General features: G+C 72.2%; 42 protein-coding genes and 1 pseudogene (1 of these 43 only partly in view). 24 read left to right on the top strand and 19 right to left on the bottom strand.

Annotation, left to right across the window (positions count from 1 at the left end; translation table 11 throughout):
- From BM333_RS04055 to BM333_RS04035, 5 genes are all read left to right on the top strand, one after another.
- A partial coding sequence (locus BM333_RS04055) for an HAD-IC family P-type ATPase (RefSeq protein WP_143105763.1) occupies positions 1-771 on the top strand: 771 nt, incomplete at its 5' end.
- The gene (cueR, locus tag BM333_RS04050; RefSeq protein WP_092307517.1) at positions 768-1,193 is read left to right on the top strand and encodes a Cu(I)-responsive transcriptional regulator; all 426 of its coding nucleotides are present in this window, start codon (positions 768-770) and stop codon (positions 1,191-1,193) included. The genes BM333_RS04055 and cueR, both read left to right, overlap by 4 nt.
- Positions 1,194-1,393: 200 nt before the next feature.
- Positions 1,394-3,514 carry a TonB-dependent receptor gene (locus BM333_RS04045; RefSeq protein ID WP_092307515.1) on the top strand — a complete coding sequence of 707 codons (2,121 nt, stop codon included), beginning with the start codon at positions 1,394-1,396 and terminating at the stop codon, positions 3,512-3,514.
- Positions 3,514-4,596, top strand: coding sequence for a PepSY-associated TM helix domain-containing protein (locus BM333_RS04040; protein WP_092307513.1), 1,083 nt, complete (start codon positions 3,514-3,516; stop codon positions 4,594-4,596). Before BM333_RS04045 ends, BM333_RS04040 begins: the two co-directional genes overlap by 1 nt.
- A 33-nt stretch (positions 4,597-4,629) precedes the next feature.
- Positions 4,630-4,920, top strand: a complete 291-nt coding sequence (locus BM333_RS04035; protein ID WP_092307510.1) for a hypothetical protein — start codon at positions 4,630-4,632, stop codon at positions 4,918-4,920.
- Here the strand turns inward: BM333_RS04035 and BM333_RS04030 are convergent.
- Positions 4,917-5,546 (bottom strand): TlpA family protein disulfide reductase, encoded by a 630-nt coding sequence (locus BM333_RS04030; protein WP_092307508.1) that lies wholly within the window; start codon positions 5,544-5,546, stop codon positions 4,917-4,919. The two genes, BM333_RS04035 and BM333_RS04030, sit on opposite strands and share 4 nt — an antisense overlap.
- Here BM333_RS04030 and argH point away from each other — a divergent pair.
- The 3 genes from argH to lysA are packed head-to-tail and all read left to right on the top strand — an operon-like array spanning position 5,545 to position 8,519.
- Positions 5,545-6,990, top strand: a complete 1,446-nt coding sequence (gene argH / locus BM333_RS04025; protein WP_177221788.1) for an argininosuccinate lyase — start codon at positions 5,545-5,547, stop codon at positions 6,988-6,990. The two genes, BM333_RS04030 and argH, sit on opposite strands and share 2 nt — an antisense overlap.
- Positions 6,987-7,223, top strand: coding sequence for a hypothetical protein (locus BM333_RS04020; protein WP_092307504.1), 237 nt, complete (start codon positions 6,987-6,989; stop codon positions 7,221-7,223). Before argH ends, BM333_RS04020 begins: the two co-directional genes overlap by 4 nt.
- A gap of 15 nt (positions 7,224-7,238) precedes the next feature.
- Positions 7,239-8,519 (top strand): diaminopimelate decarboxylase, encoded by a 1,281-nt coding sequence (gene lysA, locus BM333_RS04015; RefSeq protein WP_092307502.1) that lies wholly within the window; start codon positions 7,239-7,241, stop codon positions 8,517-8,519.
- A gap of 97 nt (positions 8,520-8,616) precedes the next feature.
- On the opposite strand, the gene BM333_RS04010 is transcribed toward lysA, so the two are convergent.
- Both BM333_RS04010 and BM333_RS04005 read right to left on the bottom strand, forming a co-directional pair.
- Positions 8,617-9,150: a phosphoribosyltransferase gene (locus BM333_RS04010; RefSeq protein WP_092307500.1), complete on the bottom strand. Its 534-nt coding sequence runs from the start codon at positions 9,148-9,150 to the stop codon at positions 8,617-8,619.
- On the bottom strand, positions 9,143-10,096 hold the full coding sequence (locus tag BM333_RS04005; protein ID WP_092307498.1) for an MJ0042-type zinc finger domain-containing protein: 954 nt from the start codon (positions 10,094-10,096) through the stop codon (positions 9,143-9,145). The genes BM333_RS04010 and BM333_RS04005 overlap by 8 nt, the downstream gene beginning before the upstream one ends.
- A 67-nt stretch (positions 10,097-10,163) precedes the next feature.
- Between BM333_RS04005 and BM333_RS04000 the strand changes: the two genes are divergently transcribed.
- From BM333_RS04000 to BM333_RS03985, 4 genes are read left to right on the top strand one after another with little or no spacing between them, the layout of a single operon-like run.
- Positions 10,164-10,874 carry a cell division ATP-binding protein FtsE gene (locus BM333_RS04000; RefSeq protein WP_092307496.1) on the top strand — a complete coding sequence of 237 codons (711 nt, stop codon included), beginning with the start codon at positions 10,164-10,166 and terminating at the stop codon, positions 10,872-10,874.
- Entirely contained in the window at positions 10,871-11,752 is an 882-nt protein-coding gene (locus tag BM333_RS03995) for a cell division FtsX domain-containing protein (protein WP_092307494.1), read from the top strand. Before BM333_RS04000 ends, BM333_RS03995 begins: the two co-directional genes overlap by 4 nt.
- 9 nt (positions 11,753-11,761) lie before the next feature.
- Positions 11,762-12,400, top strand: a complete 639-nt coding sequence (locus BM333_RS03990; RefSeq protein WP_092307492.1) for a YdcF family protein — start codon at positions 11,762-11,764, stop codon at positions 12,398-12,400.
- 1 nt (position 12,401) lies between these two features.
- Positions 12,402-13,130, top strand: coding sequence for a lysophospholipid acyltransferase family protein (locus tag BM333_RS03985; RefSeq protein ID WP_092307489.1), 729 nt, complete (start codon positions 12,402-12,404; stop codon positions 13,128-13,130).
- On the opposite strand, the gene pdeM is transcribed toward BM333_RS03985, so the two are convergent.
- Entirely contained in the window at positions 13,131-13,862 is a 732-nt protein-coding gene (pdeM, locus tag BM333_RS03980) for a ligase-associated DNA damage response endonuclease PdeM (RefSeq protein WP_092307487.1), read from the bottom strand.
- Between the two features lie 169 nt (positions 13,863-14,031).
- Positions 14,032-16,557 carry a ligase-associated DNA damage response DEXH box helicase gene (locus tag BM333_RS03975; RefSeq protein WP_245777142.1) on the bottom strand — a complete coding sequence of 842 codons (2,526 nt, stop codon included), beginning with the start codon at positions 16,555-16,557 and terminating at the stop codon, positions 14,032-14,034.
- A gap of 199 nt (positions 16,558-16,756) precedes the next feature.
- Here BM333_RS03975 and BM333_RS03970 point away from each other — a divergent pair, with 199 nt between their 5' ends.
- Positions 16,757-19,579 carry an ATP-dependent DNA helicase gene (locus BM333_RS03970; protein ID WP_218151415.1) on the top strand — a complete coding sequence of 941 codons (2,823 nt, stop codon included), beginning with the start codon at positions 16,757-16,759 and terminating at the stop codon, positions 19,577-19,579.
- Here the strand turns inward: BM333_RS03970 and BM333_RS03965 are convergent, their stop codons facing one another.
- Positions 19,580-20,014: a VOC family protein gene (locus BM333_RS03965; RefSeq protein ID WP_092307481.1), complete on the bottom strand. Its 435-nt coding sequence runs from the start codon at positions 20,012-20,014 to the stop codon at positions 19,580-19,582.
- A gap of 111 nt (positions 20,015-20,125) precedes the next feature.
- Between BM333_RS03965 and BM333_RS03960 the strand changes: the two genes are divergently transcribed.
- Genes BM333_RS03960 through hisC form a run of 3 tightly spaced genes read left to right on the top strand, consistent with a single transcriptional unit; the run spans position 20,126 to position 22,952 of the window.
- Positions 20,126-21,172 carry a DUF2125 domain-containing protein gene (locus BM333_RS03960; RefSeq protein WP_092307479.1) on the top strand — a complete coding sequence of 349 codons (1,047 nt, stop codon included), beginning with the start codon at positions 20,126-20,128 and terminating at the stop codon, positions 21,170-21,172.
- Positions 21,172-21,855 (top strand): hypothetical protein, encoded by a 684-nt coding sequence (locus BM333_RS03955; protein WP_092307478.1) that lies wholly within the window; start codon positions 21,172-21,174, stop codon positions 21,853-21,855. Before BM333_RS03960 ends, BM333_RS03955 begins: the two co-directional genes overlap by 1 nt.
- A gap of 8 nt (positions 21,856-21,863) precedes the next feature.
- Positions 21,864-22,952, top strand: a complete 1,089-nt coding sequence (hisC, locus tag BM333_RS03950; protein ID WP_092307476.1) for a histidinol-phosphate transaminase — start codon at positions 21,864-21,866, stop codon at positions 22,950-22,952.
- A 3-nt stretch (positions 22,953-22,955) separates the two neighbouring features.
- Here the strand turns inward: hisC and BM333_RS03945 are convergent, their stop codons facing one another.
- From BM333_RS03945 to BM333_RS03935, 3 genes are all read right to left on the bottom strand, one after another.
- The gene (locus BM333_RS03945; protein WP_092307474.1) at positions 22,956-23,762 is read right to left on the bottom strand and encodes a TIGR02186 family protein; all 807 of its coding nucleotides are present in this window, start codon (positions 23,760-23,762) and stop codon (positions 22,956-22,958) included.
- Positions 23,762-24,685 carry a sulfite exporter TauE/SafE family protein gene (locus tag BM333_RS03940; protein WP_092307472.1) on the bottom strand — a complete coding sequence of 308 codons (924 nt, stop codon included), beginning with the start codon at positions 24,683-24,685 and terminating at the stop codon, positions 23,762-23,764. Before BM333_RS03940 ends, BM333_RS03945 begins: the two co-directional genes overlap by 1 nt.
- A gap of 119 nt (positions 24,686-24,804) precedes the next feature.
- Positions 24,805-27,564, bottom strand: a complete 2,760-nt coding sequence (locus BM333_RS03935; RefSeq protein WP_245777133.1) for an SEL1-like repeat protein — start codon at positions 27,562-27,564, stop codon at positions 24,805-24,807.
- Positions 27,565-27,779: 215 nt separating this feature from the next.
- On the opposite strand from BM333_RS03935, the gene BM333_RS03930 reads away from it, so the two are divergent.
- Together BM333_RS03930 and BM333_RS03925 are read left to right on the top strand one after the other, a co-directional pair.
- Positions 27,780-27,986, top strand: coding sequence for a hypothetical protein (locus tag BM333_RS03930; RefSeq protein ID WP_092307468.1), 207 nt, complete (start codon positions 27,780-27,782; stop codon positions 27,984-27,986).
- Positions 27,987-28,047: 61 nt separating this feature from the next.
- Positions 28,048-28,557 (top strand): pyridoxamine 5'-phosphate oxidase family protein, encoded by a 510-nt coding sequence (locus tag BM333_RS03925; RefSeq protein ID WP_092307466.1) that lies wholly within the window; start codon positions 28,048-28,050, stop codon positions 28,555-28,557.
- Between the two features lie 12 nt (positions 28,558-28,569).
- Here the strand turns inward: BM333_RS03925 and BM333_RS03920 are convergent, their stop codons facing one another.
- The 3 genes from BM333_RS03920 to BM333_RS03910 all read right to left on the bottom strand — a co-directional run bounded on the left by BM333_RS03920 (position 28,570) and on the right by BM333_RS03910 (position 31,181).
- Positions 28,570-28,935, bottom strand: coding sequence for a hypothetical protein (locus BM333_RS03920; RefSeq protein ID WP_092307464.1), 366 nt, complete (start codon positions 28,933-28,935; stop codon positions 28,570-28,572).
- A 119-nt stretch (positions 28,936-29,054) separates the two neighbouring features.
- A complete protein-coding gene (gene argF / locus BM333_RS03915) occupies positions 29,055-29,969 on the bottom strand; it encodes an ornithine carbamoyltransferase (protein ID WP_092307462.1) in 915 nt (304 codons plus the stop codon).
- Positions 29,970-29,984: 15 nt separating this feature from the next.
- Positions 29,985-31,181, bottom strand: coding sequence for an aspartate aminotransferase family protein (locus BM333_RS03910; RefSeq protein ID WP_281246033.1), 1,197 nt, complete (start codon positions 31,179-31,181; stop codon positions 29,985-29,987).
- A gap of 120 nt (positions 31,182-31,301) precedes the next feature.
- Here BM333_RS03910 and BM333_RS16090 point away from each other — a divergent pair.
- Positions 31,302-31,443: pseudogene (locus tag BM333_RS16090) on the top strand (hypothetical protein); the annotation flags it as partial.
- On the opposite strand, the gene BM333_RS03905 reads toward BM333_RS16090, so the two are convergent.
- Complete coding sequence (locus BM333_RS03905; protein WP_092307460.1) at positions 31,436-32,365, bottom strand: M28 family metallopeptidase; 930 nt, start codon at positions 32,363-32,365, stop codon at positions 31,436-31,438. The pseudogene BM333_RS16090 and the gene BM333_RS03905 sit on opposite strands and share 8 nt — an antisense overlap.
- 133 nt (positions 32,366-32,498) lie before the next feature.
- Between BM333_RS03905 and BM333_RS03900 the strand changes: the two genes are divergently transcribed.
- Together BM333_RS03900 and BM333_RS03895 are read left to right on the top strand one after the other, a co-directional pair.
- Entirely contained in the window at positions 32,499-32,708 is a 210-nt protein-coding gene (locus tag BM333_RS03900) for a hypothetical protein (RefSeq protein ID WP_092307458.1), read from the top strand.
- Positions 32,709-32,799: 91 nt separating this feature from the next.
- The gene (locus BM333_RS03895) at positions 32,800-33,324 is read left to right on the top strand and encodes a hydrolase (protein ID WP_092307456.1); all 525 of its coding nucleotides are present in this window, start codon (positions 32,800-32,802) and stop codon (positions 33,322-33,324) included.
- Positions 33,325-33,339: 15 nt separating this feature from the next.
- Here BM333_RS03895 and BM333_RS03890 read toward each other — a convergent pair whose 3' ends face one another.
- The gene (locus BM333_RS03890; RefSeq protein WP_092307454.1) at positions 33,340-34,158 is read right to left on the bottom strand and encodes an ABC transporter permease; all 819 of its coding nucleotides are present in this window, start codon (positions 34,156-34,158) and stop codon (positions 33,340-33,342) included.
- 225 nt (positions 34,159-34,383) lie between these two features.
- Here BM333_RS03890 and gcrA point away from each other — a divergent pair, with 225 nt between their 5' ends.
- A complete protein-coding gene (gcrA, locus tag BM333_RS03885; protein WP_092307452.1) occupies positions 34,384-34,902 on the top strand; it encodes a cell cycle sigma 70 cofactor GcrA in 519 nt (172 codons plus the stop codon).
- Between the two features lie 273 nt (positions 34,903-35,175).
- On the opposite strand, the gene apaG is transcribed toward gcrA, so the two are convergent.
- Positions 35,176-35,583 carry a Co2+/Mg2+ efflux protein ApaG gene (gene apaG / locus BM333_RS03880; protein ID WP_092307450.1) on the bottom strand — a complete coding sequence of 136 codons (408 nt, stop codon included), beginning with the start codon at positions 35,581-35,583 and terminating at the stop codon, positions 35,176-35,178.
- Between the two features lie 92 nt (positions 35,584-35,675).
- Between apaG and BM333_RS03875 the strand changes: the two genes are divergently transcribed.
- Positions 35,676-36,707: a 2'-deoxycytidine 5'-triphosphate deaminase gene (locus BM333_RS03875; protein WP_092307448.1), complete on the top strand. Its 1,032-nt coding sequence runs from the start codon at positions 35,676-35,678 to the stop codon at positions 36,705-36,707.
- A 118-nt stretch (positions 36,708-36,825) separates the two neighbouring features.
- Here the strand turns inward: BM333_RS03875 and BM333_RS03870 are convergent, their stop codons facing one another.
- The gene (locus tag BM333_RS03870; protein WP_245777132.1) at positions 36,826-38,109 is read right to left on the bottom strand and encodes an MFS transporter; all 1,284 of its coding nucleotides are present in this window, start codon (positions 38,107-38,109) and stop codon (positions 36,826-36,828) included.
- On the bottom strand, positions 38,106-38,576 hold the full coding sequence (locus BM333_RS03865; RefSeq protein WP_092307446.1) for a cupin domain-containing protein: 471 nt from the start codon (positions 38,574-38,576) through the stop codon (positions 38,106-38,108). Before BM333_RS03865 ends, BM333_RS03870 begins: the two co-directional genes overlap by 4 nt.
- Positions 38,577-38,624: 48 nt before the next feature.
- Here BM333_RS03865 and dapE point away from each other — a divergent pair, with 48 nt between their 5' ends.
- Positions 38,625-39,785 (top strand): succinyl-diaminopimelate desuccinylase, encoded by a 1,161-nt coding sequence (dapE, locus tag BM333_RS03860; RefSeq protein WP_092307444.1) that lies wholly within the window; start codon positions 38,625-38,627, stop codon positions 39,783-39,785.
- Here dapE and BM333_RS15880 read toward each other — a convergent pair.
- Both BM333_RS15880 and BM333_RS03855 read right to left on the bottom strand, forming a co-directional pair.
- Positions 39,782-39,919: a hypothetical protein gene (locus BM333_RS15880; RefSeq protein ID WP_177221787.1), complete on the bottom strand. Its 138-nt coding sequence runs from the start codon at positions 39,917-39,919 to the stop codon at positions 39,782-39,784. The genes dapE and BM333_RS15880 overlap by 4 nt on opposite strands.
- A 79-nt stretch (positions 39,920-39,998) precedes the next feature.
- Positions 39,999-41,167 carry the 3' portion of an amidohydrolase gene (locus tag BM333_RS03855; RefSeq protein WP_092307442.1) on the bottom strand. The gene runs 136 nt beyond the window's last position, so the window shows 1,169 of its 1,305 coding nt (coding positions 137-1,305); the start codon falls outside the window, past its right edge; the stop codon is at positions 39,999-40,001.

The raw sequence follows: 41,167 nt of genomic DNA, 5'->3' as shown, positions 1-41,167 counted from the left end.
TCCTCCCGTCCCGGCTACGGCGCCGAGGGCCGCGTCGCCGGCCGCGCCGTTGAGGTCGGCGCAGACCGTCTGATGCGCGACCTTGGCCACGACCTGTCCGCCTTCGCCGATCAGGCCGAACGGCTGGGCGAGGAGGGCAAGAGCCCGCTCTACGCCGCCGTCGACGGCCGGCTGGCCGCCGTCATCGCAGTCGCCGATCCGATCAAGCCCACGACGCCGGCCGCCATCGCCGCCATCCACGCGCTGGGCCTGAAGGTGGCGATGATCACCGGCGACAACCGCCGCACCGCCGAGGCCGTGGCCCGGCGCCTCGGCATCGACGAGGTGCGCGCCGAGATCCTGCCGGACGGCAAGGTCGCGGCGATCCGCGCCCTTCAGGCCGGCGGCCGCCGCGTCGCCTTCGTCGGCGACGGCGTCAACGACGCTCCCGCCCTGGCCGCCGCCGACGTCGGCCTCGCCGTCGGCGGCGGCACGGACGTGGCCATCGAGAGCGCCGACGTAGTGCTCACCGGCGGCGATCTGCGCGGCGCCGTCAACGCCATCGCCCTGTCGCGCGCCACCATGCGCAACATCCGCCAGAACCTGGTCTGGGCGTTCGGGTATAATGTCGTGCTGATCCCGGTCGCGGCCGGCCTGCTGTTCCCGCTGTTCGGCTGGCTTCTGTCGCCGATGCTGGCCGCCGGCGCCATGGCCCTGTCCAGCGTCAGCGTCCTGACCAACGCCCTGCGCCTGCGCGGCTTCAGGACCCGCTTCGAAGGAGTTCAACCATGAACATCGGCCAGGCCTCCCGGGCGACGGGCGTGTCGACCAAGATGATCCGCTACTACGAATCCGTCGGCCTGATCCGCCCGGCCGACCGCACGGACAGCAACTACCGCGACTTCGGCGAGCGTGATGTGCGCGAGCTGCAGTTCATCCGCCGCGCCAGGGACCTCGGGTTCTCGGTGGCGGAGATCGGCCATCTGCTGTCGCTCTGGCGCGACCGCGACCGCCCCAGTCGGGAGGTCAAGGCCATCGCCCAGAAGCACATCGCCGATCTCGACGCCCGCATCGCCGAGATGAAGGCGATGGCCGACGCCCTGCGCACCCTGGCCAATTGCTGCGCCGGCGACGACCGGCCGGATTGCCCGATCCTCGTCGACCTCTCGGGACTCGACGGAAAGGCGCTCCACAGCCCCGGACGGGTCGCCTGACGCAAACCTGGGTGCCAGGGCCCAGGACGCTTGAGAGCACCGTCAGGCGCCTCGGCGTCGAGAGACGACGGCCTGGGACGCAGGAATCCGTCCCAGCCCGCACTACGCCGTGGATTCAGGCTGACGGCCTGCGGCATCGTTGCGATTGACTTGCAGACGCATTCGCTTATGGGGCGGGCCAACAACAAGGGTTCGTCTCAATGTCCAAGCGTCTTCTCTCCACCGCCTCCCTCCTCGCCCTGACCGCCGCCTCACCGGCTTTCGCCCAGGACGGAACCGAGCCGGTGGCGCTGGACGAGGTCGTGGTGACCGCCGCGCGGACCGAGACGCCGCGCTCCGCCATTCCGGCCACCGTCCAGCTGATCGACGCCGGGGAGATCGTCACGCAGACGGCGCTCGGCGCCAGCGCGGTCGACCTCGTCGCCACCCTGTCGCCGTCGTTCTCGCCGACGCGGCAGAAGCTGTCGGGCTCCGGCGAGACCCTGCGCGGCCGCTCGCCGCTGTACCTGGTCGACGGGGTGCCGCAGTCGACGCCGCTGCGCGACGACAGCCGCGACGGCTACACCATCGATCCCTTCTTCATCGACCGGGTCGAGGTGATCTTCGGCTCCAACGCCATCCAGGGCATCGGGGCCACCGGCGGGGTGGTCAACTACGTCACCGCCGCGCCCGGCCGGAACGCCGACGGCTGGGACGGCCGGCTGCTGGCCCAGACCAGCGTGGACGACAGCGTGTTCGGCGACAGCCTCGGCTGGAAGCTGGCGGCCATCGGCGGCCGCGATTTCGGAGACTGGGACCTGACCCTCGGCGCCGCGCGCGAGGACCGGGGCGCCTTCTACGACGGCGAGGACCGGCGCATCGGCATGGATGGCGCCCAGGGCGAGATCCAGGACAGCTCCAGCTGGTCGGTGTTCGCCAAGGCCGGTTTCGAGCCGTCGGCCGGACGCCGGCTGGAGCTGTGGGTCAATCATTTCGAGCTGGAGGGCGACGGCGACTACGTCACCGTCCCGGGCGACCGGGCGACCGGCGTGCCGACCACCTCGGCGCGCGGCACGCCGCCGGGGATCCAGCCGCTCAACGACGTCACCTCGGCCGCCCTGACCTGGCGCGACCGCAACGTGCTGGGCGGGACCTTCCGGGCGCAGCTGTTCGCCCACGACTACGAGGGCGTGTTCGGCGGCGGGACCTTCGGGACCTTCCAGGACCCGGCCATCGCGCCCCGGGGGACCCTGTTCGACCAATCGGCCAACAACTCCGAGAAGCTGGGCTTCAAGCTGGACTGGGAGCGGCTGGTCGATCCCGTTCCGGGGCTGCGGCTGCTGGCCGGGCTCGACGGCCTGCGCGACACCACCTTCCAGGCCCTGGTGCTGACCGACCGCATGTGGGTGCCGGAGACCACCTACGAGAGCCTCGCCCCCTTCGTGCAGCTGAACCAGCGCCTGCTGGACGGCCGGCTGAACCTGTCGGGCGGCGTGCGGCACGAGAGCGCCACCCTGATCGTCGATGACTTCACCACCCTCGCCTCCTATGGCTCGCAGCAGGTGGACGGCGGCGAGCCCTCGTTCGAGGAGACGCTGTACAATGTCGGCGCGACCTTCGAGCTGGTCGACGGGCTGACCGCCTACGGCTCGTTCGCCCAGGGCTTCAGCATGGCCGACGTCGGCCGGGTGCTGCGTGGCATCGACATCCCCGGACAGGACGTCGACACCTTCCTCGACGTCTCGCCGGTGATCTCCGACAACACCGAAATCGGCCTGGAGTACCGGCGCGGCCCGTTCCAGGCCTCGGCCGCGGCCTTCCGGTCGGAGTCCGATCGCGGGGCCCTGCTGGTCATGGTCGGCGGCGTCTACGAGGTGCAGCGGCAAGCCACGAAGATCGAGGGGCTGGAGGTCACCGCCCGCTACGACGTCACCGACGCGCTCCGCGTCGGCGGGGCGTATTCGCACCTCGACGGCCGCACCGACATGGACGGGGACGGCGCCCTCGACAGCGACCTTGACGGGGCCAACATCGCCCCGGACCGCCTGCTGCTGTGGGGCGAGATGGATCGCGGCGACTTCTCCCTGCGCCTGCAGGGGCAGCACCTGTTCGAGCGGAGCTTCGACGGCGGCGACCCGCGCAACGATTTCGACGGCTACACCCTGCTGGACGCCGTCGGCGTGTGGCGTGCGTCATTCGGCGACGTCAGCCTCGGCGTGCAGAACCTGCTGGACGAACAGTACGTCAGCTACTTCTCGGACACCCAGGCGCCGACCGACAACGGGCGGTTCTTCGCCGGCCGCGGCCGCACCCTGACGCTCGGCGTGACGCGCCGGTTCTGATGGGGGCGATCCGGCTCATCCACGCCTGGGCGGGGGCGATCGTGTCCCTGATCCTCGCCGTCCTCGGGCTCAGCGGCGCCCTGCTGGTGTTCGAGGACGACTGGGTTCGCCTGACCGCCGGTCGCGACCCGGGGGCCCTGTCGGCCGATCCGGCGCAGCTGGGGCTCGCGGCGAACGCGCTGCAGGCCCGCTACGGCGACGCCATCTCCTCGGTGGTGTTCGCCGGCGGCGATCTCGACCTGCACAAGGTCTACATGGGCGAGCGCTTCGCCTACGCCGGGGCCGAAGGGCAGGTGCTGGCCGAATGGGGCGGCACGGCGCGGGCCGAGGCCTGGGTGTTCGACCTGCACCACTTCCTGCTGGCCGGCGCGCCGGGTGAGATCGTCGGCGGCGTGGCCGGACTGGCCGGCGCCCTGCTGGTGCTGACCGGTCTGGTTGTGTGGATCCCGGCGTGGCGCGCTTCCGGCTGGCGGGTGTGGCCCGCCTCGACGAAGCGGCGCGACCTGGTGGCCAGCCATCGCAACCTCGGCCTGATCTTCGCCGCCCCGGTCTTCCTGCTGTGCCTGACCGGCGGGGCCATCGTTTTCCACGACCAGACCCGCGCCCTGCTGCAGGCGATCGCGCCGGAGTCCGGCCCGGCGCCCACGCCGGCCGAGGTCGGGACCGGCGTCGTCGACTGGGCCGTCGCCCTGCCCGCCGCCCAGGCCGCCTTCCCCGGGGCCCGCATCCGCACCGCCGGCCTGCCCCCGGAGCCGGGCAAGCCGGCCTCCGTCCGCCTGCGCCAGCCGGGCGAATGGCATCCCAACGGCCGCACCGTGGCCCTGATCGATCCGGCCACCGGCCGGGTGGTGCAGACCGTCGACGCCCAGACGCTGGGGGGCGGGACGCGGCTGCAGAACGCCCTGTATCCGATCCACGCCGCCTCGGTGGGCGGCTGGCTGTACGATCTGGTGGTCGCCCTGTCCGGTCTCGCGCTGGCGGCCCTGGGCGGGGTGGGGACCTGGTCCTTCCTCGTCAAGCCGCGACGGCGCCGGCCCGGGCTGAACGCGCCGGCCGCAACCGTCCCGGCGCGCGGGCGTTAACCGCCAAGGTTCAACGCCGAAGGGGGACTTCCCATGCGCACCATCGCTCTCGCCGCCGTCGCCGCCCTGGCGCTCGGCGCCGCCGCCTGCACCGAGGCCGAGCAGGACGACGCCCAGGCCGACGCCAACGAAGCCGCCGCCGATGCGGGCGACGCCACCGCGGAGGCCGCCGACTCGTTGCAGGAAGAGGCCGCGCAGGTCGGCTCGGCCATCGCCGCCGGCGCCGGCGAGGTCGCCCAGGAGATCGACGAGGGCACCGACCGGCTGGCCGAAGAAGCCGACGAGCAGAAGGCCGAGACCGCCGCGGACGAACGCGGCAACTAGGCCGCCGCCGGCTCCGCCAGCAGGGCGTCCATCAGGGCCCGCGCCTCGGCGCTGGCCCAGTCGGCCTCGCCGGAGAAGTGGGCGCGGATGCGCCCCTGCCGGTCCAGCAGCACCGTCTGGGGCATCTTGCCCTTGCCCGGCAGTTCGAACGGCAGCTGGAATTTCGGGTCGCTGTACAGCGGCAGGGGCTCGTGCACGTCGATGAAGCTCTTCGCGTCGGCGATGGCGTCCGCCGTGGCGTCGACGTTGATCGGCAGCACCACCAGGTCCGTGCCTTCGTAGGCCTCCGCCAGCCGCGCCAGCGTCGGCATCTCGGTGCGGCAGGGCGCGCACCACATGGCCCACAGGTTGACCACCACCACCTTGCCGCGGAAGTCGGCGAGGCTGACGTCGGCGCCGTCGCGGGTCTTGAAGACATAGGCGGGCGCGGGTGCGCGCGTGGTCGGGGTCTCCAGCCGGGCGATGGAGCCGACGGCGAACCGGGCCAGTTCGCTCCGGGCGGCCGGCTCCGGCGGCGCGGCTTTGTCGATCAGGTCGGGTTTGGCGTATAGGACCGCGGCGCCGCCGATCGCTCCGACCAGCAGCACGCCCGCAATCGCGCCGATCATCGTCTTCGAGACCTTCATGCCCGACCCGACGCCTCCCGAAACGCCGACCAAAGCCCCCGGGGCGGCCAAAGGTCAAGACATGTGGGGCGGGCGCTTCTCGGCCGAACCGGCCGAGATCATGCAGGCGATCAATGTGTCGATCGGCGTCGACCGGCGGCTGTGGGCGCAGGATCTGGCCGGGTCGCGGGCGCACTGCCGCATGCTGGCGGCGCAGGGGATCGTGTCGGCCGCCGACGCCGCGGCCATCCTCGGCGGGCTGGACGCGATCGAGGCCGAGATGCGCGACGGGTCCTTCCCCTTCCGCGACCGCTTCGAGGACATCCACATGAACGTGGAGGCCCGGCTGGCCGAGCTGATCGGCGAGCCCTCGGGCCGGCTGCACACGGCGCGCAGCCGCAACGACCAGGTGGCTGTCGACTTCCGCCTGTGGGTGCGCGGCGCCTGCGACCGGACGGTCGCGCAGCTGGAGGGGCTGCAGCGGGCGCTGCTGGCGCGGGCGGAGCAGCATGCGGGCGACCTGATGCCCGGCTTCACCCATCTGCAGACCGCCCAGCCGGTGACGCTGGGCCACCACCTGATGGCCTATGTCGAGATGTTCGGCCGCGACGCCGGTCGTTTCGCCGACGCCCGCGCCCGCATGAACGAAAGCCCGCTCGGGGCCGCGGCGCTGGCCGGTTCGCCCTTCCCCATCGACCGCCACATGACCGCGGCCGAGCTCGGCTTCGACCGGCCGATGGCCAATTCGCTGGACGCCGTGTCGGATCGCGACTTCGCGCTCGAGAGCCTCGCCGCCGCCTCGATCTGCGCGGGCCACCTGTCGCGGCTGGCCGAGGAGATCGTGGTCTGGATGACGCCGATGTTCGGCTTCGCCAGCCTGCCCGACGACCTGACCACCGGCTCCTCGATTATGCCGCAGAAGCGCAATCCCGACGCCGCCGAGCTGGTGCGCGCCAAGGCCGGGCGGATCATGGGCTCGCTGGTCGCCCTGTCGACGGTGATGAAGGGGCTGCCGCTGGCCTATTCCAAGGACATGCAGGAGGACAAGCCGCCGGTGTTCGAGGCCTTCGACGCGCTGGAGCTGGCGCTGGGGGCGATGACGGCGATGGTCGCGGCGTTGCGGCCCGACACGGCGCGCATGGCCGCCGCGGCGGGCGCCGGCTTTTCGACGGCCACCGATCTGGCCGACTGGCTGGTGCGCGAGCTCAACCTGCCGTTCCGTCAGGCGCACCACGTCACCGGGGCGGCCGTGAAGCGGGCCGAGGCGCTGGGCGTGGATCTGGCGCAACTGCCGCTGGAGGAACTTCAGGCCCTGCATTCCGGCGTGACGGAAGCGGTGTACAAGGTGCTCACCCCCGAGGCCTCGGTCGCCAGCCGCACGAGCTTCGGGGGAACCGCGCCGGAACAGGTCCGGGCGCGCATCGCCGACTGGAAGGGCCGCCTGGCCGAGGGGACACCGGAATGAAGAAGCTGACCGTCGCGGGCCTCGCCGCCCTGATCGCCGTCTCCGCCGCCGGCTGCGGCCGCATGGCCGACCTCGACGCTCCCCCGGCCAAACGCACCGAGCGCGGCATGCGCAGCGCCGAGGCCGAGAACCTGCCCGAGCCGGCCACCATCAATCGCCCGAACCGCCAGCTGCCCATCGAGGGCGGCCCCGGCTCGACCCCCTTCGACGGCCCCGGCAACAGCCCGGGCTGAACCCACGGTTCCCAGTTGCATCATTTCCAGCGGATCGACGGCGCCCTTCACGCGGAAGACGTGTCGCTCGACACCATCGCGGCCGGGGCCGGGACGCCGGTCTACGTCTACTCCACCGCCACCCTGACCCGGCACTACCGGCTGCTGCGTGAGGCGCTGGACGCCCACCGGGAGTCGCTCGGCGACGCCCGGATCGCCTTCGCGGTGAAGGCCAACTCCAATCTGTCGGTGCTGGCGACCCTGGCCCGGCTGGGCTGCGGCGCCGACACCGTCTCCGAGGGCGAGATCCGGCGCGCGCTGGCGGCGGGGATCCCGGCCGACCGGATCATCTTCTCCGGCGTCGGCAAGTCCGACGCCGAGCTGGCCTTCGCCATCGAGACGGGGGTGCGCCAGATCAACGTCGAGAGCGGCGCCGAGCTGGACCGGCTGATCGCAGTCGCCGCCGGCAAGAGCGCGGCGCCGGAGATCGCCCTGCGGGTCAATCCGGACATCGGCGCCGGCGGCCACGCCCGCATCACCACCGGCGGCGCCGCCGACAAGTTCGGCGTGCCCATCGGGGAGGCCTTCGACCTCTACGCCCGCGCCGTCGCCTCGCCGCATGTGACGCCGGTCGGTCTCGCCTGCCACATCGGCAGCCAGATCCTGGATCTCGCCCCCATGGAGGCCGCCTTCCGCACCCTGCGCGAGGCCACCCTGGAACTGCGGACGCGCGGCTTCGAGGTTTTGCGCCTCGACCTCGGCGGCGGGCTGGGCGTGCCCTATCACGGGCAGGCGGAGACGCCCTCGATCGCCGCCTACGCGGCCATGTGCGCGCGCGTGCTGGACGGCCTCGGGGTCGAGGCGGCGTTCGAGCCCGGACGGCTGCTGGCGGCCAACGCCGGCGTGCTGGTCAGTCGGGTGATCCAGGTCAACCAGAGGGGCGACGGTCGCCGCTTCCTCGTGCTCGACGCCGGCATGAACGACCTGATGCGCCCGGCCCTCTACGACGCCTTCCACGACCTCGTGCCGGTGCGTGAACGGGCCGGCGAGCCGGCCCTCCACGACCCCGTCGGCCCGATCTGCGAATCCACCGACGTCTTCGCCCGCGACCGCCTGCTGCCCCCGCTGCAGGCCGGAGATCTGGTCGCCTTCATGAGCGCCGGCGCCTACGGGGCGGTGCTGTCGAGCGAGTACAACTCGCGGCCGCTGGTCCCCGAGGTGCTGGTCGACGGCGACCGCTGGGCGGTGGTGCGCAAGCGGCCCTCGTACGAGGAGATGTGGGCGCGGGAGCCGCGGGCGGCGTGGCTGAAGGGGTGATTGGCGGCTGGTGGCTGGTGGTTGGTGCTTCCCCCGATCAGCCTTGAGTTCAATCACCAATCACCAGTCACCAGCCACCGGTCACCGCGCGCAGCGCTCAATCCAGCGCGCACACGTCCGGCAGCCCCCGCAGGGCGCCCGCGTGGTCCAGCCCGTAGCCGACGAGGAAGCGGTTGGGCGCTTCCCAGCCGACGAAGTCGGGTTCGGGCGCGCGCGGCTTCGGCCGGGGCTTGCGGGCGAAAACGACGGTGAGAACCTCCGCCGCCCCCTTCTCCCTGGCGATGCGCACCGCCTCGGCCAGCGACAGGCCGGTGTCGAATACGTCGTCGATGATCAGCACGCGCCGGCCCTCGATCGGGCGCTGGAAGTCGGCATAGACGTCGATCCGGCCGCGGCTGGTCTGCGCGTCGCCGTAGGAGGCCAGCCACAGGGCGTCGAAGCGGACGTGGCGTCCCCGGCGGGCGAGGGCGCGGGTCAGGTCGGCGGCGAACCACAGGCCGCCGGTGAGCAGGACGGCGGCGACGGTGTCGTCGTCGATCGCCGGCGCGATCCGGGCGGCGAGTTCGTCGACGATGCGCAGGACCTCGGCCTCGGGCAGCAGGACGGTGGGCGTGGGGTGCGCGTCAGCCATGCCCCGGCGATACCGCCCCGGGGCCTTCGGTGTCGAGGGCCTCGGTCAACGGCGTCGCATCGACCGGCCGCAGATCGGCGCGGGCGGCCCCGGACGCCATCGCCGGCCGCAGCCCGGCGTGGCCGGAGGTCGCGACCGGCAGGGGGCGGGCGGCGACGGGCTCGCCCTGCGTCGCCGGAGGCGCGGGAGCCGGCGGCTCGCGTCGGGGCGCCGCGACAGCCGGGCGCGGCGAGGCGGGCGCCGGCGTCGTCTCGAGCAGGAAATCGACGCCGATGCCCTGGGCGCGGGCGCCCGGATCCGGGATCACGGCGGCGAAGCCCTGGACCTTGCCGGGCAGCACCGGGGCGGCCTCGATGCGCACCACGGCGTGGCCGATCTCGGCCCCGTGGGCGTCCAGCAGCGCCACCCGCACCGGCGGCGCGACGCGCTCGTCCTCGCGGACGTTGCGCAGGGCGCCCGAAACGAGGATCCGGCCCGGGTCGGTGGGCAGGGGCCGGGCGCTGACCGCCTCGAAGTCGAGGCCGGTGGGGTTCACCGTCAGGCCGACGGCGGCGTAGGCCGCCGCGGTGCGCGGCGCCATCTCGACCACCTCGACCCGGAACAGCCAGGCGGCGGCGAGGAGCAGGGCGAAGGCCGAGGCCAGGCCGGCCCAGACGGCGCCGTGGGCGGCGGCGCGACGCAGGCGGCGCTGTTGCTCGGCGCGGGCGCGGAAGGCGCGCGGCAGTTCGGGGGCGGGGGTCTCGGCCAGGGATTCCGGCGCGGGCTCGTCGCGGGGCGGCGTCTCCCCGGGCTGGCCGGTGGCGGTCGCCGACAGCTCCAGCGGCTCGTCGAGACTGGCGCGCCAGGTGTGCTTGCAGGATTTGCAGCGGACAGTGCGGCCGTGCGGCCCGATCGCGTCGTCGGGCGCGAAATAGCTGGTGGCGCAGGACGGGCAGGTCAGTATCATGTGCGCTGACTGCGAGGCTCTTCGCCCCCTCCCGTCGCGGCGCATGCCGCGTGCAACCCAGAAATCGATGCCCGTCCAGCCCCGCCGCGCCGCCGACGCCGCCGCCTCGCCCGACACCGTCCGCCTCGACGGCGTCGGCTTCGGCTATGGCCACGGGCCCGAGGTGCTGCGGGACGTTAACCTCACTTTGCCGCGTGGCTCTTTCCACTTCCTTACCGGACACTCCGGGGCGGGCAAGTCGACGCTGCTGAAGCTGTTGACCCTCGCGGCCCGCCCGACGCGCGGCGCGCTCTGGCTGTTCGGCGAGGACGCCGGCGACGCGCCCCGCGGGACCTTGCCGACCTTCCGCCGACGGATGGGCGTGGTGTTCCAGGATTTCCGTCTGCTTGACCACATGAGCGCCTTCGACAACGTCGCCCTGCCCCTGCGGCTGGCCGGAGCGCGGCCGGCGGCCTACGCCGGGAACGTGACCGAGATGCTCGAATGGGTCGGCCTGGGCGACCGGGCGCAGACCTGCCCGCCGGCCCTCTCGGGCGGCGAGAAGCAACGGCTGGCCATCGCCCGGGCGGTGATCGCCGGCCCCGAGCTGATCGTCGCCGACGAGCCGACCGGCAACGTCGACGCGGACATGGCGGCGCGCCTTCTGAAGCTGTTCCAGTCGCTGAACCGGCTCGGCGCCACGGTGCTGATCGCCAGCCACGACGAGGCGCTGGCGGCGCGGTCCGGCGCGGCGGTGCTCAGGCTCGACGGCGGCCGCATCCGGGGGGCGCAGGCATGATCGGGCGGCTGTCCGGACGCCGCGCGCCGATCCTGCCGCGCGAGGCCGGCGGCGAGCCTTGGCTCGCGGCGGTGATCGCCGCGCTCTGCTTCCTCGCCTGCCTGGCGGCGGCGGGGGCGCTGGCGGCCGACCGCGCTGCCCACGGCTGGGCGCGCAGCCTCGGCGCGGAAGCCACCGTCCAGGTCCGCCCCCGGGTCGGCGAAAGCGGCGCCACCGCGGCGGCGCGCGCGGCCGAGACCCTCGCCGGCGTAACCGGCGTCGACGAAGCGGAGGCGCTGGATCGCGAGGCGGCCGAGGCTCTGCTGCGCCCCTGGCTGGGCGAGGCGGTGCTGCCGGACCTGCCCCTGCCCTACCTCGTCGTGGTGCGGCTGGATCGCGACCAGCCGGCCAGCGCCGTCAGCCTCAGCCGGGCGCTGGCGGAAGCGGGCGTCGACGCCACCGTCGACGACCACAGCCTGTGGCGCGCCGAGGTCGAGCGCTCGGCCGGCCTGATCACCGTCCTCGCCGGCGCGGCCTTCCTGTTGACGGCGGGAGCGGCCGCGGCGGCGGTGGTCTACGCCACCCGCGCCGGCATGGCGGCCCAGGCGGGCGTGATCTCCATCCTCAGCCTGAACGGGGCTTCCGACATCCGGATCGCCGGCCTCTACCAGCGTCGCTACGGGCTGCTGGCCGCCGGGGCCGGAGCCGCCGGCGCGCTCGCGGCCATGGCGGCCCTGTCCCTGCTTCGCTTCCTCGGCGGCAGCGACGGGATCACGCCCGCCCTGCCGGTCGTGTGGAGCGACGTGCTGATCCTCTCGTCATGTCCGGCGCTCGCCGCTACGGTGGCGTTGCTCGCGGCGCGGTTGACGGCGCTGGCGCGGCTGCGGGGGCACGACTAGGTTAAAGGCATGAAGTTCCTAACCTTCATCGCCATTCTGGCGCTGATCTGGCTGATCGGCCTGTTCGCCTTCGCCGAGCGGGTGCGTGGCTACACGCCCGCCGAGGCGCCGGCGCGCGCCGACGCCATCGTGGCCCTGACCGGCCCGTCGGCCGAACGCGTCAACGCCGCCATCCGCCTGCTCGAACAGGACAAGGGCGACCGGGTGCTGATCTCGGGCGTCAACCGCGAGGTGCGCCGCCAGGAGCTGCGCGCGCTGACTCCCGGTTCGAACAAGCTGTTCAACTGCTGCGTCGACCTCGGTTTCGAGGCCGAGGACACCATCGGCAACGCCCAGGAGATCGCCGCCTGGGCCGAGGCCAAGAACTACGACAGTCTGATCGTGGTCACCTCCGACTACCACATGCCGCGCGCCCTGACCGAGATCCGCGCCGCGGCGCCGGGGGTCGAACTGACCCCCTACGCGGTGGAGACGCCGTCGCTGGACAATTCGCGCTGGTGGCGGGCGGCGGTGACCGCCCGGCGGATGACGCTGGAGTACATGAAGTACCTCGCCGCTCTCGGCCGCGCCGCCTTCGGCCGGGTGTCCGGCGAGGCGCCGACCGGGGACGCCCCGGTCGAAACCGCGCCGGAAGAGAAGGCCGCCTGACGTGACCACCGTGCGTTCGCTGGTCTTCACGACCTGGCTCTACCTGTCGATGGCCATCTTCGCGGTCGGCCTGTCGCCGGCCCTGCTGATGCCGCACCGGGCGGCGATGACGGTGATCCGCTGGTGGGCGAAGTTCGTGCTGTTCGGCCTGCGCTGGATCTGCGGCGTCCGGGTCGAGTTCCGCGGCCTCGAGCACCGGCCCGCCGGCCCCGCCCTGGTGGCCGCCAAGCATCAGGGCATGCTCGACGTCATCATCCCCTTCGTCGTCCTCGACGACCCCTGCATGGTGATGAAGAAGGAGCTGATGGTCCTGCCCTTCTTCGGCTGGTTCGCCTGGAAGACCAGGATGATCCCGGTCGACCGCTCGGCCGGCTCGAAGGCGCTCAAGGACATGGTCCGCACCGCCCGCGAGCGGGTGCAGCAGGGCCGCCAGGTGGTGATCTTCCCGGAAGGGACCCGCACCGAACCGGGCGCCGTCCCCGACTACAAGCCCGGCGTCGCCGCCATCTACCGGGATCTCGACGGCCCGTGCTGGCCGGTGGCCACCAACTCCGGCGTGCACTGGCCGGCCCACGGGTTCCGGCGTTACCCGGGGACGGTGGCGTTCGAGTTCCTCGCGCCGGTCCCGGCGGGACTGAAACGGCCGGAGTTCATGAGCCAGCTGGAGGGGAAGATCGAGGGGGCGTCGGCGGCGCTGCTGCCCGCCCCCGACCTGACCCATCTGTCCTGACTACCGCAACGCCTCCCACGCCAGCGCGTGCACCCTGTCCCGGCCCAGCGCCGCGGCCATGGGCGGGGTCTCGAACAGGCCGGCCACGGCGGGATCGCGGACGTCGAGGCCGCCGGTGAAGGCGCCGAAGGCGGGCATCAGCAGGCGGCGGCCGTCGGTGACGAAGCAGGGGCGGCGCACGCCGCGGCCCCAGGCCACGACGCGGGCGGCGGGGTGAAGGTGGCCGGCGACCTCTCCGGGCCGGTCGCCGGGCTGCGGTTCGTGGATGAGGCGCAGGGCGCCGAGCTGCAGGGTGGTGACCACACGGCCGGTGAGCAGGTCGAGCGCGCCCGCCAGCGCCTTGAGGTCGTGGTTGCCCTCCAGCCAGATCCAGTCGCGGCCGGCGGCGAGGCGGTCGAGGCGGGTGCGGTCGGCGTCGTTGAGGCGGTCGACGGCCTTGGAGTCGTGGAAGCTGTCGCCGAGGAGGACGACGCGGGCGGGGTCCAGCGCCTCGATCTCCGCCTCGAGCTTGGCGATCGTCGCGGGGCTGTCGTAGGGCGGCAGCATCTGGCCGCGGACGGCGAAGGCGGAGCCCTTCTCGAGGTGCAGGTCCGAGGCGATCAGGGTCCGTTCGGCCTCAACCCACAGGGCGCCCGAGCAGCGCAGCACGCAGGCCTCGCCGTTGACCCGCACCTTAAGCCCGCCGCAGCCGCGCCTGACCGGGGCCAGCGCCTCGCGCAGCTGCGCGTTCATGATCCTTCCCCCCTTGCGGGGGAAGGTGGCCGGCGGAGCCGGTCGGATGGGGGGTATGGTTCAGCCCGCGGGCTGGCTAACGGCGGGCGTGAGGCCGGCAGCCCCCCCATCCGTCTCGCTCCGCGAGCCACCTTCCCCCGCGAGGGGGGAAGGAGAGGTGAAAACAGGCTCATCGCGCGCCCTCCAGTTCCGGCGGGGCGTCGGCCATGACCTCGGCGACGAGCGTCTCCAGTGCGAAGTCCTCGGCGTGGGCGGCGAGGATCATCTCGGCCGCCTCGCCGCCGACGCGCTCGCGGCCGATCTGGACCAGCACCGGCACGCTGAACGGCGAGGGCTTGTCCAGCCGCGCGTGCCGCACATGGCCCCGGATGCGGGTCAGCAGCTGGCCCAGCCGGGCGACGTCGAGCAGGCCCGAGGCGGCGTCGGCGCGGGCGGTGCGGAGCAGCAGGTGGTCGGGCTGGTGGCGGCGGAGCACGTCGTAGATCAGGTCGGTCGAGAAGGTCACCTGCCGGCCGGTCTTCTCGGCCCCCGGCTGGCGGCGCTCGATCAAGCCCGAGATGAGGGCGCAATTGCGGAACGAACGCTTCATCATGAAGCTCTCTTCCAGCCAGGCCTCGAGGTCGTCGCCGAGCAGGTCGGGCTCGAACAGGGCGTCGAGGTCCAGCCCGTGCATCGGCCGGATCGACCAGATGGCCAGCGAATAGTCGGTGCAGACGAAGCCCAGCGGGCCGACGCCCAGCCGGTCCAGCCGGCGGGTCAGCAGCATGGCGAGCGTCGTGTGGGCGATGGAGCCCTCGAATGGGTAGGCGACGAGGAAATGGCGGTCGCCGCGCGGGAAGGTCTCGACCAGCATGTCGCCGGCCTGCGGGATGGCCGAGCGCGCCTCCTGCAGCTCCAGCCATTCCTGTACGTCGGGCGGGAGGACGCGCCAGTGGTCGCGATCCTCGATCATCCGCCGCACCCGCCCGGCGAGGGAGACGGAGATGGGGAATTTCGAGCCGCCCCATGACGGAATCTTCGGGTCGCTGTCGTGGGCTGGCATGACCAAGGCGTCCATGCCGGCGATGCCCTGGAAGGCCCAGACCTGGCCGGCGTAGACGAAGGTGTCGCCGGGCGTCAGCGGCTCGAAATAGCTCTCCTCGACCTCGCCGATCTTGCGCCCGCCGGTCAGTCTCTGGCCCCGGCGCGAGGCGACGCGGACGTTGAGGGTGGCGGCCGAGACGATGGCCCCCACGTTCATGCGGTGGCGCTGGGCGATCTGGGCGTTGCGCACCTTCCAGCGGCCCTCGCGGTCCCGGACGATGCGGGCGAAGCGGTCGTAGGTGCGGAGCGCATAGCCGCCGGTGGCGACCAGGTCGACCACCTCCTCGAAACTCTCCCATGAGAGGCTGCGATAGGGACCGCAGCCGCAAACCTCCGTGTACAGATCATCGAGCCGGAACGGCCCGGCGCAGGCCACGCCCATGACGTGCTGGGCCAGGGTGTCGAGGGTGCCGATGTGGATCGGCTCCCAGTCGAAGGCGTTTTCGGCCACCGCCTCCCGCGCCGCCTGGCATTCCAGCATCTCGAAACGGCTGGCCGGGACCATCAGGGCGCGGCTGGGCTCGTCCAGCCGATGGTTGGCGCGGCCGATGCGCTGCACCAGCCGGCTGGCCCCGCGCGGCGCGGCCAGCTGGATCACCAGGTCGACGTCGCCCCAGTCGATGCCGAGGTCCAGCGTCGAGGTGCAGACCACGGCCCTGAGGTCGCCGCGCGCCATCGCCGCCTCGACCTTGCGCCGCTGCTCGGCGGCGAGCGAGCCATGGTGCAGGCCGATGGGCAGGTCGTCCTCGTTCATCGCCCACAGCGACTGGAACACGAACTCGGCCTGCCAGCGGGTGTTGACGAAGATCAGCGCCATGCCGGCGCGACGGATGATCTCATAGACCTCCGGCAGGGCGTGCAGACCGGTATGGCCCGCCCACGGCACCTTGCCTTCGGAGACCAGCACATCGACGACGGCGGGCGCGCCGGGGTCGCCAAGGACGACCCGAACCCGTTCTCCCCCCGCAGGGGGGAGGGGACCATGCGAAGCATGGTGAGGGGGGAGCCTCGGACCGGCCCCCTCCACCGCTTCGCGGTCCCCCTCCCCCCGCGGGGGAGGAATAGGCCCCGGCCGCAGCCACTCCGCGATCATCCCCGGGTCGTCCACCGTCGCGCTCAGCGCCACCCGGCGCATCCCCGGCGAGAAGGCCTGCAGCCGGCCCAGCCCGAGCGACAACAGATCACCCCGCTTGCCGCTCCAGATGGCGTGGACCTCGTCCAGCACGACGCACTTCAGGTCGGCGAAATACGCCGCCGCCCCTTCCCAGGCGCAGAACAGCGCCAGCTGCTCTGGCGTGGTCAGCAGGATGTCCGGCGGAAACTCGCGCTGGCGCTGGCGCTTCGACTGCTTGGTGTCGCCGGTGCGGCTCTCGACGTGGATGTTCAGCCCGATCTCGCGGATCGGGGTCATCAGGTTGCGCTCGACGTCGGTGGTCAGGGCCTTGAGCGGCGACAGGTAGAGGGTGTGCACCCCCGACCCCGGCCCCGTCTCCGGCTTGGGGCCTCGCTCGGCCAGCTCGATCAGCGACGGCAGAAATCCCGCCAGCGTCTTGCCGCCGCCGGTCGGCGCGACGAGCAGGGCGTGCGATCCGGCCTCGGCGGCGGCGATCATCTCCAGCTGGTGCCGGCGGGGCGCCCAGCCGCGCCGCGCGAACCAGTCGGCGAACAGGGGCGGAAGGGCCGGGGGCGGAAGCGTTGCGGGGGCGGCGGCGGGCGTCACGCATCGCCTATAGCATGTTCCCGTTCCGTTTCACCCGCGAAGCGGTTATCTGTCGACCGTGTCCGTCGACTCCCTCACCGCCGCCGCCGTCCTGACCGGCGCCGAACCGTGGCTGGCCCTGCCGCCGGCGCTGGCCGTGCCGCCGGGCGCGGGCGCGGTCGCCGACGGCGATGGCGCCCGGAAGATCGGGCGCGGCGCGGCGGAGGGGTTGTTCACCGGCGGGGACGTGATGGTCGCCCACGCCAGCCTGACCGCCCGGCGGCTGGGTCTCGCGCCGCCGCCCCGCTCGCCGGAACTGCTGGACGTGCTGGAGCTGTTCGCCTTCGCGCGGCCGGCGCGCTTCTGCGCCCCCTCGGCGGCGGGGCTGGCGCTGGCGATGGGCATGGCCGAACCCAAGGGCGCCGAGGCCCAGGCCGAGGCCTTGCGCGCGGCGGCTGCGCGGCTGCTGACGGAACTGGCGGCGCCGGACTATCCCAACCGCGAGGACGCCGTGATGCTCGCCGAGACGCTGGGCCGGGCCGGATGGAGCTGGGGCTGGCGCGTGCTCGGCGCCCTGCAGCACCAGCCGGTGCGCGAGCGCCGCCATCGCGGCAGCGGACTGGACGCCTGGGCCCGCCTGCCGGAATGGGAGGACGAGGCGCCGCGCGGCGAGGCCGGCTCGGCCCCCGTCGACTCCGAGAGCGCCCGCATCCGGCTGGAGAAGCTGCTGCAGGCCTCCGGCCTCGACGAGACCCGCCCGACCCAGAGCGACTACGCCGCCGAGGCCGCCTTCGCCTTCTCGCCTCGCAATGAGGAGGGCCGGCCGCGCATGCTGCTGGCCGAGGCGGGCACCGGCACCGGCAAGACCCTCGGCTACCTCGCCCCCGCCAGCCTGTGGGCCGAACGCAACCAGGGCGCCGCCTGGGTGTCGACCTACACCCGCGCCCTGCAGCGCCAGATCGACCGCGAGATCGCCAGCCTGTGGCCCGACCCGAAGGAGCGCAAGCGGAAGGCCGTGGTCCGCAAGGGGCGCGAGAACTATCTGTGCCTGCTGAACCTGCAGGAGATGGTGCAGGCGGCGCAGCTGGGCAACGGCGACCTCGTCGGCATGGGGCTGGCCAGCCGCTGGGCCCTGCACAGCCGCGACGGCGACATGACCGGCGGCGACTATCCCGGCTGGCTGCCCGGCCTGTTCGCCACTCCGCCGTCGCAGCAGGCCAGTCCGGCCAACCTGGTCGACCGTCGTGGCGAGTGCGTCCACGCCGCCTGCCCGCACTACCGCACCTGTTTCGTCGAGAAGACTATCCGCGCCAGTCGCCGCGCCGACCTGGTGGTCGCCAACCATGCGCTGGTCATGACGCAGGCCGCCTTCGACGGCGCCCGTTCGGCGCGAGGGCTCAAGCAGGACGGCGAGACGGCGGCGCTGAAGCGCATCGTCTTCGACGAGGGCCACCACCTGTTCGACGCGGCCGACAGCGCCTTTTCCGCCTGCCTCTCGGGACAGGAGGCGGCCGAACTGCGCCGCTGGATCCGCGGACCTGAGGGGCGCGCCCGGCGCGGCCGGGGGCTGGAGCACCGGCTCGGAGACCTGTGCGCCGACAACGAGGCGGCCTCGAAGGCGCTGCAGGACGCCGTCCGCGCCGCCGCCCAGTTGCCGGGCGAGGGCGTCTCGGGCCGCATCGCGCCGGCCTCGGGCGAGGTCAATCCGGTCGGGCCGGTCGAGCGCTTCCTGCTGGCCGCGCTCGAGCAGTTGCGCGCGCGCACCAGCGAGAACGCCTCGGGCGGCGGCGTGGAGTTCGGCATGGAGTGCGCCCTGCGTCCGGCCACCGACCCGGTGCGGGAGGCGGCGCGCGAGGCGGCCCAGGCGCTGGCCGCGATCGAGGCGCCGCTGCTGGCCCTGTCCCGCTATCTCGAGGACATCCTCGACGACGAGGCCGGCGAGCTGGACGGTTCGGCCCGGGCGCGGATCGAGGGCGCCCTGCGCGGCCTCGACCGGCGGGCGCGCATGACCCTGCCGGGCTGGCGCTCCATGCTGGCGGCGCTGGACGCCGGCGGCGACGAACCGGACCCCGACTTCGTCGACTGGCTGTCGGCCGAGGCCGCCTTCGGGCGGATCATGGACGTGGCCCTGCGCCGGCACTGGATCGACCCCACCGTGCCGCTGGAGGCGGCGGTGGTGATGCCGGCCCATGGCGTGCTGGTCACCTCGGCGACCCTGTCCGACCCGCTGTCGGACGATCCCTTCGACCTCGCCCGCCTGCGCACCGGAGCCGCCCGGCTGATCGAGCCGGCGCGGACCCTGAAGGTCGAGAGCCCCTTCGACTACGCCGCCAACAGTCGCGTCATCGTGGTCAACGACCTGATCAAGGACGACCCGCGGCAGACCGCGGCGGCGATGCGCGAGCTGTTCCTAGCCGCCGGCGGCGGGGGCTTGGGCCTGTTCACCGCCATCCGGCGACTGAAGGCGGTCTACGAACGGCTGGGACCGGACCTGGCGAAGTCGGGCATCCCGCTCTACGCCCAGCATGTCGATCCGCTGGAGGTCGGGGCGCTGGTCGATGTGTTCCGGGCCGAGCAGGACAGCTGCCTGCTGGGCACCGATGCGGTGCGCGACGGGGTCGATGTGCCGGGGCGGTCGCTGCGCATCCTCGCCTTCGACCGGGCGCCGTGGCCGCGGCCGGACCTGCTGCACAAGGCGCGGCGCGAGCGCTTCGGCGGCGGGCCCCAGGCGCGGGCCTGGGACGACGCCCTGGCCCGCGCCCGCATGGCCCAGGCTTTCGGCCGGCTGATCCGTCGCGCCGACGACAAGGGGGTGTTCGTCATGCTCGACGCGGCCACCCCCACCCGCCTGTTCGCCAGTCTGCCGCCCGGGACCGAGGTTCAGCGCATGGGACTGGCCGAGGCGGTGGAGATGGTCGGCGAATTTCTCGCCTGATCAGGCCTCGAAGGTGATCTCGACGCTCGCCGCCGAGCGCTCCGCCGCCCCGTGGAACACCGCCTCGATGTTGTTGCCGTCCGGGTCCAGCAGGAAGGCGGCGTAGTAGCCGGGATGGTAGGGCCGCTCGCCCGGCGCGCCGTTGTCGCGCCCGCCGGCGGCCAGTCCGGCCCGGTGAAAGGACTCGACCATGGCCCGGTCCCGCGCCTGGAAAGCCAGGTGACAGCGACCGGTCAGCTCGCCCAGCGCGGCCTCGCTGTCGGCAGTGGAGACGAACAGTTCGTCGGCCCAGAACCAGGTCTCGCCCTCGCCGCCGATCGGGATATCGAGCGAGCCGAACACGGCCTCGTAGAAGCGGCGGCTGGCGGCGAGGTCGCGCACCACAAGCTGGAGATGGTCGATCAGGCGACCGCGATGCAGCGACTGGACTTCCATGGGGCGTCTCCCGGAGCGGCGAATCCGAACGGACCCTGCGCGGCGGCGTTCCCCGCTTGCCTCGGGTCCGGATCTGATCCTATCCCGAATGCGCCTGGCGCCGGAGCCCCCATGACGCAAGCCGATACCCCCTACCGCCATCCCCGCCGCGGCCTGCTGTGGCCGTTCCTGATCGTCGGCCTGCTCCTGGCGGCGTGGACGGGCTGGTGGTTCTACCTGGCGCAACAGGTCGAGGCGCGCCTCGCCGCCCAGGCCGAGGCCCTCGTCGAGGACGGCTGGACCATCGAGCACGCGCCCGTGACCACCACCGGCTGGCCGTTCCGGGCGCGGGTGTCGATCCCGCACGTGCAGGTGACCGCCCCCTCGGGCCACGGCGTCGCCGCCCCCGAACTGGTCGCCGAAGCCAACGCCTGGAATCCGGACCGCTGGGTGGTGGTGGCGCCCGACGGCCTGACCGTCGACCGCGCGGACAAGGGAAGGATGGGCGTGCGCGCGCAAGCGCTGCGGCTCAGCGTCAGCCAGCTCCGGTCGCGCTTCCCGGACCTGCGGCTGCAGGCCGTGGAGCCGGTGTTCACCCCGCATCGCGACGCCGACCCCTTCCCCATCGCCTCGGCGGAGCGGATCGAGCTCTACACCCGTCCGCACCTGACCGACGGCGTCGCGCGGACCGACGAGATGGATGTGCTGTTCCGCCTGATCGACGCGCGCGGGCGGCGCGACGGGCCTGTGGAAGCGGCCACCCGCGAGGGCCGGCTGACCGCCGAGGTGGAGGCGACCGTCGTCGCCGCCAGCCGGCTGAACGCCGTCGACGCCGCCGGCCTCCTCGCCAGCTGGACGGAAGCCGGCGGCCGACTGGTCGACGTGCGCGGCGAGCTGTCTGCCGGCGAAAGCCGCGCCCGGGTGGAGAGCGCCATGCTGTCCGCCGGGCCGGACGGGCGGCTGGCAGGCGAGGTCTCGCTGCGGGCCGAGCGGCCGATGGACGCCGTCGCCGGACTGGCCGGCGCGCGCTCGGGGGCGGTCGATCGCGTCGGCGCCGCCGGAGCCGCCGCCGCCGCGACCGCCGCCGGAGATCGTCCCGTCGACCTCGTCATCCGCTTCGAGAACGGCCGCACCTGGCTGGGGCCGTTCGCCCTCGCCCCCGCGCCGAAGCTGTTCTGATGCTGCGCGAGCCGCCGCCGGACGAGGCCCGGCTGGCGCTGGACCGGGCCGTGGTCGAGGCCGTGCGGGCCCGGGTCGCCGCCGGCCCCCGCGAAACGCCGGACGCCGACGCCATCGCCCTGCGCGCCGTCCTCGCCGGCCTGTCCCCGGCCGAGCTCGCCGCCGCCCGGGCGGTGCTGGGCCGGATAGACGCCGCCGGCGGTCCGCCGCTGGTGGTCTGGGGCCCCGCCAGCCAGGTGCTGGCAGCCGACCGCTACGGCCTCGTCGCCAGACTGGCCGCGAAGCCCGAGGCGGCGCTGCAGGCGGTCCGCGACGGGGCCCGCGCCCTGATGGACCTGACCGCCGCCTCGACCTGGTGGGGCCGACTGCTGGCCGAGCCGGCGCTCCGCATCGTCGCCGCCCTGCCGGAGCACGGCGCCGGCCATCCGCGGGCGCTGATGGTCCAGAAGGCCGCGCCCGGCCCCACGGGCGACGACCGCACCTTCTGGGCCACCGACAGCGCCCTGCCCGACGCCCGCATCGTGGCGATGCTGGCCGACGCCGGCCTCGCCGCCGCCCCCCTCCTCGCCGCCGGCGGGTTGAAGCTGTTCGTGCTGGCGGGCTATGTGCAGGCGGAGGACGGGCGGCTTGCATCCGCGCCCGGCGACCTGACCGGCGTCATCGGCGCCGCCCCCGTATTCTGAGAGCCCGCATGACCGACCTTCCGACGCCCAAGCCCGGCATCCTCGACATCGCGCCCTACGTCGGCGGCAAGTCGCGGATCGAAGGCGTCGCCGAGCCGATGAAGCTGTCCTCCAACGAGAACATGCTCGGGGCCGGCGAGAAGGCCCGCGAGGCGTATGAGGCGGCGGTTCGCAACATCCACATCTACCCTGACGGGCGCGCGACGAAGCTGCGCCAGGCGGTCGCCGACCATCACGGGCTGGAGCCCGAGCGGCTGATCTTCGGCAACGGCTCGGACGAGGTCTTCGCCCTCCTGAACCAGACCTACCTGACCCCGGGCGACAACATCGTCACCGGCCAGTACGGCTTCCTCGCCTACCGCATCAGCGCCCTGGCCAACCAGGCGTCGGTGAAGCTGGCTCCGGAGCCCGAGTTCAAGGCGACGCCGGCGGCCCTGCTTGAGCAGGTCGATGACCGCACCCGCATCGTCTACGTCTCCAGCCCGTCGAACCCGACCGGCAGCTACAACACCGGCGAGGAGATCCGCCGCCTGCACGAGGCCCTGCGCCCCGACGTCCTGCTGGTCATCGACGAGGCCTACGCCGAATACGTGACCGAGCCGGACTGGGAGACCAGCTTCCCGCTGGCCCGCGACAGCGAAAACGTCGTCGTCACCCGCACCTTCTCCAAGATTCACGGCCTCGGCGGCCTGCGCATCGGCTTCGGCTACGCCCCGCTGAAGGTGGCCGAGACGGTCGATCGCATCCGCCTGCCGTTCAACGTCTCCGTCCCCGGCATCGAGGCGGCGGTGGCGGCGCTCGGCGACGAGGCTCACCAGAAGGCCTCGCGCGACCTGATCCACACATGGCGCCCGCGGCTGACCCAGGCCATCCGCGGCTTCGGCTTCGACGTCCTGCCCAGCGCCGGCAACTTCGTGCTGGTCCGGTTCAAGGACGTCGACCAGTGCACGCGCGCCAACGACTACCTCAACTCGAAGGGCGTCATCGTCCGCCCTGTCGGCGGCTATGGCCTGCCCGAATGCCTGCGGATCACCGTCGGCACCGAGGACCAGAACCGGGCCGTGATCGACGCGCTGAGCGAGTTCGCGGCCAGCTGACCCCTACTCCCTCCGGAACACCCGGCTGGCCCCCCAGCCGGTGAAGGCGGCGAGGACCACGCAAAGGATGCCGTAGCTCCAGGGGCGGCGGTGGGCGAACTCGTAGATGTCGCGCTCCAGGCCGACCTTCTCGACGGTCAGGGTCAGGTTCGAGACCGAGACCGGCTCGCCCTCCTGGAACAGCCAGACCTCGGCGAAATACTTGCCGGTCGGGGCCACCGTCGGCAGTTCGACCTCGGCGCGGAACAGGCCCTCGTCGACGAACTCCACCCCGTCGGGGTCGCCGTTGTACAGCGCCGCCGCCTCGCGCAGGCGGATCACGGCGCGGCGCCAGTCGAGGTAGTCCTCCCCCAGCCGGCTGACCACCACGTCCTTGACCCCGTAGCGGGTGACGGTGCGGCTCTCCTCCGGCGCGTTGATGCGCAGGTGGTCGAGGCCGACGCCCAGCCGGCGCAACTGGCCGAACTCGGCGATGTCTCCCAGCGGCCGCGTCGAGGCGGTCATGTAGAAGCCGGGCGCCCCCTCGAACAGCACCGGCCGGCTGTTCAGCCACACCCCCATGTTGCGGGTCTTCTTGACCAGGCGGACCGGGGCGTCCGGGCCGCGCACCACCACGACCACGTCGGCGGGCGTGTCGGACGGGTTGAACACCGCGCCGTAGAGGACGATCGAGGCCCCGCGGAAGCCGGAGTCGACCATCACCCGCGCGTCGGTGAGGGCGGCGGCGACCCGCACCTCGTCGACGGTCGACGCCGAGCGATCCGGGGCGGGCGCCGTGACGGCGGGCGGCGGGGGCGGAAGGACCTGCATCAGTCGACCGCCCCCGGCGCGAGAGCGAACAGTTCGGACGGACGCACGAACAGCTCCAGCCCCATCTGGATGCCGACCAGAAGGACGATCAGGCCCAGCACGGCCCGCAGCTCCTCGGCCCGGAACCGTCCGGACAGCCGGGCGCCGTACTGGGCCCCGACCACCCCGCCGAGCAGCAGGATGGTCGACAGCACGATGTCGACGGTCTGGTTGCGGCCCGCCTGGAGGATGGTGGTCATGGCGGTGGTGACGATGATCTGGAACAGGCTGGTGCCGACCACCACCCCCGCCTTCATGCGCAGGATGTAGAGCATGGCCGGCACGAGGATGAAGCCGCCGCCGACCCCCATGATCGCCGACAGCACGCCGGCGAAGGTTCCGAGCGCGAAGGGCGGGATGGCGCTGATGTAGAGGCCCGAGCGCGGGAAGCGCATGCGCAGCGGCAGGCCGTAAAGCCACAGCGGCCGCCGGCGCTCCTTGTGCGGCGTCACCTCCCCCCGCACCCGGCGCAGGATCTGGCCGAGGCTCTCATAGAGCATCAGCACCCCGATGGCGCCGAGGAACAACAGGTAGGACAGGGCCACCGCGAGGTCCGCCTGGCCGAGCAGGCGCAGGTAACGGAACAGCTCCACGCCCAGAAGGGCTCCGAGGATGCCGCCGCCGGCCATCACCGCGCCGATGCGGAAGTCGATCGCCTTCTGGCCCGCGTAGCTGATCACCCCCGAGGTCGAGGACGCCACGACGTGGCTGGCCTGGCTGGCCACGGCCACCGACGGCGGAATGCCCAGGAAGATCAGGATCGGGGCCATCAGGAAGCCGCCGCCGATGCCGAACAGGCCGGACACGAATCCGACCGCCGCCCCCAGCAGAACCAGGAGCGGCCAGTTCACCGAAACCTCGGCGATCGGCAGATAGATATCCAAAGGACGCGCCTTCGGCTGGAACGGAGGTCAGGCGCCGGAGAGGCGACGGTGAAACTGTCCTGAACGCCCCGGGCCGCATGCGCAACCCGATGCGCCAGCGGAGCGCCGGGGGTCGCGCCTCAGGCGAGGGGCTCGACCGCGAACCGCGCCGCCTCGGCCCGGGCCTGCTCCCGCTCGCCGGACGGCAGCGCGGCCTGCAGGCGCTCGGCCGCCGCCTGCGCATCGCCATCGCCGGCGCGGGCCGCGACCAGATACCACTTCAGGGCCTGGGTCTGATCCGGCGTGATGCCCTCGTCTCCGGTCTCGTAAAGCCGACCGACATTGTACTGGCTGTCGACGAGGCCGCGCTCCGCGGCGCGCAGGAGCCAGGTCAGGGCCTCGGACCGGTCGCGCGGCCCGCCGACGCCGTCGAACAGGTACATGCCGTAGGCGTGCATCCCCCGCGCGTCGCCGCTGTCGGCGGCGCGGCGGGTCAGGTTGCGGGCCTCGACGAGGTCGGTGGCCAGACCGCGGTCGCCTTCCTGGTAGAGGCCGGCGAGATGCAGTTGAGCCGGAGCGTAGCCGAGGCCTGCAGCCTGACGCAGGGTGTCGACCCCGGTGAGATCGTCGGCGTCCAGCATGGCCGTGGCCTGCTCGTACAGCTCCGCCCCGCGCGCCAGGTCGGCCGGCGTCGCGGCGAGCGCCGCGATCGGCTGGATCTCCTCGGCCGGGGTCGTCGACGGGGCGCCGGGGATCGACACGCCGGCCCCGGTCAGTTCGGTGAAGGCCAGGGCGCCGCCCGCGGTCAGGACCACCGCCACGGCCGAGGCGCCCAGCGCCTTGCGCACGGTGCCGCCGTCCTTGCCGGCCTGCTTGTCCAGTCGCTCCTGCAGCCGGGACTTGCCGCCGCGCTTCAGGCCGAAGCCGGAGCGGCCCGGGGCCTCGGGCTCCGGCTGGGTCATGGCCGCGCGGGCGGCGTCGATGGCCTGCCGGGTGGAGGCGGCGCGGCCCTGGGCGGCCGCCGCCCGCAGGGCGCGGGGGTCGACGAACTCGGTCTCGCCGGAGAACTCGTCGGCGGCGGGGTCGAAGGCCTCGGGCGCGGTGGCCGCCAAGGCGTCGGAAACGTCGGCGCCCCCGAAGCCCGCCTGTCCGAAGGGGGCCGCCGCAGGCGCCGCCGACGCGCCGCTTCGCGGCTCCTCGGCCGTCGCGGCGGGCGCAGCCGCAGCAGCCTCACGAGTCCCGAACGGCGGCGCGACCGGCGACCCGTCCGTCGCCGTTTGCGGTCCGCGCATGACCGCGTCGAACACGGTGTCGGCGGTGAGAAGCTCGGGCGTTTCCGGCGCCGCGGCGGGCCCGGCCTCGGGCGGGGCCAACTCGGCCGACCAGGCCTGCTGCTCGGCGAAGGCGGGGTCGTCGAAGCTCGCGTCCGGGAAAGCCGCGTCCGGGAAGGCCGCGGCGCGCCAGTCCGGCTCCGCCGCGGGGACCGGAGCTTCAGTTCTGGCCGGCGCGGCGCGGCGCTCGATGTTCTCGCGCGCCTCGGCGATGAGCGCCGCCGTCCGCTCCTCCGACAGGCGCATGCGCTCGGCCAGTTCGCCCGAAGCGCGATCATAGCGCTGCTCGATGCGGGTGGAGCTGTCGACCAGCCGCCGGCCGATGTCTTCCAGCGCCTGCTGCGAGCGGCGCTCGGATTGTGCGATCCGCTCGCTCAGCCGGTCCGAGATGCGGGTGATCTCGCCGCCCAGTTTCTCGAGCGCCAGGGCGTGGCGGTCGTCGGCGGCGACCAGCCGCTGCTCCAGCCCCTGCGCCAGCCGGCCGATGTCGCCCTCGACCTTGCGGGTGAGCGTCTCGCCCAGCTGCGCCAGCCGGGCCGCGCCCTCGTTCTCGATGCGGCCGACGCGGCCGTTGAGGTTCTCGGCGATGCGCAGGACTTCCCGCCCCATCGTCTCGACCGCCTTGGCCGAGCGGTTCTCCGAGGTGCTGACCTGTTCGCCGATGGCCAGCACCGCCCGCTCGACGCGTTCGAGACGGTTCTCGGCCTCAGCTGTGTCGAGCCGCCGCATCATCTCGGCCCGGTTGGCCTCGACCTGGCGGCTCAGGGTCTCGGCCAGCTTCTCGAAGCGGGCGGCCTCGCGCGCGCCTTCCGGTTCGATCCGGCCCTCGGCGGCGCGCAGCCGCTGGTCCAGTCCGGCGAACGAGCGCTCCAGCCCGCGCAGGGCCTCGGTGGTCCGCGCCTGCGCCTGGTCCAGCCGGGCGCTGACCTGGGCCAGCAGATCGCTGCCGACGCCCGGCCCGGCGGACTTCTCGACCGCGTCCATGCGCTGGCGCAGCTCGTTGACGCCGGTCCGCTGACGCTCCTCGATATCGTAGAGCCGGCTCGCAAGGGCCCCGATCGAGGATTCGACCTTGCCGAAGGTCTCGACCGTGCGCGGCCCGACCTCCTGCTCGAACTTGCGCAACCGGCGGTGGCCCTCGCGCAGCTCCTCGGCGATGTCGTCGAGGCGGCGCTCATGCTGCCGTCCGTCCTGGTCCTGGGCCTCAAGCCGGCGCAGCAGGCCGGAGACAGCCTGGTCGACCCCCTGGATGGCGACGGTCGAGCGACGCTCCGCCGCCTCGAGGCGCGCCGCGATGGCGTCGACCGAGGCGCTCAGGCGCTGCCAGGCCTCGTCCCCGGCGCCGTAGGCGTCCTCCAGCCGACGACTGCGGCCGCGTCGCTCGAACGATTCGACGGCGTGCGGACGGCGCGGCAGGGGCGTGTAGCCCTCGTCCTCGTCGCCATCCTCCATGATCATGGAATTGAGCCATTCGCCCAGCGTCATGCCGGATCGACGCGCAAGGTCCTTGGCGATCTCGCGAGCCTTGGGGTCGATCCCCTTAACGCTCCACGGCGCGGCTGCGCTCACTGATTCGCCTCCCGACCTTTGGCTGGACGCTAATCGCCCAGATCAGGGGTGTAAACTCGCGGTTAACCCCAAGATGTAGGGTCTCGCCATCATCCTGTGGAAAGCCCGCGTACTGACCCCAGAGATCGCTCCGCGTCGGTTAACGGGCGGTAAAGATTAACGCTCCGGCAAGGCTTGCGCTTGCGTCCGCCGGCGCGCCGGACCACCTCCGCGCCATGGACCTGCCCGCCACCCTCGCCGCGACCGCCGCCGCCGCCGCCCTGACCGTGTTCGCCGGGTGGCGCGGCGCGCGGCCATGGGATCCCCGGAAGGGGGTGCGCATGATGCCCTGGCGGTGGATCATGGTGCTGTCGGCGGCGGCGGTGCTGGTCCTGCTGATCCACGTCGGGGCGCTGCTCGGCGTGCCGCAGCGGGCCTACTGAGCGGAACCCCTGCGAGCCGCGGTCATTCCCGATCCGAACCCCAAGGATCAGGAGAAGACGCATGGGCGACACGACCCTCACCGCCGCCGAGGCCGAGACGGCCTTCTGGGACAGCCTGAAGAAATCCAACACCGGCATGCTGGGCCTCGACCAGCCCGGCTATCACGCCCAGCCGATGACGGCCTTCCGCGAGGAGGAGACCGGCACGATCTGGTTCTTCACCCGCGACGACACCGACCTGGCCAAGGATGCCGCCTTGCCGGGCGGGCAGGACGCCATGTTCCACTATGGCTCGAAGGACCAGAACGTCTGGGCCTGCATCCAGGGCCAGTTGTCGGTGCACGGCCATGACCGCGAGATCATCGACCGCCACTGGAACCCGGTGCTGGCCGCCTGGTATCCGGACGGCAAGGACGACCCGCACCTGACCATCCTCAAGTTCGACGCCGGCGACGGCCGCATCTGGGTCAATGAGGGCGGCTTCTTCAAGTTCGCCTACGAGATCGCCAAGGCGAACGCCACCGACACCCTGCCCGACACCGGCGGCGTGCGGGACGTCAACCTGCAGTAAGCTCTTCGAGGATCAGGCCGGCGGGGCGGCGTCGGACCGGCGCCGCCATTCGGGGCAGTCGGCCCTCTCCGGCCCCGACCGGGCCGTATAACCGTCTGCCGTCGGGGTCAGCGTCAGCGCGGTTTGCACGAAGTAGCTGCCGCCGTTCCGGGCGATGTCGGTGAAGCACACCACGACCGCCTCGCCATTCGTCTCGAGGACGCGCAGACCCAACTGCCAGCCGCCGCCGGTTCCGTCCGCGGGGATGGTGCGAAACGCCCATCCGTTCTCCCCGGAGGAGGCCTCGGAAAATCCCGCGGCCGCCGGCGTCGCCGGACCCTGCAGATGCCTCGGGCCGGTCGAATTCGGGAAGGAAGTCAGGTCGAGGCGAGCCAGCACCTCCTCCGCGCCTGGCGGGGGAGCAGCGGCGATCAGAACGAGGTTCGCAAGCAGTACGGATGTGAGCATGAGGGCATGGGTGACGCAGTCGCCCGGCCGTTCAAGTCACGATTGCGTCGTCAGTCCGAAAAACACCACGCCAGCACCGCCTTCTGGGCGTGGATGCGGTTCTCGGCCTCGTCCCAGACCAGCGAGCGGGGACCGTCGATGACGTCGTCGGTCACCTCCTCGCCGCGGTGCGCCGGAAGGCAGTGCAGGAACACCGCGTCGGGGTTGGCCGCGGCCATCAGGTCGTCGTCGACGGTGTAGCCCTCGAACGCCTCCAGCCGCGCCTCGTAGTCCTTGTCGCCCATCGACACCCAGGTGTCGGTGACCACCACGTCGGCGCCCTCGACGGCCTCGCGCGGATCGCCGGTCAGGTGCACGTGGCCGCCGCCGATCGCCAGATCGCGCAGGTCGGGGTGGTACTCGCCCGGGCAGGCGACCTGCAGCCGGAAGCCGAACTTCGGCGCCGCGTGCATGAAGCTGTGGCAGACGTTGTTGCCGTCGCCGACCCAGGCCAAGGTCCGGCCCGCCACCGGTCCGAGGTGCTCCTCGATGGTCAGGAGGTCGGCGAGGATCTGGCACGGGTGCGAGCGGTCGGTCAGGCCGTTGATCACCGGCACGGTCGACACGCGGGCGAAGCGCTCGACATCCTCGTGGCTGTTGGCGCGGATCATCACCGCGTCGACCATGCGCGACAGGACGCGCGCGGTGTCCTCGACCGGCTCGCCGCGACCCAGCTGCATGTCGCCGGCGTTGGCGATGATCGAGCTGCCGCCCAGCTGACGGATGGCCGCGTCGAAGCTGAAGCGGGTGCGGGTGGAGTTCTTCTCGAACACCATGGCCAGCACCCGGTCGCGGGCGGGAGCGTCCGCGTCCGGCCGGCCCTGCGGCCAGCCCCGGCGGGCCTGCTTGCGGGCGTGGGCGTCGTCGAGGATGGCGCGCAGGTCTTCGGCGGAGAGCCGGTGGATGTCTAGGAAGTGGCGGACCATCGGCCCCTCCGGATGTCAGGCCGCGGCCATCTTGTTCCGCGCGAACTCGCACGTCTTTTCGAACCGCTCGATCGCGTCGCGGGCTTCGTCCAGCGTCAGGATCAGCGGCGGCAGCAGGCGCACGCAGTTGTCGCCGCCGCCGGCGACCAGCAGCTTCTGCTCGTCGCGGGCCCAGCCCATGAACTCCCGGTTGTTGGGAGCCAGCTTCACGCCGATCAGCAGGCCCTTGCCGCGCACGTCGACGATGACGTCCGGGAAGCGCTCCTTCAGCCCGTGAAGCTGTTGCTTCAGATAGCCGGCGATCTCGTTGACGTGGGCCAGGGTCTCCGGCTTCGCGATCTCCGACAGCGCCGCCTGCCCCACCGCCATGGCCAGCGGGTTGCCGCCGAAGGTCGAGCCGTGCACGCCCACGGTCATGCCCTTGGCCGCCTCGGCGGTGGCCAGGCAGGCCCCGACCGGGAAGCCGCCGCCCAGGGCCTTGGCCACGGCCATGATGTCCGGCGTCATGCCGGCCCATTCGTGGGCCCACAGCTTGCCGGTCCGGCCCATGCCGCACTGGACCTCGTCGAAGATGATCAGCACGCCGGTCTCGTCGGCCATCTGCCGCATCCAGCGCAGGTCCTCGTCCGGGGTGGCGCGGCAGCCGCCCTCGCCCTGCACCGGCTCGAGGATGATCGCCGCCGCGGTTGGGTTGCGGAACGCCGCCTCCAGCGCCTCGCGGTCGCCCCAGATCAGCTGGTGGAAACCTTCCATCGGCGGGCCGAAGCCGTTGGTGTAGTTGGGATTGGCGGCGGCGTTGATGGCCCCGTAGGTGCGGCCGTGGAACGAGCCGTCGAAGCCGTAGATGTCGATCCGCTCGGGCTGGCCGTTGGCGACGTGGAATTTCCGCGCCGTCTTGATGGCGCACTCGACCGCCTCGGTGCCCGAGTTGGTGAAGAACACCACGTCGGCGAAGCTGTTTTCGCACAGCATGTCGGCCAGCTTCTCCTGGCCGGGAATGCGGAAGATGTTGGAGACGTGCCAGAGCTCCTGCGCCTGCTCGGTCACCGCCTGCACCAGCTTCGGGTGGGCGTGACCGAGGCCGTTGGTCGAGATGCCGGCCACGCAGTCCAGGTATTCGGTCCCGTCGGTCGACCACAGCCGGGCGCCCTGCCCACGCTCCACCTCCAGCGGCGCGCGGTTGTAGACACCCATCAGATGTTCGGTGGACACGGGACGGTACCTCCTGAAGAGCGAACGGCCCCGCCGCGATGCGCGACGGAGCCGGTGAAAGGGTGCAGCCTTGTCGGACGGGGCCGGAGGTTAGTCAACACCACGCACCTCCCTCTCCCCCTGCGGGAGAGGGAGACCGCCCGCGGCGGCGCAGCCGTCGCACCTGCGCGGTCGGATGAGGGGTCCCGCCGACCCGTGCGACCCCTCATCCGACCCGCTCCGCGGGCCACCTTCTCCCGCAAGGGGAGAAGGGATTACCTCGCCAGCTGGTCGTCCAGCTTCGCCACCACCGCGGCATAGGTCTCGGCCGCCAACCGCACCGTCGCCGGATCGACCCGCTCCATGGTGTCCCCGGCCGAATGGATCAGACGGAACACCTGCGGCACGAAGCCTTCCGCCAGGCCGTTCGCCTCGCCGCCGTTGAAGGCCAGCCACATCTGGTGCGCGCCGACGTGATCCTGGAAGCCGAGCGAGACGGTGGGCACGCGATCGGTCGCTCCGGCCTCGCCGGCCTCGGCCAGGCCGGCGCCCGAGAAGGCCCGATCATCCGACGGCGGGTAAACCGGGAAGCCGACGCAGTGCATCGCCCGCTCGGCGCAGACCTCGCGCACGGCGCGGGTGACGCCGGCGGACTGGGCGCCGTTGTTGAGGCCGTACATCAGGGTGTCGCCGTAGGCGGCGACGTCGGAGTTCACCACAGCGGCGACGTTGGCCAGGCCGTGCGCCTCGATCCATTTGCGCGCGCCGATCAGGCCCAGTTCCTCCTGGTCGAACAGGATGACCCGCACGCGGTGATCGAGGTCCGCCTCGCGCAGCCGCCTGGCCGCCTCGATCACCCCGACCACCGAGGCGGCGTTATCGACCACCCCCTGGGACATCGAACCGTCGCGCAGCACGACGGCGTCGTAGTGGGCGGTCAGCAGGATCTCGCGCGCGCCCTCGCCGATGGTGAAGACCACGTTGCGGCCTTCCATCTCGCCGGTCTGGCGGTTGCCGCCGGCGAAGGTCTCGACCACCGGCTCGAAGCCGGCGGCGCGGACCTGATCGACCACCACCCGGGTGCGCGCCTCGTTGGTCGGCTGGACATAGGCCGCGACCTGGGCGCGGAGATCAACCTCCTGCGCGGAGGCGGGCCCGACGACGGCGAGAAGCGCCGCGGCGGCGGCGAGCGAACGGAACAGCATGGAACCCCCTCGATGAAGCGTGAGCATGGCTAGCGCGCCCGCCGGCGCGGCGCACCTTAAAACCCTGTCAGGCGCGCCTTTCCCGGAACCGCCCTCCGGCCGGTCCGGTTGAGTCCGTCGAAAGGAGCTTTCCATGTCCCAACACCCCGCCCCCTCGCAGCAGCCGGTCAAGGGCCCCGACGATCTGCAGCGCAATCCCGGCATCGGCCAGTCCCCGGGGCTCAGCCGCGCCGACGGCCTCGAGGAGATTGAGGGCGACAACACCGTCGAGGGCGATGTCGCCAACAACGCCGGTCCGGGCGGCGCCGTCGATCCGGAGGACCGGGGCCGCGCGAACCGGTAGATTTTTTGGGTCGGATGAGCGGCCCTTGATCCACCTCAAGGCCGTTCGCCCCCCCCACGAGGTTGGCTGCTCCTCTCCAGCGGAGACGGTCATGCAGCCGAACCACACCCCGATCTACGACGGATCGGACAACACCACCGGATGCTGTCCGTGCTTCAAGCCCGGCGGCTGGGACGATGAGGTCCTCGAGTTCGCGGACAAGCGCTTCGCCGGCGCCTGGACCCGGAGCCTGTTCCACATCCCCTTGAACATGGGGCAGGTGTTCTCCCGGGCGCAGCGGCGGATCGATGCGGCGAACGCCGGGCCGGGCGATCAATTCATCGTCCTCAGCCGCGAGCTCTCGCCCCGGAAGGCCGAACACCTGTTCGCGGTGACCAGGCCTGTCGCCGGCCTCGAGGATCGCCGTCTCAGCGGCCGCTTCAGGACCCGGCTGTTCGACGGGCCGTTCTCCGACCAGCCCAGGTGGCTGCACGCCGCCGCTGACGAGATGCGGTCGCGGGGCGAGACGCCCGGCGAGACCTGGTTCTTCTACACGACCTGCCCGAAGTGCGCGAAGGCGTACGGCCACAACTACGTCGTGGCGGTCACCCGTATCCGGCCGCCGGCGTCGGCCTGAACGAAGGCCGCCGCCTCAGCTTTTCAGCCGCCACCCCGAACGGAAGACGGCCCAGCAGGCGACGGCGAGACCGATCGTCAGCGCGCCGCTCATGGCCACGCCGACAGAGAGATTGCTCTCGGCCTGGCCGATGAAGCCGTAACGGAACCCGTCGATCAGGTAGAAGAACGGGTTGAAGTGGCTGATGGTCGCGAAGGGCTCGGGCAGGTTCTCGACGAGGTAGAAGGCCCCCGAGAGGAAGGTCATCGGCATGACCACGAAGTTCTGCACCGCCGCGAGGTGGTCGAACTTTTCGGACCAGAGACCGGCGAAGACGCCGAGCATGCCCATCATCAGCGACGCCGCCAGCGCGAACCAGACAATGGCCAGCACATTGGTCACGCCCAGCCGCGCGAACGGCAGGACGCAGACGGCGGTCACCAGTCCGACCGCCAGGCCGCGCGTGGCGGCGCCGAGCGAGAAGCCGATGGTCAGCTCCAGCGGGGTCAGGGGCGGGGTCAGAAAGTCCGTCGCCGTGCCCATGATCTTGGCCTGGATCAGGCTCGACGAAGCGTTGGCGAAGGCGTTGTTGAGCATGGCCATCATGATCAGGCCGGGAGCCACGAACTCGGCGAAGGGCGTGCCGTGCAGCGGCGGTCGGGCGCCCTGCAGGGCGACGACGAAAACCATCATGTAGAGCAGGGTGGTGACCACGGGGGCCGCGACGGTCTGCGCCCCCACCTTCCAGAACCGCCGCACCTCCTTGAGGTAAAGCGTCTTCACCCCCTCCCAGTTGACGCCGTGGTAGCGGCGCGGCTGCGGCGGACGGACAGGCATGGCGGCGAGATCGGTCATGGGCCGGAGATGCGGCGCTGGCGGCGCCAGCGCAAGTGGCGGGTGACTGGTCACCGGCTCACCGCGCAGCACCCGAGCCTTAACCATACCACATCTAGTTCCTGTGGACGGACCGATTCGCACATATTGCGGCTTTTAAGGGGTAGTTTACGATTAGTGGTAGGTCGCGAGCCCGGGAGGCGGGGCGGGACCCAAGATGTTGAATCCTACCCGGAGGGCACCCCCATGACGCCAGGCTGGACCGAAGACCGCGTCGGCGCGCTGAAGAAGCTCTGGCTGGAAGGCCAGTCCGCGAGCCAGATCGCCAAGGCGCTCGGCGGCGGGGTCACCCGAAACGCCGTGATCGGCAAGGTGCACCGGCTCGGCCTGTCCGGTCGCGCCGCGCCCTCGCAGCCGGCCCGGGCCACCTTCCGCCCGTCGCGCCCGCGCCCGGCGGCCCAGCCGACCCAGGCCCCCTCGGCCCCGCGCCGCATCGAGTCGGCCCAGCCGCGGCCGGCGGCCCCGACCGTTCCGGCTCCGATGCCCGACCTGCCGGGCACGGCCACGGTGATGACGCTGGGCGCGCACATGTGCAAGTGGCCGATCGGGGACCCGTCCTCGACCGAGTTCAGCTTCTGCGGCCGCCGCGCCTCGGAAGGCGTCTACTGCGTGGAGCACGCCCGCGTCGCCTACCAGCCGCAGGTCCGCAAGGGCGGCAAGGACGGCGCCGCCGAACTGGCCCGTTCGCTGCGCCGCTACATCTGAGTTCGACTTCCAGCGGGCGCGCGCTCCTTATCGCGCGCCCGTCGTCTTTCGGTCGCGAGACCGTCACACACGCCCTCTAGAGGGGCCGCCGTCCGCCTCTCCGCCGGTCTTCGGATGCGGAGAGACTGGGGCGGGGCTGCGGTTCTCCGGGTTGACGCAGCCCCTCACCCGTTCGCCGCGGGCAAGCCTTCGCCAACAGCCTTCGCCCCCCTGCCGCCAAGTGTTCGCCGGCCGGTGACGGGTGATTGATGCGTTCCCGCTCCCACCAGCCGCCTAGTTCAGCACCCGCCGCTCCCCCGGCACGTCGAGGCTGAAGGCAGGGATCGCCACCTCGAACATCCGGCCGCGGTCGTCGACCATGCGGTAGGAGCCGACCATGGCCCCGGACTCGGTGCGCAGGGGACATCCGGAGGCGTAGGAATAGCTGTCGCCCGGCTGGATCGTCGGCTGCTCGCCGACCACGCCGGCGCCGCGCACCTCCTCGACCTGTCCGCGCGCGTCGGTGATGGTCCAGTGACGCGCCACTAGCTGAACCGGCCCGGCGGTCAGGTTGACGATCTCGACCTGATAGGCCCAGACCCAGCGTCCCGCGTCGGGATCCGACTGGCCGGCCAGATAGCTGGGCCGCACCCGCACCAGGATTCCGTTGGTCTCGGCTTCGTAGGCGCGACTGTCGTGCATCCCCCGAATGGGCCCGCGCGCCGCCACCGGGTCAAGCGGGACTGTGCGCGAGGGCAGGCGAGACACGCCGGAAAATCGTGTAAGCGGGGGCCATGACGTCCTTCGAATTCGCCCGCCCGGGCATCCTGCCCTGCCAGTCCATCGAGACCCTGATCGCCACGGGCGCGATCGTCTCCGAGACCCCCTTCGACGCCGACCAGGTGCAGCCGGCCAGTCTGGACCTGCGCCTGTCGGACCGCGCCTGGCGCGTGCGCGCCTCCTTCCTGCCGGGCCTGCGCCAGGTCGAGGACCGCATCGCCGACGTGGCCATGCACGCGATCGACCTCTCGGACGGCTACGTGATGGAGAAGGGCTGCGTCTACATCGCCCGCCTGCAGGAGCGGCTCAGCCTGCCCAAGGGGCTGATCGCCCGCGCCAATCCGAAGAGCTCGACCGGGCGGGTGGATGTCTTCGTGCGCCTGCTCACCGACCGCGGCGGCAGCTTCGACGATGTCGAAGAGGGCTACGACGGCCCCCTGTATCTGGAGATCGCGCCGCAGACCTTCTCCATCCTGGTCCGTCCCGGCACCCGCCTGAACCAGCTGCGCCTCAAGGCCGGCGAGCCGCCGAAGCTGGAGACCCGCTCGGTCGGCGTCGACCTCACCGGTGGCGAGGGCGGGGTGGTCGGCTTCCGCGGCCGGCGTCACGCCGGGGTGGTCGACCTCGACCGCATCGACGGTCATGACCCGAGGGATTTCTGGGAGCCGCAGGTGCTGCGCCGCGGCGAACTGCTGCTCGATCCGGGCGAGTTCTACATCCTGGCCTCGTCCGACGACGTCGAGATCCCGGTCGACCAGGCCGCCGAGATGACCCCGATAGATCCGTCCGTCGGCGAGTTCCGGGTCCACTACGCCGGTTTCTTCGACCCCGGTTTCGGCACCGACGAGGCGCACGGGGCCGGCTCCAAGGGCGTGCTGGAAGTGCGCACCCACGACACCCCCTTCCTGCTCGAACACGGCCAGATCGTCGCCCGGCTGGTGTATGAGCCGCTCACGGAACGCCCGACCCGCCTCTACGGCGAGGGCGGCAGCCACTATCAGCGGCAGGGGCTGAAGCTGTCGAAGCACTTCCGGCCGTGGGGGTGAGACAGGGGCTAGGGGCTAGGGGCCAGGTGCTAGGGATCAGGTTCCAGGGAGGCCTGCGGGTCCGGCCCATAGTCCCTAGAACCTAGAACCTAGAACCTAGAAACTTGGACCCTGGAATCTACGACAGCCTGTCCGCCTTCCGCAGGCCCGGGAACATGCCCGCCCACAGCCCCGTGGCCGCCAAGGCGCCCGCGCCGCCGAACACCGCCGCCCCGACCGCGCCGAGCAGGCGCACCGCGACGCCCGAATAGGCCTCACCCAGTTCGTTCGAGGCGCCGATGAACAGCATCGACACCGAACTGACCCGGCCGCGCATGTGGTCGGGCGTGGCCAGCTGCACCAGCGTCTGGCGGATGTTGACGCTGATCATGTCGGCGGCCCCGCCGATCAGCAGCGCCAGGCCCGAGATCCAGACGATCTTCGACAGGCCGAAGGTCAGGGTCGACAGGCCGAACACCGCCACCGCCACGAACATCCAGCGCCCGCCGTGGCGCACGATCGGGAAGCGGCTCAGGTAGATCGCCATCGCCAGCGCCCCGACCCCGAAGGCGGCGCGCAGCAGGCCGAAGCCCTCCGGCCCGACGTGCAGGATGTCGCGGGCGAAGATCGGGGTCAGCAGCGCCACCCCGGCCAGCATCACCACCACCAGGTCGAGCGAGATGGCGCCCAGCACGATCTTCGTCTTCCAGACGTAGGCCAGCCCCTCCTTCACCGCCTCCAGCGGCGGCTGCTTGCCCCCGGGGTTGCGCGGCTTGCCGCTGGTGCGGATCATCAGGAAGGCGGAGACCCCGAGCAGGAACAGCCCCATGGCGCAGGCGTAGGCCAGCGGCACGTTGATCCCCACGATCACTCCGCCGAGCGCCGGGCCGGCGATGGCCCCGGTCTGGAAGGCGATCGACTGGGCCGCGATGGCCGGCGGCAGGGCGCGACGGCCGACCACCATGGGCAGGAAGGCCTGGCTGGCCGGGGCGAGGAAGGCCCGCGCCGCGCCGAACACCGCCGCCACCGCCAGCAGCCCCCACAGCGGCGGGTTTCCGTGCAGCGCCATCAGCAGGAAGCCGCCGGCGCACAGCCCCTCGACCACGATCGACAGGGCCACCGTGGTCTTGCGGTCGCGGCGGTCGGCCATGGCCCCGGCCGGCAGGGTGAAGGCCAGCAGCGGCAGGAACTGGAACAGGCCGACCAGCCCCAGATACAGGCTGGCCTGCTCGACCGGATGGTCGCGCCGCGCGATCTCGTAGACCTGCCACAGTAGGGCCGAGGACTGGATCTGGATGCCGAGCACGGCGACGACGCGCCCGAACCACAGCAGGCGGAAGTCGCGGAGGCCCCACGGACTGGCCGGCCCCTCGGGCGGCTCCGGCGGGTCCGCCAGCGGGGTTTCGGGGCTGTCGGTGGTCACGTGCGGCGCGAAACTTTCGGATAGGGCGTCCCGTCGCGGTGCAGATACCCCTCCGGCCGGAAGACCATGTCGAGGTCGGGATAGTCCCCGGAGTCCCCGCCGGGCGTCCGGGTTCCCACCTCCAGCAGCACGGCCTCCCCTGCGGAGCGATTCTCGATCCTGTGCCCGTTCGGCACGCCGGCCTTGAAGCCGGCGCAGTCCCCGGCCTTCAGCACCGTCTCGCCGTCGTCCTCGACCAGCACCACCTCGCCCGAGACCACCCAGACGAACTCGTCCTCGCCCTCGTGCCAGTGGCGCTGGCTCGACCAGGCGCCCGCGGGCAGGCGCAGCAGGTGGACCCCGAACTGGTCCAGTCCGACCGCATCCCCCAGCCGCCAGCGGCGTCGCGGCTTGCACGGGCCGGCGAACTCTTCGGGGTAGCCTGTCCCGTGCCCCGTGGGGGCGGCGTCGATGTCGATCTTCGGCATGATGGTGAGCCTATTCGCAATCGTCCTGACCCCGTAAAGCAAGCTTGCATGAGCCCCGCATCAACTCCGGTTATCGATCCTGTCGAACTGACCCGCGATCTGATCCGCAAACCCTCGGTCACGCCCGCCGACGAGGGCGCGATGGACGTGCTGGAGCGCGCGCTGATCAGCCTCGGCTTTCACTGCCGCCGGATGAAGTTCGAGAACATCGAGAACCTCTACGCCCGGCGAGGAACGGCGGCGCCGAATCTCTGTTTCGCCGGCCACACCGACGTGGTCCCCACCGGCTCGCCGGACGCCTGGTCGGCCGCGCCGTTCGAGGCCGAGGTCCGCGACGGCATCCTCTACGGCCGCGGGGCCGTCGACATGAAGGGCGGCATCGCCGCCTGGGTCGCCGCCGTGTCGCGGGTGCTGGCCCAAGGCGACGTCCCCGGCTCGCTCAGCTTCCTGATCACCGGCGACGAGGAAGGCCCCGCCCTGCACGGCACGAAGAAGGTGGTCGAGGCCCTGATGGCCGAGGGCGAGGTGATCGACGCCTGCATCGTCGGCGAGCCCTCGTCGCAGCATGCGCTGGGGGACACGATCAAGATCGGCCGGCGCGGCTCGCTGAACACCTGGATCACCGTGCACGGCCGCCAGGGCCATGTCGCCTATCCCGATCGCGCGGCCAATCCGGTCCCGGTGCTGGCCCGGCTGGCCGCCCGCCTCGCCGACCACCGGCTCGACGACGGCTACGAGGCCTTCCAGCCCTCCAACCTCGAGCTGACCACCCTCGACGTCGGCAACCCGGCCACCAACCTGATCCCGGCCGAGGCGCGCGGCCGGCTGAACATCCGCTTCAACCCGTCGCACACGGGCGAGAGCCTGATGGCCTGGCTCAACGCCGAGGCGGGCCGGGCCCAGGCTGCGAGCGGCCTGCGCATCGAACTGGAGCATCTGCATTCCGGCGACGCCTTCCTCACCGAGATCGGCCCGTTCGTCCTCGGTGTGCAGGACGCCGTGGAGGCGGTGACCGGCCGCCGCCCGGAGGCCTCGACCACCGGCGGCACCTCGGACGCCCGCTTCATCCGCGCCATGTGCCCGGTGCTCGAGCTCGGCCTCGTCGGCCAGACCATGCACCAGATCGACGAGCGCGCGCCCACGGCCGAGATCGAGCAGCTGGCCGAGGTCTACCGGAAGGTGATCGAGACCTTCTTCGCGCGCGTCTAGAGCAGCACGTCCAGTCCCAGCATCGCCCCGCCTAACATGGCGGCGAAGGCGACAAGGAAGAAGACCAGTTCGCGTAGCGGCCCACCGCGGCGCTCCAGCGTGGCGGGCGGCAGTCTGACCGGCAACTCTCGCATCGCACCCTCCGTCAAACCGGCCGACGGTGCGCCCGCTTTGTTGCTCGCCCGTTGAGAAAGATGGTTGCCGGCGAGGCGGTCAGGGGCGCTCGAGGAAGCGCACCGCGCTCAGCACATGGGTCTTCACGCCCAGCGGCAGCACCGACTCGTCGACGTCGAAGGCCGGCGAGTGGTTCGGCGGCGCGTTCGCGGGATCGATCCCCGTCGGCGTTCCGCCGAGGTGGTAGAAGACCCCCGGCACCTCCTGCGACAGATAGGAGAAGTCCTCCGCCACCGTCGTCGGCGGGGTGGCGGCGTTGACGTTGTCCGCACCCGCCGCCTCGGCCAGCACCGGCTCCAGCCACGCCGACAGCTCTTCGTCGTTGAACACCAGCGCCGCGTTCTGGCGCACCGCGAACTCGGCCGTCGCGCCGTAGGTTTCGGCCACGTTGTCGATGGCGATCTCCGCGCGCCGCACCAGATCGTCGCGCTGGGCGATGTCGAAGGTGCGCAGGGTGCCCGACATCGTCGCCCGGTCGGGGATGATGTTGTAGCGCACCCCGGCGTCCAGGGTGGCGATGGTGAACACCGTCGGCGTGGTCGTCGGGTCGATGGTCCGGGCGGTCAGATTGTTGATCGTCTGCACGATCTGGGCGGAGGCGGCGATGACGTCGACGCCCTTCCACGGCCAGGCGCCGTGCGTCTGCCGCCCGTTCAGGACCACGTCGATCCGGTCCGAGGCCGCCATGAAGCCCTGCGGTCGCCAGAACACCGTGCCGGGCCGGCCGGGCACCACGTGCAGGCCGAAGATGGCCTCGGGCCGGGGGTCGGCCAGCGCCCCCTCCTCGATCATCAGGGCCGCCCCGCCCTTGGGCTCGCCCGGAGGCGCCCCCTCCTCCGCGGGCTGGAAGATGAACACCACCGTCCCGGCCAGATCGTCCTTCATCCCCGCCAGCACCTCGGCGGCGCCCATCAGCATGGCGACGTGGGCGTCGTGGCCGCAGGCGTGGGCCACCGGCACGGTCTCGCCCATGTAGGTTCCGGTGGCGGTCGAGGCGAACGGCAGGCCGGTCGCCTCCAGCACCGGCAGGGCGTCCATGTCGGCGCGCAGGGCCACCGTGCGTCCCGGCCGGCCGCCGCGCAGCACCCCGATCACCCCGGTGCGGCCGACTTCCGTCCGCACCTCCAGCCCCAGGCTCCGCAGATGGTCGGCGACGACCCCGGCGGTGCGCGTCTCGGCGAAGCCGAGTTCCGGATTCCGGTGCAGGT

The organism is Brevundimonas viscosa (assembly GCF_900116065.1).
GTDB classification, from domain to species: Bacteria; Pseudomonadota; Alphaproteobacteria; order Caulobacterales; family Caulobacteraceae; genus Brevundimonas; species Brevundimonas viscosa.
Note: the sequence above shows the minus strand (reverse complement) of the source record. Positions and strands in the feature narration are given on the sequence as shown.

Bases quoted from the DNA above. Each gene is read 5' to 3' on its own strand.
- BM333_RS04030 (WP_092307508.1), bottom strand. From the start codon at position 5,546: ATGAAGGTCTCGAAGACGATGATCGGCGCGATTGCGGGCGTGCTGCTG.
- dapE (WP_092307444.1), top strand. From the start codon at position 38,625: ATGAGCCCCGCATCAACTCCGGTTATCGATCCTGTCGAACTGACCCGC.
- BM333_RS03945 (WP_092307474.1), bottom strand. From the start codon at position 23,762: ATGCAGGTCCTTCCGCCCCCGCCGCCCGCCGTCACGGCGCCCGCCCCG.
- BM333_RS03895 (WP_092307456.1), top strand. From the start codon at position 32,800: ATGCAGCCGAACCACACCCCGATCTACGACGGATCGGACAACACCACC.
- BM333_RS03865 (WP_092307446.1), bottom strand. From the start codon at position 38,576: ATGCCGAAGATCGACATCGACGCCGCCCCCACGGGGCACGGGACAGGC.
- BM333_RS03875 (WP_092307448.1), top strand. From the start codon at position 35,676: ATGACGTCCTTCGAATTCGCCCGCCCGGGCATCCTGCCCTGCCAGTCC.
- hisC (WP_092307476.1), top strand. From the start codon at position 21,864: ATGACCGACCTTCCGACGCCCAAGCCCGGCATCCTCGACATCGCGCCC.
- BM333_RS04000 (WP_092307496.1), top strand. From the start codon at position 10,164: ATGCCCGTCCAGCCCCGCCGCGCCGCCGACGCCGCCGCCTCGCCCGAC.
- BM333_RS03965 (WP_092307481.1), bottom strand. From the start codon at position 20,014: ATGGAAGTCCAGTCGCTGCATCGCGGTCGCCTGATCGACCATCTCCAG.
- cueR (WP_092307517.1), top strand. From the start codon at position 768: ATGAACATCGGCCAGGCCTCCCGGGCGACGGGCGTGTCGACCAAGATG.
- BM333_RS03975 (WP_245777142.1), bottom strand. From the start codon at position 16,557: ATGATCGCCGCCGCCGAGGCCGGATCGCACGCCCTGCTCGTCGCGCCG.
- BM333_RS04010 (WP_092307500.1), bottom strand. From the start codon at position 9,150: ATGGCTGACGCGCACCCCACGCCCACCGTCCTGCTGCCCGAGGCCGAG.
- BM333_RS03955 (WP_092307478.1), top strand. From the start codon at position 21,172: ATGCTGCGCGAGCCGCCGCCGGACGAGGCCCGGCTGGCGCTGGACCGG.
- BM333_RS03930 (WP_092307468.1), top strand. From the start codon at position 27,780: ATGGACCTGCCCGCCACCCTCGCCGCGACCGCCGCCGCCGCCGCCCTG.
- BM333_RS04045 (WP_092307515.1), top strand. From the start codon at position 1,394: ATGTCCAAGCGTCTTCTCTCCACCGCCTCCCTCCTCGCCCTGACCGCC.
- gcrA (WP_092307452.1), top strand. From the start codon at position 34,384: ATGACGCCAGGCTGGACCGAAGACCGCGTCGGCGCGCTGAAGAAGCTC.
- BM333_RS03905 (WP_092307460.1), bottom strand. From the start codon at position 32,365: ATGCTGTTCCGTTCGCTCGCCGCCGCCGCGGCGCTTCTCGCCGTCGTC.
- BM333_RS03960 (WP_092307479.1), top strand. From the start codon at position 20,126: ATGACGCAAGCCGATACCCCCTACCGCCATCCCCGCCGCGGCCTGCTG.
- BM333_RS04020 (WP_092307504.1), top strand. From the start codon at position 6,987: ATGAAGAAGCTGACCGTCGCGGGCCTCGCCGCCCTGATCGCCGTCTCC.
- BM333_RS04005 (WP_092307498.1), bottom strand. From the start codon at position 10,096: ATGATACTGACCTGCCCGTCCTGCGCCACCAGCTATTTCGCGCCCGAC.
- BM333_RS03890 (WP_092307454.1), bottom strand. From the start codon at position 34,158: ATGACCGATCTCGCCGCCATGCCTGTCCGTCCGCCGCAGCCGCGCCGC.
- pdeM (WP_092307487.1), bottom strand. From the start codon at position 13,862: ATGAACGCGCAGCTGCGCGAGGCGCTGGCCCCGGTCAGGCGCGGCTGC.
- BM333_RS04040 (WP_092307513.1), top strand. From the start codon at position 3,514: ATGGGGGCGATCCGGCTCATCCACGCCTGGGCGGGGGCGATCGTGTCC.
- BM333_RS03995 (WP_092307494.1), top strand. From the start codon at position 10,871: ATGATCGGGCGGCTGTCCGGACGCCGCGCGCCGATCCTGCCGCGCGAG.
- argH (WP_177221788.1), top strand. From the start codon at position 5,545: ATGCCCGACCCGACGCCTCCCGAAACGCCGACCAAAGCCCCCGGGGCG.
- BM333_RS03900 (WP_092307458.1), top strand. From the start codon at position 32,499: ATGTCCCAACACCCCGCCCCCTCGCAGCAGCCGGTCAAGGGCCCCGAC.
- BM333_RS04035 (WP_092307510.1), top strand. From the start codon at position 4,630: ATGCGCACCATCGCTCTCGCCGCCGTCGCCGCCCTGGCGCTCGGCGCC.
- apaG (WP_092307450.1), bottom strand. From the start codon at position 35,583: ATGCACGACAGTCGCGCCTACGAAGCCGAGACCAACGGAATCCTGGTG.
- BM333_RS03990 (WP_092307492.1), top strand. From the start codon at position 11,762: ATGAAGTTCCTAACCTTCATCGCCATTCTGGCGCTGATCTGGCTGATC.
- BM333_RS15880 (WP_177221787.1), bottom strand. From the start codon at position 39,919: ATGCGAGAGTTGCCGGTCAGACTGCCGCCCGCCACGCTGGAGCGCCGC.
- BM333_RS03925 (WP_092307466.1), top strand. From the start codon at position 28,048: ATGGGCGACACGACCCTCACCGCCGCCGAGGCCGAGACGGCCTTCTGG.
- argF (WP_092307462.1), bottom strand. From the start codon at position 29,969: ATGGTCCGCCACTTCCTAGACATCCACCGGCTCTCCGCCGAAGACCTG.